The organism is Bacillus massiliigorillae, from assembly GCF_000380245.2.
Lineage (GTDB): Bacteria > Bacillota > Bacilli > Bacillales > DSM-1321 > Bacillus_AD > Bacillus_AD massiliigorillae.
The window spans coordinates 3,490,873-3,535,993 of sequence record NZ_HG428741.1 but is presented as its reverse complement, the minus strand read 5'-3'; the positions used below and the strand labels follow the sequence as shown (position 1 = coordinate 3,535,993).

The window sequence follows — 45,121 nt, the reverse complement described above, 5'->3', positions numbered from 1 at the left end:
GCCGGTGTAGCTCAGTTGGTAGAGCAACTGACTTGTAATCAGTAGGTCGAGGGTTCGACTCCTTTCGCCGGCATATTTTCTTTCTTACATAGTGGAGGGGTAGCGAAGTGGCTAAACGCGGCGGACTGTAAATCCGCTCCTTAGGGTTCGGCAGTTCGAATCTGCCCCCCTCCACCATTTTTAATGTAATAGGGGCATAGTTTAAAGGTAGAACTACGGTCTCCAAAACCGTCAGTGTGGGTTCGATTCCTACTGCCCCTGCCAACTTCATATTTTGGCGATTGTGGCGAAGTGGTTAACGCATCGGATTGTGGTTCCGACACTCGTGGGTTCGATTCCCATCAGTCGCCCCATTTTTCAGTTATAAATAAAAGTTTCACAACATATATTATTTATAGATGGGCTATAGCCAAGCGGTAAGGCAACGGATTTTGATTCCGTCATGCGAAGGTTCGAATCCTTCTAGCCCAGCCACTTATGCGCGGAAGTAGTTCAGTGGTAGAATACAACCTTGCCAAGGTTGGGGTCGCGGGTTCGAATCCCGTCTTCCGCTCCATTTATATATATCGGCGGCATAGCCAAGTGGTAAGGCCAAGGTCTGCAAAACCTTTATCCACCGGTTCGAATCCGGTTGCCGCCTCCAAATTTGCCTGAGTGGTGGAATGGCAGACACGTCGGACTCAAAATCCGATGCCTTCGCGGGCGTGTGGGTTCAAGTCCCACCTCAGGTATCATTTAAAAGACTTTGTATTTCAATAATACAAAGTCTTTTTTTTGCGTAAATAAGATATATGAATATGCCTATATGTTATTGTGATGAATAAAAAGCCATAATCTAAAGTGATGAAATAATCATAAATCATGGCTTTTTTCTTTACATTATAAATTATGCTGGACTATTTTATTATAAATAGTCCTTGCTTCATCTGGTTGATGAGTGCCATGGATAATAGCACGTCCATCTTTAAATAGTACTATGCGATTATTTTCTATAGTACATGAAAGTAGATATGAATTAATAATTACATGAGTTACGATATGCTGTATACGCTCATATGTGTTTTTGAGTGATATGGACCGATTGGTAGATGGTCTAATTTGTACAGCATCTCTTCCACATAAAATATCTGTTTTAGTTTCATGATGAAGGGAGAGAAAAGGATAATTCCTATCCATTCCACAAGTTAAGCAATTGTTGTTTCTTAAGCTACTAATGTTTATCGCGGAACTCTCATCTTTCCAGATGTCGAATGACTTTAAGATAGGTTCAAAATAAGTTCCAGTAAGCAGTTGTAAAGCTTGCGTTACTTGATACGAAGCAACTATTTGAACAGCAGGGCTAATAATACCAACTGTATCACATGTTATGTGCTGATCAGATACATGGTCAATGAGACAATGTAAGCAAGGCGTTACTTCAGGAATAATTGTAAATTGAAGCCCATAGCTACCGACACATGCCCCAAAAACAAATGGTATTTGGAGTTTAACTGCAGCATCATTAACAATTAACCTAGTTTCAAAATTATCTGTTGCATCCACGATGAGTGAAGTATTTGCAATTAATTGTTCGATATTATGAGAATTGACATCCATTATAAGTGCTTCAATCGTAATTTCACTGTTTATTTTTTGTAATCGATTTTTAGCAGCTATCGCTTTTGGGAGTTTCTTTGTAGCATCATCCTCAGTATAAAGTTGTTGACGCTGTAAATTACTCCATTCTACGTAATCTCGATCAACAATTGTAAGTTTTCCAATTCCTGCTCTAGCAAGCATCTCAGCACTCGCTGAACCAAGTGCACCAGCACCGATTATAATGATATGTGCTTGTCGTACGAGCTGCTGTCCTGTTTTACCTACGAATAGTTCCTGTTTTTTGTATCGAGTATTCAAGATGTCACCATTCCAGTTATTGGGCTACTTGCTTCTCCATAATTCTTCTCTGGTATTCTTCCGGCTTCATATCCTAAATGTCCAGCCTCAATCGCGAGCTTCATTGCTAAAGCCATTTTTACAGGATCTTTAGCACCAGCAACAGCTGTGTTAAGTAGGACACCATCCGCTCCTAATTCCATGGCGAATGCAGCATCTTTTGGTGAACCAACTCCAGCATCAACGATGACCGGTACGGAAGATTGTTCAATAATGAATTGTAGATTTAAAGGGTTGATAATACCTTTACCTGATCCAATAGGTGATGCACCAGGCATAATGGCATGTACACCAAGTTGTTCTAGTCGTTTAGCTAATACAACATCATCAGAAGTATAGGGTAAAACAATAAATCCTTCTTCTAGTAGCATTTCAGATGCTTTTAATGTTTCTACTGGATCTGGTAGAAGGGAACGATCGCAGCCAATTACTTCTACTTTAATCATGTCACATAAACCAGAAGCTTTAGCTAATTTAGCAATTCGTACTGCTTCTTCAGCAGTCTTAGCTCCTGCAGTATTGGGTAGTAGCTTATACTTCGTTAAGTCTAATTGCTCTAAAAAATTAGGCTGATTAGCTTCAAAAATATTCATTCGACGTACGGCAAAAGTTAAGATTTCAGAACCTGAAACGGCTACTGCCTCTTTTTGAATTTCGAATGATGGGTATTTGCCAGTACCAAGTAATAATCGTGACTGAAATGAATGATGGGCGATTTGTAACATGATTATCCTCCTCCTACAAAGTGAACTATTTCAACAGTATCTCTTTCATTTAGCATGACAGATTCATACTGTTCTTTATCTACAATTTCTTTATTAAGCTCGACTACAACGATGCGGTTTTCTAATTGATAATGATGTAATAAATGTTGTATCGTGCGTACTTCCTGCGGTAACTCTGCTTTTTTTCCATTTAAGTTAATATACATTTTCAACCCCCTAAACAAGTGAATGCTTTTTTCGATTTATTTTGAAAGCCTCTATCCAATCTTCTGGAACCTTCTGTTGAAGGATGAGATTGCGAATCATTTGTCCAGTTGCTGGTGCTAGGAGAATGCCATTTCTGTAATGACCAGTAGCAAATAATAAATGGGAATCTTCCGGATGTTGGCCGATAAATGGCTTACCATCAAATGTTTGAGGACGAAGCCCAGCCCAAAAAGATTCGATTTTCATATCGCTCACTTCAGGAAGCATAGATTTTGCTTTGGAAATGACAGATTCAATTCCATCAATACTTGGTTGGATGTTCCAATCATCTTTAACCATTGTTGCACCGATGACAAGTTGTCCATTATTTCTAGGAACGATGTAGCTTTGTTTGTGAAAAAGTGTATGTTTTAAAGGAACTGAGTTACTTGAAACAGATAAACATTCTCCTTTAACTGGAATAAGCGTATGATTCAGTCCAAGTTTTTTTAAGAAAGTACTGCTCCAGACACCATTAGCAATGACAACGTATTGAGCTTGGAATTTGCCATTCGTTGTATAAAGGGTATAGCCATTATTTTCTTTTTTAATATCTAGTACTTTCGTATAATCCAAGATCGATGCTCCAAGTACTTGAGCACTTTTAGCAAAGCCTCGGCAGACGGAAGTAGGCAAGACATTTACATCATCTTTAATATAGGCAGCTCCAATAATATTAGGAGAAACAGATGGTATATGATTACTCACATCCTCCGCTCCATACCATTCCACGGTTGGAAGAGAAAGGAGGGAGCTAAGTGTTTCTTTTTCTTGATTGGAATAAACGAGCTGAAATATGCCACCTTGTTTTCGTTCGATATCGATTCCGCTAATATTTTTGATTTCATCCTGTAATGATTGATAGGCAAGTTGACTTTTTAGAGCAAAGGAATAAAAAGTTTGTACTTCATCAAGCTCTGAATGAGCACCAAGCATGCCCGCAGCTGCACTAGTTGTCTTGCTTGCAATCTGTTGTTCTTCAAAAAGTACAACATCCACTTTGGCTTGAGATAAATAATAAGCAATTGAACATCCAATAATTCCTCCACCAATAACGGCTACTTCAATGTTTGTTTTCAATGTAATTCTCCTTACATTTTCTAAAATATTGTTCAGCAGAGGCAAATGGGGAAGTAGCAGAGAAAATACCTGACATAATGGCTATTCCATCTGAATGTAAATGCTGTAATTCATTCACTCGCTCTGGAGTTATCCCACCAATAGCAAAGATAGGAATTGTAAGTTTTGATTTTATGAGACTAATTGTTTCTATGCCATTCGGTGCTTTGTTTTTCTTACTATTGGTTTCATAGCAATGACCATATAATACATAATCAGCACCATCGATTTCTGCTTGTTGAGCTTCTTTGACGGTGTGGACGGATTGACCAATTGTTAATCGTGGAAACATTTCTCTCACTTTTTTCACAGGAAGCCCATGAGAGGGTAAGTGAACATTGGGGATATCCATAAGTAAAGCTACATCTAGTCTGTCATTCATGACTATTTTTTCTTTTGACATACCTTGTTCATGTAGTAGGTTCAGTAGCTCAATCAGCTGCGTAGTTGTTTTAGATTTCTCGCGAATATGGACGAAATCTACTGTGTTTTTGATTTGTAAAATATTTGTTGCTAGCTCTTGGATAGAATGGATATCATCTGTAACTGCAATTAGTTTCATAAAGATTGGCTCCTTAGCATATAAAAAAACCACTTTCCAATAATAGGAAAGTGGTTGTGTGATTTGTCCAAAAATAAGCACAAAAAAACATAGAGCACTTCCCTACGCAGGTACGAACCTGTTCAGGTTTTGAGGGTTTGCAAGTAAACTACTCTATTCTCAGCCCTTATCAAGGGATCCCCTAGTGTTAAATATGTAGTTGATTGAATAATACAAAAATATCACAAAAGAAGAAGATGAGCAAGTGAAGGTTTAGGAGAAATTTGGATTTCGATTTTGAATTAGCTGTATAAAAATAAGTATGTCATGATGTAACTCTTCATCAAAACATACTTACCTTATAGCTTTCTATGTGATTTTTTAACGTATTTATTAATGATTAACATGCCATTTATCCTTTACAAGCTGATAAAGTTCTTTTGTAAAATATGCAAACCAAGCTAACATAAATACGCCAAAGAAGGACCAAATAATAAGCCATTCCATATTGCCTGCTACGTATAAATCATAAATATGGATTGCACTTGTAATCGTTCCTCCTAACCCAAGAACGGCTAAAATAGCGAAGATGATAGAACCCATTAAAGTGTCTGTAGAGTTATGTTTAGTTGAATTATGATTACCAACAGCATTCATTATTCTCACTCCTTTAAATGGTAGTATAGGTATATTATATGTTTACCCACCTGTAATGAGAAAAAAACATTTGAATTTCTTACAAATTAGTTAAAAAGGCACGAAATAGAATTGTTCCTATATAAGACATAATTCAGTCTGAAACATAGTTTAGACTAAAGTTAATAGGATATAGGAAGTTATACTATGATAGGGTAAGGCGGTTTAGCGTATGTTACAACATGAGAAGAATGGTAAATGTTCAGAAGATATATTAGCTAGAATGCCTGGGGGCATTTGTCGCTGTCTTATTCAAGATACTCAATATAAGTTTGAATTTGTAAATAAAGGATTTCTTAATCTTTTAGGATGTTCAAGTGATGAGCTTGAAAGCACATATTATAATGATTTACTTCAAGTTGTTCATGATTATGATCGAAACAATATAGAAAAAGATCTAAATGGATTAAATGAAAAAGAAGACGATAGCGTAGAATTACAATTTCGTCTTGCAAGGCAAGATGATAAGGTAGTTTGGGTACATGCTATTTGTAATAAAACAGTGGATGTTAATGAAGTGGCTTGGTTGAATTGTATCATTACTGATATTACTTCTTTAAAAGTATCAATAGATGAGCTTAAATTGAGAGAAGCGGGTTATTTTAAAATAACTGAACATATGAATGAAATTCTTTTCGAATGGGATTTAATTCAAGATACCCTTCAGTTTTCATCCAATTTTGTAGAGAAATTCGGCTATGAGCCGATTGTTGAGAAGATTAGTTTGTCTGTTCCAACATCTATGCATATTCATCCTGAGGACGTAGTAATCTTCAGTGAAGCTTTTAATTCAATCTATAATGGTGCTCCAGATGTTCAATGTGAATTAAGAATTAAACAGTATCCAGATAAATATATTTGGTGCAAAATTAGAATTACTTCTCAATTTGATGAAAATGGTCATATATTTAAGGCATTCGGTACTATATCTGATATTGATGATCAGAAACAGACCATGCAAAAACTATTATTTAAAGCACAAAGAGATTCATTAACAGGGATTTACAATAAGGCAACTACGCAAAACTTTATTGAAGAGTGCTTAACAGGTGACGATCACCATAAGAATCATGCATTATTCATTATTGATATTGATAATTTTAAGCATGTTAATGATCAGTTAGGTCATTTATTTGGTGATGCTGTTTTAAAGGATACAGCTCATGATATTCAACACCTTTTCCGTGATTCCGATATTGTTGGAAGAATTGGTGGAGATGAATTTATGGTGTTTCTTAAAGATATTCCATCAGAGGATTTAGTTATTGAGAAATCTAAATTATTGATGGATGTTTTTCGACGTTCATTTACAGGACGCAATAAAGATTACAAAATCTCAGGAAGTGTTGGCGTAGCGATTTATCCACGTGATGGTAAAACATTTAATGAGCTTTTTCAAAATGCTGATAATGCATTGTATGCAGCGAAAAAACAAGGAAAAGATTGTTTTTGTATCTTTAGTCAGGAATTGAAAGCAGAGCAATATAAGAGTGTTCTTGATCAAGTTAATGTAGATGATCAATCTCAAATGTCGTTTACGGAAAATCTAAAAGAATATATCTTTAATATTTTATATGAAACGAAAGATATAAATGTTGCTATCCCATTAATATTAGAAATTGTCGGTAAGTATTATGGAGTTAGTAGAGTATATGTTTTTGAAAACTCAGAGGATGATTTTTTTGTCAGTAATACGTTTGAATGGTGCAATGAGGGAGTTAAATCTGGGAAGGATCACCTTCAAAATCTGTCTTATTCTATTTTCTATGATGGAGAACAATCCTATCAATCTCTATTTGATGAAAAGGGTATTTTTTACTGTCAGGATATAAAAACACTTCCAAAGAATATTTCTGAGTTATTTGAATCCCGAAAAATTTGCTCAGTATTACAATGTGCTATGGATAGCGAAGGTGTATTCAAAGGTTTTGTAGGTTTTGATGAATGTAGTGGGTTACGCCTATGGACTTTAGAGGAAATTGATATGTTAACGGTTATTTCACATATACTTGCCACATTTTTATTGAAGAAGCGTTCTGAAAAAGAGCTAGAAGGTGCTTATGAATTTCAAAAGTCTATCCTAGATCACATAAATACAGCGATTTACGCAATTAACCCAGAAACCTTTGAGATTTTCTATTTCAATGATAAGACAAAAGAAATGGTGCCAAATTTGAAATTGAATGATTTATGTTATAAAGTATTTTGGGATAGACAAACACCATGTCTTCAATGTCCAATGTATGAATTGAATACAGAAAAATCTATTTCAACATTAGTGTTAGATTCTGAGAAAGTGGATGTAAGCAGCAATATTACAGCAGCTTATATAAATTGGAAATATGGTAAACAATGTTGTATATTAAGCCGATATGATTTTCAAAAAATTAAAGATAGCAATAAAAATTTATCTTAATAATAGGTAAATAAAAGCTGTTCAGAGTTATTCTGACAGCTTTTGTTTTAAAGTAATTAGATAGTTACAATTACTAAAAATATATAATTTTATAATTCCGACTTGATACATATGAATAATTGGTATATTATATGTTTATCAAATAAAATACTGTAAGGTTATGGAATTTATATAAAAACTATTTTAAGACTTATCATTGATACGAGTTTCAATAAAAGGGGATTATAAAATATGAATGAGAATTTTTCGGTTATACAAGGGGCAGAAGAGTTATACTTTGAAGGAAATGATATTGGAGTTCTTATATCTCATGGGTTCATGGGAACGCCACAAAGCGTGGAATATCTCGGTGATAGACTAGCACAGTTTGGCTATACGGTTATGGCACCGAGGCTAAAGGGTCATGGCACACATCATTTTGATTTAGAAAACTGCAATCATGAAGATTGGTTTGCTTCACTTGAAGAAGGTTATAAAAAACTACAACAAAAATGTTCAACTATTTTTGTTATTGGTCAGTCAATGGGGGGAGCGTTAGCTTTACGACTAGTTAATAAATATCCATCTATTAATGGAGTTATTGTGGTAAACGCTGCGTTATCATTACCAGCTTATGAGGTATTTAAGGGTGTGACCGAACCAAGGTTTATTGATGAAGGTGAACCGGATATTAAAGACCAAACAGTTCATGAAATTACTTATTCAAAAGTGCCATTACATGCAATTCATGAACTTCAAAAAATTATGGAGAATACACCTGCAATCATACCATCCATTCAAACACCAATTCTTGCTATTAAGTCTTTAGAAGACCATGTAGTACCTTCTGAAAACACGGATTATATTTTGAAAACGGTTGGGTCAAAAGTGAAGAAGATGATCACCTTAACTAATTCTTATCATGTGGCATCTATGGATTATGATAAAGAAGAGATTGTTGAGCAAACAAATCGTTTTATTAGTAATCAACTGCTAGTGAATTATTCTAAGCGAAAATATAGTGAATCGAATAATTTAAATACGAAATGTTTTTAAGTGCAATAGATATCGAGATTAGAGGAGCCGATTCATATGTCATAATTTTTGACTATGAACGGCTCTTTTTATTTTAAATAGCGAATAAGTAGAATTCATTAAGTTCTTAAATATCAGTGAAGTTGGTAGATTCTTTTCGTTTTATAATAATAGTAATAGGGAATAAGGAAACACTTATAATTATTTTACTATCGTAGATGGGACGGATTAGGCATGTCACAGCATAATATGAATGATTATCACTCGGAAGAAATACTAGCAATGATGCCAATCGGCATCCATCGTTGTTATATTCATGATTGCCAATATAGATTTGATTTTGTAAATGAAGGTTTTGTGCAATTATTAGGTTGTTCACAAGATGAAATAACTAAAGTATATCAAAATGACTTTTTTAAAGTTATTTATGAGAATGATTGCAAGCGAGTTGAACGAAGTTTAAATGAATTATGTGCTGGTAAAGAAAGCTATAAAGAGGTTGTATATCGCCTGGCAAGACAAGATGGGAAATTAGTATGGGTTAATGCTATTGTTAAAAAGATAATGGGCGTTGATGGTGATATGTGGTTATATAGTATCATCACTGATATAACCAGTTTTAAAGTCGAATTAGAGGAATTGCAAGTAAAGGTAGATGGTTACCGGAAAATTACAGAGCATTTAGATGAAGTCTTTTTTGAATGGGACATAATAGAAGATAATCTTAAGTTTTCACCAAATTTTGTAGAGAAATTTGGTTATGAGCCTATTTTAGAAGAAATTAGCTCTTCTATTCCAACCTCAATGCATGTTCATCCAGAGGATGTATCTATTTTTGTGACGCTATTAAAGACGATTCAAAATGGAGCTCCATATGCTCAAAGTGAATTTAGAATTAAGAAATATCCTGATAAGTATCTTTGGTGTAAAGTGAAAATCTCTTCTCAATCTGATAAGGACGGTAAAGTGTATAAGGCTTTTGGAACAGTATCAGATATTAATGATCAGAAACAAACATTACAAAAGTTGCTTTTTAAAGCACAGAGAGATCCGTTAACGGGCATTTATAATAAGACCACTACACAGAGCTTTATGGAAGAGTGTTTAACAGGTGAGGAATGTCATAAAAATCATGCGCTTTTTATTATTGATATTGATGACTTTAAACGTGTGAATGATCATTTAGGGCATTTATTTGGAGACGCCGTATTGAAAGATACAGCTATAAACATTCAACATCAATTTCGTGATTACGATATTGTGGGACGAATTGGTGGAGATGAATTTGCTGTGCTTCTAAAAAATATACCATCAGAGAAGCTAGTGATTAAAAAGTCAGAGAGTCTGATTGATACTTTTCGTCGTTCATTTACAGGGCATGATAAGAAATATAAAATTTCCGGTAGTATAGGCGTGGCTATCTATCCACGAGATGGTAAAACGTTTAATGAGCTTTTTCAAAATGCTGATAATGCGCTATATGCAGCGAAGAAGCAAGGTAAAGATAGCTATTGTATTTTCAGCAAGGAATTAAAGGCTGAGAAGTATAAAAGTGTTCTCGATCAAGCTAATTTAGAGGAAGTACCGCAGAAATCCTTTACTGATAATTTAATAGAATATATTTTTAAAATATTATATGAGACAAAAGATATGAAAGTAGCAGTTCCGTTAATATCAGAAATTATCGGGAAGTATTATGGTGTTAGCCGAGTTTATGTCTGTGAAAATTCAGAGGATGACCTCTCAGTTAGTAATACGTTTGAATGGTGTAATGAGGGAATAGAATCTGTAATGCATAGTATTCAAAACTTTCCTTATACAATGTTAGTTGGTGAAGAAGTTTCATACAAATCCTTATTTAATGAAAATGGCGTTTTTTATTGTAAAGATATTCATACATTGCCGAAACATTTATTTGAAATATTAGATGCACAAAATATTCGTTCATTAATACAATGTTCTATGGAACTGGACGGGAGATTTAAAGGCTTTATAGGTTTTGATGAATGTAGTGGTCTACGACTATGGACAAAAGAAGAAATTGATATGTTAACGGTTATTTCTCAAATACTCTCCACGTTTCTATTAAAAAAACGTAGCGAGAAAGAACTAGCTGAGATGTATCAGCTTCAAAAATCGATACTAGATCATATTGATGCGGCTATTTATGCTATAAATCCTGATACGTATGAAGTGTTCTACTTTAATGAAAAAACAAAGAGTATAGTACCAATGTTAAAGAAAAATGACTTGTGTTATAAAGTATTTTGGAATGAAAGTAAGCCATGTGAACAATGTCCAATGAAAGGGCTGAACGATAAGAATACAACATCCACATTAGTACGGTACGATGAAAGTATGGATATTTGTACGAATCTGTCTGCGGCATACATTAATTGGTTGTATGGACAGCAAGGTTGTTTATTGACTCGATTTGATATTAATAAATATCACGCTAACAATTTACCATGCCCGTAATAAAATGGATGGTAGTATCAGTACAAACAAAAAAGATGATTCAACAATCATCTTTTTTTGTTTGTACTAATGATAATGCTCTTTATCCTAAAGTAGGTGGAACCGTAGTCTTGGAAAGTGTTGTTTGTTCTTGAACACTTTGTTTTTCAGGGAATAATAAGCTAAAGACAATCCCGAAAAAGGCTGCGATAAAAAAGGTAGTAAAACGGGATGAAACGATGCTGTCAAGAGGCGTGGAAATCCATATGACGGTGCTTAAGAAACCGGTTATGATTGTAGCGATTACGCCAATGCCTGAATATTTCTTCCAAAAAAACGTTAGAATGATAGCTGGAGAAAGTGTACAACCAACTCCTGCCCAGGCCCAGCTAACAACAACGTAGACGAGTGATTTTGATGTTAAGGCAATAAGTAGGCCTAATAAACTAGCAACTATAATAGTAATTCTTGAAATGAGAACAAGTTGTTTTTCTGTTAATTTTTTTTTGGATTGCTATTGAAAATATCTTCACTAACCGAGGAGGTAATAACTAATAGTTGAGAATCTGCTGTTGAAACAATGGCTGCAGCAATACCAGCTAATAGAAGACCAGCAATCCAAGGTGGAAACAAATCAAGCACCATGTACGGAAGTATCATTTCAACATCTGCGAAATTTTGCCCTTGATAGAGTGTGAGCGCTGTTAAACCTATTAGAATAGCACCACCATAGGCTAATATTGTCCAAACAATGGCTACAATACTTGCTGTTTTTACTTCTTTTTCATTTTTTAAAGCCATGAAACGGGCGCTAAGTTGAGGTTGTCCACCGAGAAAGCCAAAGAACCAAGCGAAATTATTGAAGAGCAGTAATCCTAGAGCAACGCCAACCATTCCTCCAGTCCAAGAGTCCATGTGAGGGCCGGCTGATACAAGTGCTTCACTAATAGAAAGGTCTGCTGCATTGATATGAAAAAGAGCAATAAGTGGAAGGACAGTAAGGGTAATTAACATCATGATGCTTTGAACCATGTCTGTCCAAACAACGGCTATAAACCCTCCAAAATAAGAAAGTCCAATAATGATAACAAGACTTAATAGTGCCCCGACTGTTGGATTAATATTAAATACAGCGAATAATGTTTTGCCGGCTCCTGCAATTTGAGCGCCAAAATAAAACATCATAAAACTCACGATTAATATTGTAGACATCCAAAGAATGATTTTAGAATGGGTAGGGAATCTTGTGGCTAAGTAACCTGGTAAGGTTAATACTTGGTGTTTATCTGCTGCATTCATGAATCGTTTTGCTAAGAATAGCCATGCGAAGGCGATTCCAATTGTAATGCCAACGGCTACCCAAATAGCAGATAATCCAGTTGTGAAAACGAAGCCTGTATAACCTAGAAGTAGCCAGGCTGATTCACCGGTAGCTCTTTCAGAGAAAGCTAGTGCCCAACCAGGCAATTGTTTTCCACCTAATAAGAAGCCAGAATGGCTGATTTCGCGGCGACTGAAGAGGTATCCAACTAGTAGCATGAATAAACAATAAAGAATAAATTCAACAATAATAATACTATTCATAGATAAACCCTCTTTCGTTTCATTCTATATTTACTATTTATAAATTAATGGTATGTCCAATTTGATGCTGAATGGCTTTTTGATAAATAGCTTCAGCTGCAATTAAATCAAAGACTGCATGTCCTGTAGATTTAAAGATAATAGGTTTATGATGATTGCTTTCTTTAGAGTAGGAATGGGTTATAACTTTTGAGAAGGGAACGACATTTGCTTTTGAAATCCAACCATTCGAAATGGGGTCAATAATATCACCTGATTCTTCAATGGCGTCTATAGTATCTACGTATAGAATCTCTGCTTCTTGAAGTAAAGTATCTGGAAGCTCTCTCATATGCGGCTGAAAGGAACCGATTGCAATGATTAACTTATTCTCATAGATATTTGGAACATTCGGTAGCACTGGAGTTGTTGAAGCAGTTGCAGTAATGATAATGTCGGACTTTTCAACGACTTGTTGTGAATCTGTCATAGTATGAATCGAGATAGAAGGAGGAAGGTATTTCTTCAATTGATTTATAAATGCTGGTATTTTTTCAGGGGAACGATTGTAAAGGTAAATATTCTGAATCGTCCTTTCTGAGCAACAGCTGATGAGCTGATGAAGCCCTTGTTCTCCTGTTCCGATTAAGCCTAAGGATGTTGCTTGATATGGAGCTAAATGACGAACAGCGATTCCACCAATAGCACCTGTTCGCATACCAGTTAAAAGGGTGCCATCAAGGATTGCTTTCATCTCACCGTTGATTCCATCTGTAATAATAATCATTCCTTGGGTTACTGGTAATGACTGATTATGAGGAAATACGCTGACGATTTTAGTAACGATATGATGATTGTTGGCACTAGGCATCACAAGGAGTGCGTTCTCGTTTAATGAGAGCTGTGATCTCGTTTGTGTAGTAAAACGCCTCTGTTCATAGACAATAAAAGCTTGTTCAATGGCATCATTCATTTCTTTTGGAGTCATAAGTTCTTTGAAGTCTTTACCTGATAAAACTAGCAAAGCAATCCCTCCTCGTATTTTTAAAATTCAAGTTGCATAAAGTAGTTTGATTATATTAAAGAAATTTTGAAGATTAAATATACAATTTGCACAAAGAATCGCTTTAAAACATCAAAAATCTTTGTGCAATATTTAATTCACTATAAAGAAGGGGATAACCAACTGACGTTACAATAACATTGTAAAAATAGCTTTAATGCGAGTAATGCAGCTAGAGATTGATACGCTCATCAGAGTATATTACAGTATCGTTTTAAGTCAGATTTGTGAAGTATTAGAAATTGATTTGGAATCGTATGAGCATTGCGCAATATTAACCTTGCTCTTAAATTGGAGCAGCAATTTAATTAGGGCATTCATGTAAAATAAAAAATAAATATTTATTCGATATGTTGCATAAATATTAATATAATTATATAATTCTATTAAGTCAGAAAATACGGTTAAAAAAAGAGGGGTACTTGAATGAAAAAATTTACAGTAAGTTTGGTATTATTATGTTCATTTCTTATTGTTTTAGCTGGATGTGGTACGAGCGATAAAACAAGCGGGGAAAAAGAAAATAAAGACGGACAAGAAAAGAAGACATTACGTGTAGTTACAAATGCAGATTACTCTCCAATGGAATTTCAAGATAAAGGTGAACTTGTTGGATTTGATATGGAATTAATTACTGCTATGGGTAAAGAAGCAGGTTATGACGTTAAACTTGAGCATGTTGGCTGGGATCCAATATTTGTAGAACTTGATAAAAAACGTGCGCAAGTTGGAGCATCAGCGATAACTATTAATAAGAAGCGTGAGCAATCTTATGATTTTACTGCACCATATTTCTATGCTTCTCAAAAAATATTAGTTCCTCAAGGTAGTTCTATTAAAAGTGCAGCTGATTTAAAAGGGAAAAAAGTAGCCGTACAAATGGGAACAACAGCGAATATTATTATGGATAAACTATATGGTGCTGACAACAAAAATATTAAAAAATTTGAAAACAATATTCTTGCTATTATGGAGCTTACAAAAGGTGGAGCAGATGCAGTTGTCGCTGATAATGCAGTAGTAGAGGAATATGCAAAAAATAATCCAAAACAAAAACTAGTTGTTATTGAGGATAAAGGAGCATTTGATCCAGAGTTTTATGGCTTTATGCTTCAAAAGGGAGATAAACAATTAAAGAAAGACTTAGACAAGGCGCTTAATACACTATTAGATAATGGTGAGTATACAAAGATTTATCAAAAATGGTTAGGTATTGAACCTGATGTAGCATTTTTGAAAGCACAACAAAAAAAATAGAGCAATTAAGAAGAAGCTGAGCCCATAAGATCTTGGGACTCAGCTTTTTTTATTGTATCTAACCTTACACCTGCTATGCTCTGAAATAAGCCAACCTGTTTTGAAAACCAAGTGAGGTTTTTCAAGAACAGCTCGTCTTATTTCTACCGCATAGCTCTTTTTTGATTTGGAGTAAATCAAGGAGCATAAACATCAATCCAAAAAGACCGGTGCCGGTTTTTCTTAACAGATAAGAAAGTATATAAATTTGTGCTGTGTCTAGCTCCAGCGCCCAGCGACTAGTAGATTTCGCCCATCTCCCTACGATAAGTCAACATCGGATCGGCTATCGCCTCTTCGTGTTTCCTTTATCTCAGTCGAAGTGCTCCAATCTATACGTCGCCAAACGGGCGCTTGCGCTTTTCTTATTGACTTATTTTTTCTCAACAAGGAAGTATTTTGATTTTCCACGTTTCTTGTATCCTACAATTTTTATTTGAGTTTCTGATTCTTGAATAATATCCATACCGTTGCAACCATATGTAGGCAAGATGATATTTATGAATAATTCAATAAAATCTTCATATTCTCCCTCATAAACGAGAATTTCAAGAGCTAAATCTTTGTTTGGGTTTACATAATAAACAGTGTAAGTATGCATGAGATTACCTCCTTAAAGTGATCCGTATATAACTATATTATTATAATTATCGACAAGAATCATGTAAGCAAACGAAATCTGTAAAGATTATATTAATTTTATAACAATAAAATAGATTCAAGGTATTTTCGTGATAAGATATGAATGCTCAAAAAATGGAAGATGAAAGGGATGTACTATGAAAAATTATATTGAAATACTCTTAACTTCACTGAAGCTAGGGGTTACGTCATTTGGAGGCCCTACGGCTCATTTAGGATATTTTAATGAGGAGTATGTGAATCGCAAAAAATGGTTGAAATCCGAAGAATATACACAAATCATCGCATTGTGTCAGTTTTTACCTGGTCCCGCAAGTAGTCAGGTTGGTATGGCAATTGGTTTGTTACGTGGTGGATTAATAGGCGGCTTTTTATCTTTTTTAGGATTTACATTGCCTTCCGTTTTAGCACTCGTTATTTTTGCGCAACTGTATAAGCACTACGAATTTGCTGAAATGGGTTGGATTCATGGATTGAAGTTAGTAGCAGTTGCTGTTGTAGCACATGCTGTGTTGGGGATGGCGCAGAAGCTAACGAAAGAACGGTCCCAAATCGTCATAATGGTTATAGCGACAATAATTACATTACTTGTAACTGGACCATTTGTGCAGGTAGGAATAATTATAGTTGCCGGTATAATAGGTGCTTATATTTATCGTGGTGCTAATAGTGAAGTAGAATCTTCTTATACGATTCCAATTAGTAAACGTACAGGATTTATAGCCTTTAGTGTGTTCTTTGTTTTATTAATTGGGTTGCCAATCATGAGTAACCTCTTTAATTTTCATTGGTTAAATGTTTTTGATACATTTTATCGCTCGGGTTCTCTTGTTTTTGGAGGAGGTCATGTTGTTTTACCATTATTGGAGAATGAAGTTGTTACGACAGGTTGGCTTAGTAAGGAAGAATTTCTTGCTGGTTATGGAATGGCGCAAGCGGTACCAGGACCATTATTTACATTTGCTAGTTATATCGGAGCAATGATGAGTGGAATTAGTGGCTCTGTAATAACGACTATAGCTATATTTTTGCCAGCTTTTTTATTAGTTGTAGGATCACTACCATTCTATAATGAAGTACGTAACCGTTCCGTTTTTCAAGGCGCTTTAACGGGTATAGAGGCGGCGGTAGTTGGTATTCTATTAGCTGCGTTATATGACCCGGTTTGGACAAGCGCTGTAAATGAAGGATTTGATTTTGCTCGTGTATTGATTTTATATGTCTGTTTAACGATTTGGAAGTTGCCTCCTTGGATGGTTGTTATTCTTGGTGTTGTTTTAGGAAGTATATAAGTTTCGTCAAAATGTGTCTAAAATGAGTCTTTTATATGAAGAAATTATAAAATTTTTATTAAAATACTCTTGAAAAAGTATGAAATAGCTACTATAATAAGTTTTGTTGATTACAAAGTTCGACAAAATTTAATAGCTTATGCGGGTGTAGTTTAGTGGTAAAACCTCAGCCTTCCAAGCTGATGATGAGAGTTCGATTCTCTTCACCCGCTCCATACATAGATACTAACGCAGTGTTTCGTTACATAAGAGAACGAAGTGTTGCGTTTTTTTATGTCTTTTTTTTTCTTTATCAAATGTGTGTGAAGCATGTGAATTATGGTTATTCTGTTACAAGTGGTAGAATATTTTGAAAACCCAGATTAGAACTCTAATCTGGGTTTGAGCTATCGTTAGCTATAGATTTTGTAACTGGCATCTCCACCACAAATGCTAATAAACATGTTCATTAATGATTGTGTTAATTGTTCAGCCTCTTCACGTGAAAGAGATGGTCGTAAATAGATAAATTGAATAGCATTCTTTGTATTGGGTGTTACCATTGTTCGCTTGGAATCGACGTAAGGGCTACCGAATGGACCAATTTCATCTTTTGTTAGTATCATATTCTTCAAAGAGTTCATTCTTTCATTAATACCTTCATATTCATCATTTTCATTTCCAATCGCTAATGTGATATTACCTTTAACCGCCTCACAATCATAAATACCAATCGGACATTCGTATTGTAATGAAAAGAAATTGTTCAAGTCGGTTGCTGAGTGTATAGAAGGTAAATAATTTTGCTTTTTAATTCGTCTGTATAATGCTTCTGCTGAATGACGATATCGCGCAGCATCGGTGCCAGCCAGCTTAAATGTATCTCGCCATTCCTTCAAACCGGCAAAATCCATTATTTCTTTTTCTTGTGTTTCAAAAAATAAGGATTCTTGGAATAATTGCAGTCTTCCTTTTAACATTTGAGGAGAAGCATCCACAATAATATTGCGATAGGAAATAGCTGCTACTTTAAATCCAGGGATTTTTTCATGTAAAATGGGTTGTATTGAAATATCCAAAAGATCAGCTCCCTAATATTAGTTTAATATTTAACATAACATACAGCAAAGAAAGGAGGCAAAAAGCTTGGACTATTATCAGTTAAAACAAGATATTATCTCGTACAGTAAAGAAATAGGCATCGATAAAATTGGTTTTACTTCAGCTGCTCCTTTCAGGGAATTAAAGGATCGTCTTATTCGTCAACAAGAGTTGAATTATCAATCAGGTTTTGAAGAGCCTGATTTGGATAAGCGCACAAATCCAGCTTTAATTTTTCAAGAGCCGAAATCGATTATCGCTATTGCTTTAGCGTATCCTTCGAAAATGAAGGAACATATTCAAGGGAAAAAGGATGAGCGTCGAGGTATTTTCTGTAGAGCTTCTTGGGGTGTTGATTACCATGTGCTTGTGAAGCAAAAGCTACAGTTACTAGAAACATATATTATGGACCGTCATCCTGAGGCACGAGTAAAATCAATGGTTGATACAGGAGAGCTTGTTGATAGAGCGGTTGCGGAGCGTGCAGGTATTGGCTGGAGTGCGAAAAACTGTGCCATTATTACGCCGGAATTTGGTTCATATGTTTATTTAGGAGAAATGATTACGAATTTACCACTAGAGCCTGACGAACCAATTGAGGATCAGTGTGGAACGTGTACGAAATGCTTAGATATATGTCCGACAGGTGCACTTGTAAATGGTGGTCAAATTGATGCACAAAGATGTATTGCTTTCTTGACGCAAACAAAAGGATATATTCCAGATGAATTTCGAAAGAAAATCGGCAATCGTCTTTATGGATGTGATAGTTGCCAAACTATATGTCCGAAAAATCGTGGCATTGATTTACATTTTCATGAAGATATGGAGCCGGAACCAGACATTGCAAAACCGTTATTAACGCCAATTCTGACTATGAGTAATCGTCAGTTTAAGGAGAAGTTTGGTCATGTGTCAGGTTCATGGCGTGGTAAAAAACCAATTCAACGTAATGCTATTATCGCCCTTGCTCATTTCAAGGAACCCTCTTCTTTGGATGCTTTAATAGATGTGATGAGAAATGATCCAAGAGCAGATATGCGAGGCATGGCTGCATGGGCCGTTGGGAAAATCGGTGGAGAAATAGCAAGAGAAGCATTAATCATGGCTCAATCGAAAGAAAGTGATGAAGCTGCTTTAGGTGAAATAGAGAAAGCTTTAAGCAATAGATAATCATATCTATTGCTTATTTTTTTGAGCATTTCTTCATATATTTTACGGGAGAGGCGGTGGAGAAGTGTGATTAAGGAGCTGGAAAGCTATTTGCAAAATAGATGTTTAGCCTATGTAGATGAATCTACAACACGGGATTGTGAGAAAGTTGTTTTAAAAAAAGCTCTTTTGAAAAAGCGTAATGCAGAAATTAAAAATGTAAAAGCGAAAGGGAAAATTCAATCAAAACAACAAGAAAAAGAAGAGACAATTGTTCATTATAATGTTCATTTTCAGTATTTTATTAAGCAAAAAGACTGCTTTTATATGGAGGAAGAAATCGAGCAGAGAGTGGCTCGATTCAAGGAGGATACATGTATTTCCGATGAAGAAGTAGTAGTGAGTATTCCAAAGCTTGAATTATCATTTATTACGTATGAGGATGATGATACTCGAGCAACCTTTTATTATGATAGGTTGAAAGCTGTTCAATATGCTGATACGTGGTGGAATGGTACTAATCCACAATATCAGCGATTCAACGATGATTGTACAAATTTTATTTCGCAATGTTTAAAAGCGGGTGATGCACCAATGCGTGGGGTTACGAATCGTTCCACGGGATGGTGGTATAGCGGTAAGAATTGGAGTTATAGTTGGACTGTATCTCATGCACTCAATTTATATATGCAGAACTCTTCAAGAGGACTTCGAGCTAAGGAAGTAGATTCTCCTGACCAATTATTGTTAGGGGATGTTATCTGTTATGATTTTGAAGGGGATGGTCGTTATAATCATTTTACGATTGTCACAGCGAAAGATGAGGATGGGATGCCACTAGTGAATGCTCATACAACGGATAGTAGACATCGTTATTGGTCGTATGAAGATTCTACTGCCTATACGCCAGAGATGCAATATAGGTTCTTCACAATCGTGGACGATGAGTAGAAACATGGTATAATCAGTAAAGAGTATTGAAGGAAGATATTAGAGGTGAACATAAGGTGGCAATACATGTAGTACTATTTCAACCAGAAATCCCTGCAAATACAGGAAATATCGCTAGAACGTGCGCTGGAACGGATACCATTCTTCATTTAATTCGTCCTTTAGGTTTTTCAACGGATGATAAAATGTTAAAAAGAGCGGGCTTAGATTACTGGGAGCATGTAAAGATTTTGTATCATGATAGTTTAGATGACTTCTTCACAAGCACACAAGGTGGAGAATACTTCTACATCACGAAATTTGGTAAGAAGCCGTATACGACATTTGACTATAGTAATGTGGAACTGGATTATTATTTTATCTTTGGTCGTGAAACAAAAGGTTTACCAGAAGAAGTGATTCAAAATAATTTAGAGCGTTGTTTACGTATTCCAATGAATGATAATATTCGCTCACTCAATTTATCTAATACAGCAGCGATTTTAATATATGAAGCGTTAAGACAACAAAACTATATTCATTTACATTAAATGAGGACGTCTCAAAAGTAATTTGCAAACTATTTTTGAGACGTCTTTTTATTTATATGTATAAATAAAATGGTCGAGAAAAAAATAGGACTATCTGAAATAAAGGAGAGTCGTGAAATGCAAACGGTTAAAGATGTGATGACTACAGATATTCAGTTTTGTACACCGTTAGATAATGTATATGAAGTTGCTTTAAAAATGAAGGAGCACAATATTGGTGTAGTGCCTATTTGTGAGGATGGTCATATACTTGGCGTAATTACAGATCGTGACATTGCTATTCGTGGCGTGGGAAGTAAGCGACCTGGTTCTACAAAAGTAACAGATATTATGAGTGAAAAGCTAGTAAAGGCATCTATTGATATGAGTGTTGATGAGGTAGCAGAATTAATGGCTGAGGAGCAAATTCGTCGGCTACCTGTGGTGGATGGCACTAAACTAGTAGGAATGATTTCACTTGGTGATTTAGCAGTTCGTGAAATTTTTTCGGATAATGCAGCAAGAGCTTTAAGTGAAATTTCGGAGTGTCATGGAGAATTGCATCATTGAAAAAGAAAAACTGTCACCTGTCTTTTAGGATGATGTTTACACTTTAAAAAAGGACAAGCTTCAGATGAAGGTTGTCCTTTTTTATTATTTGGATTTATGTGGCTTATCATTATATCCTGCAGTGAAAATCGCAGAAAGAAAGGCAACACTTACTAACAGAATTAGAACAGTACCCATAATAATAACCTCCTTATCGATTACCATATTATCCAATTATTGCATAAATCTATTATACTGAAAAATTCATGGGGATTAAAGGGAATGTATGGCTTTTTTTGGAACGAATACTTTTATGAAGTTTGTTCGGGCGTGTACTCTTTTATCATCATTATGGGTTTCTGTGCATAGAGTATAAGTATCATTCCTGAAATAAACAGGGGGAGGTACCTTATGGACATTTTAAGAAAGATTGGAAGATATAGAGAAGAGGAACAGAAGTTGAAGTGGGAAGGAACCTTCGCAGACTATTTAGCGCTTGTGAAAGAGCGTCCATGGATTGCGCAATCCGCCCATTCTCGTGTGTACAACATGATTAAAGATGCTGGTATTGAAGAGGTTAATGGCAAACGAAATTATAGTTTCTTTAGTAGTCAAATGTTTGGTCTAGAAGATTCTTTAGAAAGATTGGTAGAGGAGTATTTTCATCCTGCTGCTAGACGGTTAGATGTTCGTAAACGGATACTTTTGTTAATGGGACCAGTTAGTGGTGGTAAGTCAACACTTGTTAGTATTCTAAAACGAGGATTAGAACAATATTCACATCAAGATCACGGTGCGATTTATGCCATTAAATCATGCCCTATGCATGAAGATCCTCTTCATCTTATCCCACATCATTTACGAGATGACTTCTTCGAGGAGTATGGTATTCGCATTGAGGGAAATTTATCACCACTAAATGTAATGAAACTTGAACAAGAATATGGTGGTCGCATTGAGGACGTAATGATTGAACGCATTTTCTTATCAGAAGACAAACGCGTTGGTATAGGAACATTCAGTCCATCAGATCCTAAGTCACAAGATATTGCTGATTTAACAGGTAGTATTGATTTTTCTACGATTGCAGAATATGGTTCAGAATCGGACCCACGTGCCTACCGATTTGATGGAGAGTTAAATAAAGCGAATCGCGGGATTATGGAATTTCAAGAGATGCTGAAATGTGATGAGAAGTTCTTGTGGCATTTACTTTCCCTTACACAAGAAGGAAATTTCAAAGCAGGAAGATTTGCTTTAATTTCAGCTGATGAGCTGATAATTGCACATACGAATGAAACAGAATATCGTTCATTTATTTCGAATAAGAAAAATGAAGCACTACATTCTCGTATTATCGTAATGCCAGTTCCTTATAATTTACAAGTAAGTAAAGAAGAAAAAATTTATGAAAAAATGATTGGTGAAAGTGATGTGCGAGATGTGCATATTGCACCACATACATTGCGAGTAGCGGCGATGTTTAGTATTTTGACACGCTTGAAAGAGCCGAAGAAAGGCGACATTGATTTAGTGAAGAAGATGCGCCTATACGATGGAGAAAATGTTGAAGGCTATAACACGGCAGATGTGGATGAACTGAAGAAGGAATATCAAGATGAAGGCATGTCAGGTATTGATCCTCGTTATGTTATTAATCGGATCTCCTCTACGATTATTCGTAAAGAAGAAGCATCGATTAATGCACTCGATGTATTACGTAGCTTGAAAGAAGGTCTTGATCAACATCCATCTATTACAACAGAATTACGTGATAAATACTTAAATTACATTTCAGCAGCTCGGAAAGAGTTCGATAGTATTGCGAAGAAGGAAGTACAAAAAGCCTTTGTTTACTCATATGAAGAGTCTGCGAAAACATTAATGGATAATTATTTAGATAATGTGGAAGCTTATTGTAATAAATCCAAATTACGCGATCCATTAACAGGAGAAGAGATTACACCAGATGAGAAGCTAATGAGATCAATTGAAGAGCAAATCGGTATTTCTGAAAATGCGAAAAAAGCATTCCGAGAAGAAATATTAATTCGTATTTCAGCATTTGCTCGTAAAGGGAAGCGTTTCGATTACAATTCACATGATCGTCTTCGAGAAGCTATTCAAAAGAAACTATTTGCTGATTTGAAAGATGTCGTAAAAATTACAACATCTGTGAAAACACCAAATGAAGAGCAGTTGAAGAAGGTAAATGAAGTAGTGGCTCGATTAGTCAATGAGCATGGCTATAACACAACATCAGCTAATGAATTACTACGTTACGTAGGAAGCTTATTAAATCGTTAAATAACCTCTTAGAAAAAAACAAATAAGGAATAAGTTTACAATTTTCTTGCGGTGGGTAAAAAATGTAAACTGTTGTAAGGAGTGATTGATGATGGATAGAAAGAGAATGGTTCACAAAGATTATGTGCCAGAAAACAGTTCCATGGCGAAGAATTTAGAGGAAGTCAAAGCACTTGGGCAGCAAATGGAGCATATGAATACAAATCAAGAGTTGCAAAGGAAAGGTTTAGAACCAGATCCAATGCAATAAAGTGAAAGTTTGCTCGGTGGGGGATTTATCTCTTACCGAGCATTATCGTCTAGCTACATCGGCCAGCCCTCGAGGTCATAAGCTATCTCTCTTCGGGAAATGAAAACCATATTTCCTACTGAGAGCTATCTTATGCTTGCCTTAGGCTAAACAGGCTGATTCCTCATTTCTATGTTGAACCAATCGAGTTCTGTACGGAGTTCAATTTCTGCTCATATAGAAGTAAGGGAGTAAGCAGTTTTCAATGAACCTAAGTTATACATTTTTTCTAAAGCACCCGGACTTGGGTGTTTTTTCTTACTAATATTGAAGGTAATATTTCATGATTTGCATAAGAGTCATGAAGACTAGCAAGATTATATTCAGCTAATAGTATGTTGTAAAGGGGAAATGAATATGAGCTATCTAGGTATTCAAACTTTACCTGCTGTGTTTGTAGATAATCGAACTGGTGCAACGATTACAGATCTTACTTTCTATTACAATGGTTTAGTAATTGAAGAACCGAGGCTGAAACGCATTAGACCTGGCGAAAGGAAGATTGTGTCGATTTATTCGAGGAATATTGAAGGCGAAAAAACATTATATATGAAGCATAAAAAACGGAATAATGAAGAACAGTCGTATGAAATTTTCAATAAATTAACAGAGCGGTTTTGGGGAAATATATTAATAGAGATTCTTTCAATTCATAGTGATGGAACGTTAAATATTAGAGTGAATACAGACTTTGATTATGGAGTTTAAAACTTTTTGCTAGGCGAATAACTAATTATTAAAATAGTTTGCAAGTTGTATGAAATAATAGCATAGGATAATGTAAGTCGATTAATCGGACTTACATTATTTTTTTATATGTAATTGTCGTTCATGATTCTAGAAATACTGTTTAACAACAAATTTTTATATATAGGAGGGGAAGAACAATGTCGTCTGAAGGTAATCATCAGTCTGTTATTTCTAAGGAAGATTGGTCCCTCCATCGCAAAGGTTTTGATGATCAACAACGCCATCAAGAGAAAGTGCAAGAAGCCATCAAGAATAATTTACCCGATTTAATTTCAGAAGAAAGTATTATTATGTCAAATGGAACAGATGTAATTAAGATCCCAATCCGATCACTTGATGAATTTAAAATTCGTTATAACTATGACAAAAACAAACATGTAGGGCAAGGTGATGGTGATAGTCAAGTTGGTGATGTTGTAGCACGAGATAATTCAGGTGCGCAAAAAGCACCTGGGAAAGGACAGGGAGCAGGCGATCAAGCGGGTGAAGATTACTACGAAGCAGAGGTTTCACTATTAGAAGTAGAGGAAGCTCTATTTAGTCAACTAGAATTACCTAATTTGCAACGAAAAGAACAAGCAGACAACACCGTAGAAGATATCGAATTTAATGACATACGAAAAACAGGCTTAATGGGCAATATCGATAAAAAGAAAACAATGATTTCAGCTTTTAAACGAAACGCTCTTACAGGAAAACCAGGTTTTCATCCTATTTACCAAGAGGACTTAAAGTTCAAAACATGGAATGAAATTGTTAAGCCCGATTCAAGAGCAGTAGTTCTTGCTATGATGGATACATCAGGATCAATGGGTATATGGGAAAAGTATATGGCTCGAAGCTTTTTCTTCTGGATGACACGCTTCTTACGCACAAAATATGAAACAGTTGAAATTGAATTCATTGCTCATCATACAGAAGCAAAAGTAGTAAGTGAAGAAGATTTCTTCACCAAAGGTGAAAGTGGAGGAACAATTTGTTCATCTGTATACCGTAAGGCACTAGAAATCATCGAGGCAAAATATCAACCAGAGAAATTCAATATTTATCCTTTCCATTTCTCAGATGGAGATAATTTAACATCCGATAACGCTCGCTGCGTGAAGCTTGTGGAAGAAATTATGAAGGTTAGTAATATGTTTGGCTATGGTGAGGTTAATCAATACAACCGACATTCTACATTAATGAGCGCCTACAAAAACATTAAAGATGAGAAATTCTACTATTATATCTTAAAGCAAAAAATTGATGTTTTTCATGCGATGAAGAGCTTCTTTAAGAAAGAAGAGAATAGTAATACGATGTATGCTTGAAAGGGAGTTATTTAGTTGAATTTAGAAGATTTGTTAGAACTGACTTTTTGAGTCAGTTCTTTTCTTTTTTTATTCTATATTTCTTCAAAAATGACGAAGTAAGACTATAAGGACTGTATGTTATACTTTCAAGTAGAATATAAAATTTTTTGTCTATTTTGGCAGATAGAGAGCTTTAAATATTTACAATTGGATTCAAAAAAGAAAGCGCTTATATTGCTTATAAATGTGAGGAAAATCACATTTATATATAACTTAGAATCATTTTGCTAGAAATGATTTTGAAATCTTTTTACCAAAATATTTAAATCATAAAGGAGTTTGCTTCTATGCACATGAAAGTTGAACAGCCAAAGAAACATCATCGTTTTGCAAATTTTGAAAATGGTCCACGCTTAATTTTTTGGGAGTTAACGGAAGGGTGTAATTTGAAATGTATACATTGTCGTGCAACAGCACAACCTGAACGTTCTCCAGATGAAATGTCAACAGAAAAAGCTTTTCAGGTTATTGATGAAATAGCTGATTTTGCTAACCCATTATTAATCCTAACTGGTGGAGAACCATTGTATCGACCTGATTTTTTTGAAATTGCAGAATATGCTACTCAAAAAGGATTGTCGGTTGCGATGGCATCTAATGGGACACTGATTACAGAGGATATAGCAAAGAAAATAAAAGAAGCTGGAATAAAACGTGTTGCTATTAGTTTCGATGGACCTTCTTCAAATATTCATGATCAATTTAGAGGCTTAGACGGTTCTTTTGAAAAAGCATTACAAGGTGCTAGAAATGTAAAAAATCAAGGTGTTCAACTTCAATTCAATACGACAATTACTTCTCATAATGTTGATTATTTAGAAGATATGATTGATTTGAGTAAACAATATGGTGTAGATGCACTTCACTTATTCATGCTTGTACCAGTCGGATGTGGTGTGCAAATTGTTGAGAGTAATATGTTAAGTTCTACTAAATATGAGGAAGTATTAGAATGGTTTTACGAAAGATCTCGTGAAGTAGATTTTGAAATTCGTGCTACTTGTGCTCCTCATTACTATCGAATTATGAGACAAAAAGCAAAAGAAAAAGGAGAAAGAATAACGGTTCAATCACATGGAATGGCGGCTGTGACAAAAGGATGTTTAGCAGGTACTAGTGTATGTTTTATCTCACATAAAGGAGATGTTCGTCCTTGTGGGTATTTACCTCTTAAGGCAGGGTCTGTAATAGAGCAAGAATTTAGTGATATTTGGAAAGATTCTACCCTTTTTCAGCAATTACGCAATCCCGAGTTAATTGAAGGGAAATGTGGACAATGCGAATATATACAAGTTTGTTCAGGATGTCGTGCTCGTGCTTTTTATGAAACGGGTAACTTCCTTTCTGAAGAACCTTATTGTAACTATATCCCTAATCAAGTATAAGATCATTTTGGAATTTACAACATCTTAGAAAAAGAAGGCGATAAAATGGTTGAGGGAAACAGGAAGAAAGTTGTCATTATTGGTGGTGGCATTACTGGGTTAACAACAGCTTATTATTTACTCAAAGAAAAGAAGAGTAAATCTTTACCTATAGATATTATATTAATTGAAGAGAGTTCAAGATTAGGTGGGAAAATCAAAACAACTGTAAGAGATGGCTTTGTTATTGAAGGAGGACCAGATTGCTTTCTTGAACGGAAAACAAGTGCATCCAGATTGGCGAAAGAAGTTGGAATGGACCATGAATTAGTCAATAATACAGCGGGTAAATCCTATGTGTTAGCGAGAGAAAAATTACATCCAATGCCTGGTGGAGCAATCATGGGAATTCCAACAGAAATAGCACCTTTTATTACAACAGGATTGTTTTCACCAATTGGGAAACTTAGAGCAGCTGCTGATTTTGTATTACCAAGGTCAAAAGCAAAACAAGACCAACCTTTAGGTTCCTTCTTTAGAAGGCGATTAGGAGATGAAGTAGTAGAAAACTTAATTGAGCCATTATTATCGGGAATCTATGCTGGCGATATTGATCAAATGAGCTTGATGTCTACATTTCCTCAGTTTTATCAAGTTGAACAGAAGCATGGAAGTCTCGTACTTGGTATGAAGAAAACTAAACCATCTAAGCCTAAAACAAAAGCGACTTCTAAACCGAGTAAAGGGATGTTTTTAACGTTTAAATCGGGATTACAATCATTCGTGGATCGAATCGAATTAGCTTTAGATGAAGTAACAATCTTAAAGAATACGAAGGTAGAATCACTTCAAAAAGAAGATAATCAATATAAATTGAAGCTGAATAATCACATGTATATAGAGGCTGATGCAGTCGTTGTATCAGTACCTCATCAAGTAGCAGCTTCTATTTTAGCGGATTATCCTTTTATGGCACCTTTTAAAGAGGTCCCTTCTACTAGTGTAGCAACAGTTGCGATGGCATTTAATCAAAGTGCTATTAAAGAAGATATTAATGGTACGGGATTTGTTGTATCGAGAAAATGTGATTATACGATTACTGCTTGCACATGGACTCATAAAAAATGGCCTCATTCCAGCCCTGAAGGAAAAGCTTTACTTCGATGTTATGTAGGAAGACCCACTGATAGTACTGTTGTAGATTTATCGGATAAGGAAATTGAACAAATTGTTTTAAAAGATTTAAATAAAACGATGAATATTACAGAGCAACCGAAATTTACGATTATATCAAGATGGAAAAAAGCTATGCCTCAGTATACAGTAGGTCATAAAGAAAGAATTGACCAACTAAAAAAAGATTTGCATGAATCTTTATCTGGTGTAATCTTTTCTGGTAGTTCTTATGAAGGATTAGGAGTACCTGATTGTATAGATCAAGGGGAACGGGCAGTGGAAAATATTATTTCCTTTTTAAATAAGTAGAATGTGATAACAAACAACGTTGGTCTTTAGTGGTTATTTAAAAGAGAGGAATACAAACTAGAAAGGTTTGTATTCCTCTTTAATATTAGGTTCGATATAAAGGCTTATATCGGTGTAATAAGATTGAATTTTTAGTATAATTAAAGTTGTTATAAATGTAAAAATAAGTAAGATTTCTGATGATTTAAAACTAATACAAGGTTCAATATTATTATGGATGAAAGAACAGAGTGATATTTTGAGCTTCTTTGTACTGTTTGGAAAGGAGAGGGAATGAAGAAGTTCAGTAGTATAGGATATATACTGGGGATTTTATTAGGGATCTTTTTATTAACGGTATTTACAAATCTTACGTATTTTGTTGAGAATATGCGAAAAGAGGTTTTATTATATTCTTTCGTTCAATCATCAAATTTGGAACTCATAGTTTGGAGCTTATTCTTCATTGGTATTCTATTTACAGTAAGTTTTTTTCAATCAAATTTGTATATTAAAAGACCAGACGATAAAGTTCCATTGTACTTTAGTTTTTACATTTGGACGATCATTATTTCAATGGTTTTAATGATTATACCTTATGGAGACTGGTTTCTTTTACTGAAGCTTATTTATATATGTAATTATATGAGTTTATATTTTTTCCATATTTACATAAGTGCTTTTTTACATAAGCAAGCTCATCGCTTACTTACTATGTTTATAATCATTTGTGTTAGCGTTCTTACCGTTTTGACTATGTTCAATAATTTCGACTTTATAGTCAAACTTTTTCAACTTAATTCTATGCTTTATTTTTGTTATTTTATTTATCTATTATATGTAACTTGGCGAAAATTTCGTGAAAAGCAGAAGCAAATAATCTGGGTTTTCATTAGTGTGATAATAATTGTACTGACTGGTTTTCAACATCAATTAGTCATTTATCATGTAATAGAAGAAGTGAGTCAAAATGGGCTCGGAATATTTCTATTTTTACTAATTCATAGTGTTCTTAACATGGAAAGGTTCCTGAATTCTTATTCTGAAACGGTCGAAATGAAGCAATTATTACAGGAAAAAGTGAAAGAACGAACGGTTGAATTAGAAAGAGCTAATGTTGAGATGAGAAGCCTTCAAAATGAAAAAAGTCAGATTATCTCAGACATATGTCATGATCTATCTAATCCGATTACATCTATTGGTATGATTTCCAAAGGAATGCTCGAAGAAGTGATTCCAGTCACGAATAAACAATATTTAGTTGAAATTTTAAATAAAAGTAGTTTAATGGAGAAACTATTAGGGGATTTAAGGCAACTGAATATGCTTGAAAATAATCAAATTCATTTTCATTTAGAAAAAGTAGATTGGTATGATTATATGAAAAGAATCTTTACTGATTATGATGCTAATTTGCAAAGTGAAGATATTAAATATAAACTTCATATGGATAAGGTTCCAAAACAAAATGCTGAAGTTTTAATTGATCCATTACGTATGGAGCAAGTTTATTTCAACATCATAAGTAATAGTATTAAATATACGCCAGTTGGGGGCTCAGTTGAAGTAAGTGTTGGACTTGATTATGCAACTCAGCAAGCGTTTTTGAAGGTTTCAGATAGTGGTATTGGAATTGATTCTAGTCAATTACATCTCATTTATGACCGTTTTTATCGTACGGAACCTATTAAGGCTGATAAAGAAAGTACAGGTCTCGGATTGAATATTGTCAAAAGTATAATTTCGAGACATGAAGGAAGCATTAATGTTGAGAGTGAAAAAGGGAAGGGGACTACTTTTATAATTAGGATTCCTCTAGCAGTTTAATGGAAAACAGTATTTTGAGTTAAACGTCCACTTAAAGAAGTTGGACGTTTTTTTGTTTAGGGATAATTAGGTAATAATATCATTTTTATGAAGTTACATCCATATAAGTAATATTATATATTGATATAATTGTTATATGTTGTAATTCTTGGTTTTATTTATTATATAAGGTTTTCGAATGAAAAATGTAAGCGTTTTTATTTTATCTGAATAGAAATAATATTTTGCATTATCAGAAAATTGGTGTTATTATAACTTAAGTAATCAAACGAGAGGGGAAATTAGGATGGGGAAGTTTACGCATAACAACATTCATAACATATTGCTCATATTATGCTGATCGGACTGAAACATCCATTTCTCAAGGGATTGTTTGAGTCCAACTTGTAGTTTTTATTTTACAAGGCGCTCAAGCGTAAATGAGGAAGCGCCCTTCCAATGCAGGATGGGTTTTTTATTTGAACTTATATGTTTAAATTTTCTGATTATTATACGAACTAGGGGGAAACACAACATGAGCAGAAAAGAACATTTCATGGAGCAACTTTATAAAGCTTCTACCGGAATCGCAAATGCGGTATTAGTTACATTAGGAATTGGGATGCTGTTTGAATCGATTGGGGGATATCTTGGCTGGGAAGCATTGATTCTAATCGGTGGGGCAACGAAAGTATTATTAGCGCCAGCACTTGGTGCAGGGATTGCTTATCAACTTGGTGGTAACTCATTAGTAATCTTTAGCGCAATGTCCAGTGCTGTTGTTGGTGGAGCAGCTATTCATAAGACCGCCGAAGGAGCATTTACAATTATTACAGGTCAACCAATTAGTGCGGTAATAGCAGCGGTTGTAGCAACTTATGTAGGTATTAAGCTTACTGGTAAAACAAAACTTGATATTATGGCTATTCCGTTAGCGGCAGTATTCATCGGTGGTGTTGCTGGTGTAGGTGTAGCAGCTGTAACAACACCTTTCTTAACTTGGGTAAGTGGACAAATTACGGAAGCTGTTTCTGGTTATCCTTTACTTGGTAGTATGGTAATTGCACTTGTTTGGAGTATTTTATTAATGACACCGGCGTCTTCTGCAGCACTTGCAGTAGCTTTACAGCTAGACCCTGTTTCTAGTGCAGCAGCATTAATTGGCTGTACAGTACAATTCGTTGGATTCACAGTAATGTCTAGAAAAGATAATGATATGGGTGGTATTCTTGCACAAGCAATTGTTACACCAAAAGTTCAATTCCCGAACTTAATTCGAAAACCTTATTATGTCATTCCAACATTTGTGGCTGCTATTATTTGCGCACCGATTGCGACAATGCTATTTAATTTCCAAGTTCCTTTTGAACTAGGAGGAATGGGACTAAGCTCATTAATTGCTCCAATTAGTGTTTGGACAACACAAGGCTTAAACGTATTATTAATTTACGTTGGTGTAGGTATGGTTTTACCAGCTATTATTACGTTAGTTTTACATCGCGTATTAAAAATGATGGGTAAAACAAAAGCTGGAGATCTTCACTTAGAAGTTTCTTAATAATCGTATTCAAACCGATAATTCTTATAAAGGGTTGTCGGTTTTTTTATGTCTTCCCTTCTAAATTAAGATTATCTTAAGATTTATTTTCGTTTCTCTTAAGAATGAATTTGTATGCTTAGTGTATACAAACTAGGGGAAGGATTGAGCGAAATGAAAGGTAAACGATTAATAATTCTTCTTGTTTTAGTAATTATTGTGTTTATGATACCTGATGTTCAAACAATATTTTATTCGAAATGGAAAACAATATCATATGAGGCTAAAATCGAGGATGAGCGTTCAATTCCAAGGGTGGATGCAACTAGTAATCAACGAATTGTAGGTAAAGCAGGGATAGTGTTAAATAGTGAAACAGGAGAAACTCTATTTGCGAAAAATGAACAAGAAAGAGTGTATCCAGCCAGTACAACTAAGATTTTGACAGCTCTTATTGCAATTGAAAGAGGTAACTTAGAGGATGTTGTTACTGTTGGAAAAGAAATAAATATGAAGCAAAAAGGTGAAAGTACGGCTTTTTTGTATCAAGGACAAGAAGTGACTCTCCGTCAATTGTTAGCAGGTTTAATGCTACCGTCTGGCAATGATGCAGCAAGAACAATAGCTATTTATATTGCCAACAAAGAACAAAAGGGCTTAACGGAGAGTGAAGCCATTGCATATTTTGCAAACTTAATGAATAAGAAAGCCGAAAAGGTAGGAGCTAAACATTCTCATTTCGTAAATCCTCATGGCTTGCATGACAAAAATCATTATACAACAGCTTATGATATGGCGATGATTGCTCAAGCTGCTATGGAAAATAAAGAGTTTCGTAATATTGTCGGTCAAGAAAAATATTCTGATCAAAGCGTTACTTATAAAAATAGAAATAAGCTCTTGGATCATGAAAGCGGTTTTTATTATGAAGGTGCGAATGGAATTAAAACAGGATTTACAGACGAAGCTGGTTATTGTTTAGTTTCATCAGCTACAAGTAACGATATGTCTTTAATAGCAGTTGTTATGAATTCGACAGAAAACGATGTCTGGACTGACTCTACTGCATTACTTAATGGCGAGATAAATAACTGATTGTCTAAAAATGTCATATTTGGTATATTTGTTATATATGTGGGTTTTAAAACATAATATTCAATTTATGATAATGGAGACTATTCATGAGCAGAGTGAAGAAGCGTAAATTAAAACAGAGAAAAAGGGTATTATTTATTTTTACAGTACTAGTTTTATTGATAGTTTTACCGTCTTCTTATTTTGCATGGGAGTATTATAGTGGATATAAGGTTGGAGAAAAGGTCTCTGAGTTGAATAAGAAAGAAATTAAGTTTAAGGGTGCCCCTTTTCAAGGCACTATGAATGTTTTATTAATTGGTGGAGATTCTCGTGGTGCAGAAAGTGGTAATTCTGATACAATTATGATTGCCCAATATGATACGAAATCAAAGCAAGCAAAGCTTGTTTCTTTGATGAGAGATATTTATATTGCAATACCAGGTCATGAACAGAAACAAAAAATAAATGCTGCTTATTCTATAGGTGGTCCTGACTTACTTCGTGAAACAATCAAAGAGAATTTTGATATCGATATTAATTATTATGCCATTATTGATTTTCGGGGTTTCATGGAGGGAATAGATGCTGCTTTTCCAGATGGTGTCGAAATTAATGTGGAAAAGAGAATGTCTAAGAATATATATGTCACATTAGAACCAGGTTTACAGAAATTAAATGGTAAAGAGCTGTTAGGCTATGCGAGATTTCGCGGTGACGCTCAAAGTGATTTTGGACGAGTTGTGCGACAACAAAAAGTTCTACAGACCATTACAAATGAAATGATTAGCATTCAAGGGGTAGCAAAGTTACCAAAAATGCTAGGTACAGTACGACCATTTATTGATACAAATATTGAAAATACAAGAATGTTGAAGGTATTGACATCTTTCTTAACTAGTGGAAATTCCAATATTGAAAAATTGCGTATACCACTTGTTGACTCTTTTGAAGATGCAACGTTAGATGATCAATATCGGACACAGGTGTTAGATATTGATTTTGACAAAAATAAAGAAGCATTAAAAAAGTTTCTGCAGACTTAAAATGTATATAATTTTGTGCGGTGTCTAACCTTACACCTGCCATGCTCGGTCATAAGCCGTTCTGCTTTGAAAATCAAAAGCGGGTTTTCAAGAACAGCTCGTCATATGCCTGCCGCATGGCTCCTTTTTGATTGGAAGCTAAAAAGAGAAGCAAAATCTAAATCAAAAAGGACCGGTGCCGATTTTCTAATTGTCTAGCTCCAGCGCCCAGCGACTAGTAGATTTCGCTAAACGGGCGCTTGCGCTTTTCTTAGTGTCTAACCTTACACCTGCTATGCTCTGAAATAAGCCAATCTGTTTTGAAAACCAAGGGAGGGTTTTCAAGAACAGTTCTTCTTATTTCAGAGCATAGCTCTTTTTTGATTGGGAGTAGTACAAGAAATATAACTTTAATCAAAAAAGACCGGTGCCGGTTTTTCTTAATTATTTTTGTTTTTTCAAAAAAATCTTCTTGTTTAAGGTAGTTTGTTATAATATGGGGTATAAAAACATTATCTAATGTTTGAAATTGGTTATCATAGAAGTAACAGATATAAGAATAGAGTAGGTGACATCATGATCTTAGAATGTATTGTACAAAATGAAAAAGATGCTATCATTGCCGAGCAGATTGGTGTTAATCGTTTGGAGCTTGTTTCGGCTATTTCGGAGGGTGGGTTAACTCCTAGTTATGGTACAACCAAACGTATTATTGAAAGTGTATCCATTCCTGTACAAGTAATGCTTAGACCGCATAGTTTCTCTTTCGAGTATGATGAAAGTGATTGGAATAGCATGCGTGAAGACATATTAGCTTTTGAGGATATAGGTGTTACAGGTATTGTCTTTGGAGCTTTAAAAAATGGTGAAATTGACCAAGCTTTACTTGAAAAAGTAATCAATGTAGTGCCAAATTTCGATATTACGTTCCATCGTGCGTTTGATGAACTTCATCAACAAGCAGACGGTTTAGAAGTGCTATGTCAATATGCAAATCATGTTAGACGAATATTGACTTCAGGCGGTGCTAAATCAGCGGAAGCGGGGAAAGAAAAGCTACAGCAGCTTATGACATTAACTGATGTATGGCACGGTCCGCGCATCTTAGTTGGAGCAGGGTTGCAAAGAGATAATATTGCAGATATTCACTCGTTCTTAAAAGCAGAAGAATATCACTTTGGTACTGGTGTAAGAGAAGGAAATACACTGGCAAACGGTTTTGATGAGCACAAAGTGGCAGATATATTATCTGTATTAAATGCATGATTAAAAAGGTGTCTCAAAAGTGATGGTAAATCACTTTTGGACGCTTTTTTTTTACTTTTTATTGTAGGCTGCGAACAAGTAATTATCAGTATTGGTTTTGTTTCTCATTTACAGCATCGATAATTGCTTCTGCTTTAAGAAATTCTAATCGTAGACTTTCTTTTATATCTTCTATAACATGACGTTCATTTGGATTAACTTCACTTTTTACTTTTATTTTTTCATATGTCATCTGGGCAGAGATATATTGGTCATATTCAGTAGGTGTTAAAATGTCTTTTGTTGAGGGCTGATTATTTAACCGATCAAAGAAAGGTTGTAAAATCATCAAAGTTTGTTTTAGTTCTTTAGCTTTTTTCGCTGGAATTTGATCATAATCAATATTGCCGTATTTGTCTCCATATTCTAATTTTGAACTTGTGAAAACTTTTAAATGATTAGTAAATTCTTTATATTCTTCATCTCCTAATTCTCCTTTAGCATTCGCAAGTTTTCCGTTAAGTTTTAGGAAGCTTTCCATTGTAAAACTAGCTACATGTTTTTTTATATTTTCAAAAGAACCATATAATTCGTCAGCAAGTGAACTCTGATACGCAAGTGCTCCACCAGTAGGAATGAGTAACATAGTTACAAATGCTCCAGTTAATAACCGTTTTTTTCTTTTGGCTCGTATTCTAGCCTTTGGATTTAATACTTGCATCTTTAACTGAAGTGGAGGTCTTAACTCGTGTGCTTTCTCTTGAAGAGCTTGTTTTAGTTTGTTTTCTAAACTCATATAATTTCACCGCTTTCTTTCAAAAGATGTTTTACTTTTTCCTTTTGCCGTAAGTTTTTGAGTGCAGCATTAATTCTAGATTTCACTGTGCCGATTGGAATATTTAAAATATTAGCTACATCTTCTTGTGACTGGTCATTTAAATAATGAAGAATCACAACTTGCTTAAGCTTAAAGGGCAATTGATTTACTAGAGTAAGTAATTGCTCGTTTGAAATTTTATTTATAAGGTCATCTGAGAAGTCGAAAAAGGTATTTGGTTTATATGTTTCTGCCTTATGGGCTATCCGAAGTCGCATCCATCGTTTGCGGCGATAAGCAGAGATATGTTTCATGGCTATTCCCATTAACCAAGGCTTAAATGGCTTGTCGTCGTTATATTTTTTAAGCGATTTATAGAGTTGTAGGTAAATATCTTGAATTACATCGTCTGCATCTGTCTTATCTTCAATGAGGAAATAGACGGTTTTATATACATCGTGAATGGTCGCTTCATACAGTTCTTCGTAGGATCGATTACAATCAGAATGTGAATGTTTTACAATTTTTGTTTTATTACTTTGTTCTCCCACTTGTGCAATCTCCTCCTTGTTCTCACTATATATTGGAAAGATATAACTTTTTCGTTCGATTTATTTTTCATGTAACCAAAATTTTATCTAATATGATAATACTATCATTCAGAAAATGGAGAGTGTTTGTACTGTTTTATATAATAAAAAACCCCCAGTTAAGAAGTTACTGAGGGTTTTCTAGCGTTAAACTATCTACACATAGTGATGGCCCAAAAAAAGAAATGACCGCTCATAAATTCAGATGACGGTCCAAAAAAAAGAAACGACTGCTCATAAAATCCGATGACGGCCCAAAAAAAGAAACGACCACTCATAAATTCAGATGACGGTTCAAATAAAGAGAAAGCAACTGTTTTTTTACCTTGAAACAAATGCATTTCCGGTTACCCAAAAACGATATGGATAATCGACTGCTTCGCCAGAATTTTGAATGCCAATTCGTTTCCCTACAGAAATTTCTGTGGGGTTAAAGCCTTCCGCTATATATAATGAAGAAGAATAATATGTTTTTCCGTAATCTTCCATGGTAATGTTCATTGCTTTTGTTAGTTTTCCTGGGCCGTTAGTTGTTTTCTTGATATCTTGAAGCCCTCTACGTTGTTTCATTAGTTCTTTACCTGTGAATGGTTCAATGGCACGAATTAAGATAGCGTTTGGTGTATCAATAGGAGCGCATACGACATTGACTAAGCAATGTGTATGCATGAGATATGTATAGATATGGCCTGGACTAGCATACATAATTTCAGTTCGTTTTGTTCGGCGGTTATTAAAGCTATGTGCCGCTCGATCTTTTGGACCTAAATAGGCTTCTGTTTCAACGATGAAACCTGAAGTGATTCCATCGTCACTTTCTTTAACAAGCAAGCATCCTAGTAGATTTTGAGCTAATTGTAAGGTCGACTGTTCATAGAAGCTTTTTGGTAATGCGCTAAGTGAGAGCGTATGAAGTTTATTTTGCATAGTTAACACCTCCTACTTCAGCATAAATAAAACACTAAATTTTATTATCGAAACACTAACAATATTATAACAAAACACTACAACAAAAAAATTGGGAGCGCTTTATTAATGTTCCTTATAGTTTGTGTTAAAAGTGCGTTTTTTACCAATGTATTTATATGATGGCATGGTAATTGCATATTAATTATGTGTAAAAACATATCAGCAAAAGTCAGCTAGATTAACGAGGAACAAGTGCTGAAAATGAATATTAAAAAGGAGGAAATATATATGAACATTCTATTAGTTTGTTCAGCTGGCATGTCAACAAGTATGCTGGTGACGAAAATGGAAAAAGCAGCAGCTGATAAAGGAATTACGGCAAAGATTTGGGCGGTATCTGGAGATGCGGCGAGAGATCATATTCATACAGCAGATGTTTTATTGCTTGGACCTCAAGTCCGATTTCTATTAAATCAAATGAAAGCCCTTGCAGAACCAGTGGGAGTAAAGGTGGAAGTGATAAACCCGATGGATTACGGCATGATGGATGGTGAGAAAGTATTAAATCAAGCTCTTAGCTTAGCAGGAAGTAAAGCGTAAAAGTTAAAGAAGGTGATGAAGAAAGGGGATGACTGACCATGATGAAGTTTTTGGAAAAGTATGTTTTGCCTGGTGCGACTAAGTTAGGAAACCAACGGCATTTGTTAGCGGTTAGAGATACACTTATCGGGATGTTGGCAATCACGATGGTTGGTGCATTTGCAGTTCTTATCAATAATTTAGGGCAAGCGATTAAACCATATGATCGTATGATGCTATCGTTGTTTGGAGAAAATTATCGTCAGCTTGGTGGAGACATTTGGTTCGGAACATTAGGTTTTATGACGATTTTTACCGTTGTTGGCATAGCATATAAGCTTGCTAGATCGTATGGTGATGATGGGTTTGAAGCAATGCTTGTTTCATTATCATGTTTCTTCGTTATATCTCCTAGTGTAGCGACTATTACATTAAAAATCGCTAGTAAAGATGTAACCGGTACGTCAGGAGATTTTGTTGGTTTATCCTATTTTAACTCTACGGCCTTATTCACTGGTATTATAATTTCGTTACTTGCGACGGAGGTTTTTGTAAGATTAGCCAAAGTGAAGTATTTAGTTGTGAAGCTTCCTGAAGGTGTGCCACCTGCTGTATCGAGATCATTTGCAAGATTGTTTCCTGGAATGATTACTATCTTTTTATTCGCGCTTGCGAGCTTATTATTCCGTATGGTATCGGATGGACAATATTTCCACGATTGGATAAACAAAGTGCTCATATCTCCACTCACAAATTCTGCAGACTCACTACCTTTTGCTTTAGTTCTAGCACTTCTTATTCATCTTTTCTGGGCTTTAGGATTGCATGGGCCAAATATTCTTGGTGGGATTACGACACCATTATTTACGAAGTTAGGTAATGATAACATTGATTTATATGCAAAAGGGGTAACGGATTTAAAGCAGTATGCTGTTATGGCTGGACAATTCTTCGACGCTTTTGTTTTCTTAGGTGGTTCTGGAGCAACTATTGGTTTACTGATTGCTTTATGGATTGCCTCGAAGAAGCGAAAACAAATGGTTGCGCTCGGGATGCCACCAGGTATATTCCAAATTAATGAACCTGTTTTATTTGGGATGCCAATCGTACTAAATCCAATATGGCTATTTCCGTTTATTGCAACACCAATTATATTAACTGTTATTTCTTATTTGGCTATAGATTGGGGCTTTGTTTATCCAGTAGTAACAACCATTCCGTGGGTTACGCCACCAGTCTTTGGGGGATATTTAGCAACAGGAGCTCATGTATCAGGTGCAGTTCTTGCTGCTATTAATCTCGTAATATCTGTTGTTATTTATTTACCTTTCGTGTTAATCCAAGAGCGTATGGATCAAAAGCGATTGAATGAAGTAAAAGATGACGCAAATGTTACACATTCTATGTAGCAATTTCTAGTGAAAAAAGGAGGAAACATCATGACAGCATCTTTATCAATCGACCAGATTGCTTTTCAGCTTATTCTTCATAGTGGCAATGCTCGAAGTGATATCATGGAAGCTATGTTTTTAGCACGACAAGGCAAGTTTGAAGAAGCAAAGCAAAAGGTTGAAGCTGCAAAACAAGAATTAAATGAAGCCCATCGTACTCAGACTACACTTATTCAAGCGGAAGCAAAAGGAATTAAAAATGAAGTTTCTATTCTAATGGTGCATGCACAAGATCATTTAATGACATCTATTACTGTGAAGGAACTAGCAGAAGAAATTATTTTTTTACATGAGAAGATGGCTGAAGATAAATAGAGTTAGATCTCAGGTGAAGAGGAGAATCTCAACTAGATTCTCTTCTTTCCTATTGAATTATAATGCGAAAGGATAGGTGGAATGATGGTTAAGGTTGTGACTATTGGTGGAGGTTCAAGTTATACACCGGAGTTAGTAGAAGGATTTATTAAGCGATATCATGAATTTCCTATTAGCGAACTATGGCTTGTTGACATTGAAGAAGGAAAAGAAAAGCTAGAAGTCGTAGGGAATCTCGCCAAGCGAATGATTGAAAAAGCTGACATGCCAATTACAGTTCATCTATCATTAAACCGCCGTGAAGCATTAGTTGATGCTGACTTTGTGACAACTCAAATGCGAATCGGACAGATAGAAGCGCGAATATTGGATGAGAAAATTCCTTTGAAATATGAGGTTATTGGTCAAGAAACGAACGGCCCAGGTGGCTTATTTAAAGCATTACGAACCATTCCGGTGATTTTAGATATTGTGAAAGATATTGAAGAATTATGCCCTAATGCATGGCTTGTTAATTTTACTAATCCAGCGGGGATGGTGACGGAAGCGGTTTTACGTTATTCGAATTTTAAGAAAGTAGTAGGTTTGTGTAATGTTCCGATACATATTCGTATGCAAATTGCGGAAATGTTAGATGTAGAAGCGGACCGTGTTCACATTGATTTTGCGGGATTGAATCATATGGTATTCGGCTTACACGTCTTTGTTGATGGTGAAGAGGTGACGGAGAAAGTTATTAATCGCGTAACGAGTAAAGATAACAAAATGTCAATGCAAAATATTGCTGCATTAGATTGGGAACCTGAATTTATTCAAGCCCTTCAGGCAATTCCTTGTCCATATCATCGCTATTATTATAAAACAAGAGAAATGTTAGAGCAGGAAAAACGAGAAGCATTAGAAAATGGCTGTCGTGGAGAAGTGGTTAAGAAATTAGAAGCGGAGCTGTTTGAATTATATAAAGATCCTACTTTAGACATCAAACCTCCTCAATTAGAAAAAAGAGGTGGAGCTTATTATAGTGACGCGGCTTGTAGTCTAATAGCATCTATTTACAATAATAAAGGCGATATCCAACCTGTTAACACTCGAAATAATGGAGCGATTGCGAGTTTACCAGATGATTCAGCGGTTGAAATCAATTGCGTTATTACAAAAGATGGTCCCAAGCCTATTGCGATAGGAGATTTACCAGTAGCAGTAAGAGGTCTTGTACAACAAATCAAATCCTTCGAACGAGTAACTTGTGATGCGGCAGTAACAGGTAATTATCGTACGGCGCTTCTTGCTATGACGATTAATCCACTCGTACCTTCCGATGTAGTAGCGAAGCAAATACTGGATGAAATGTTAGAAGCGCACAAAGCTTATTTACCACAGTTTAATTAAGGGTGGGAGATGCTAGAATGATTCGTGTAATTGTAAATGCTGATGACTTTGGTTATTCACGAGGGTTGAATTACGGTATTATTGACGCTCATCAGTATGGTCTTGTTAATTCTACAACGATGATGATGAATATGAACGCAGTAGAGCATGCCTTTCGACTAGCAAATCCTTATCGGAATTTAGCCATCGGTATTCATTTAGTGTTAACTACGGGTGCTCCTCTCTGGAAAGAAGGAGTAGAATCACTTATTCAAAGTAACGGGAACTTTAAAACTTTATCGATGTTAATGGACAATTTTGATCTTAAATTAGAGGAAGTAGAAAAAGAGTGGGAAGCGCAAATTCAACGTTTCCTTTCATTTGGAAGAAAACCTAATCATTTCGATAGCCACCATCACGTTCATATGCATCCAAAACTACAAGAAGTTACTCGTAAGCTTGCTCAAAAATACAATGTTCCTGTTAGAAGAAATGGGAAAGATGCGATAGAAGGCATCAAAATGTATAGTGATGTGGCATTATTCGATTTTTATAATGAAGGAGTAAGTGAAGATTACTTTTTGAACTTGCCTTCAAAAGTAGAGGAGGGGCATACGGTAGAAGTGATGTGTCACCCTGCTTATTTAGATGTTGATTTACAAAAGGGTACATCGTACTTTTTTCCACGCTTGAAGGAACTTGAGATATTAATGAAAGCAAAGTTACCTCTTGGTTGTGAACTTGTTGGTTGAACACCCCTCCTTAATTACTAAAATTTTATTTGTAAAAAACAAAAAAGGCGTGCAAAAAGTATGGTTCATTTACTTTTTGCAACGCCTTTTTAATCATGTAATAAATTAGGTACTACCTCTTCGTTTTTTAAGAAGATGTCCATAATATAACAGATTTCATCATCTGGTATGGAAATTTCATAAGTTGTTTCAAGAATTCGTAAGCATTCTTTAGTCTTAATATATAGTCGATAGTGGTTATGAATATGTTCCTCTTTATTGTGAAAGCTGGTAAGCGGTTGATTCTTTCTTAAACGGTCAACCATGCAGCTAATATGAAGTACGATACCAGTCATGCTTTCATAGTTTACAACTTTATTCGTTTTGTTTTGCAAATCTAATAATGCCTTGCGAATGCTGTTCACTAAATGGTTACCATCTGTAATTTGTAGAGTTTCATCAAGGATGTGAGACATCTTGGTGTACACTTCTTCATTTGTAATGAGCTCTTGTATGGATTTGGTTGCTTTCATAGATAATATATCTTTCAAGTGAAAGGTTACAAACGGTACATCAAGATCAAAATTACATACGATACAGAGAATATTGCGTTCTTTAGTGATTTTTGAAATCATGTTGTACATTTCTTTTTTATCGTAAATACTTATTGGAATAATATCGAGCATGTCTTTATTGTAATGTAAATAATTTTCTAGCATTCTTTTGATTGCTACGGCACTACCTTCTCCTGTTAAACAGGCTGTTAAAATGACGCTCTTTAGCATATGGATTTCTGCTGCTGATTCTTTCTTTGTTTGTACATAAAAGGGTGTTAAATTTTTGACGTCTTGATATAACTCCTCTAATGAATAACCAATTTGTGCTTTACGCGAGGCTTCAATCACATGAGGTGTGCTTACCATTGAAATGATTCGTACAGGAATGTTAAATTCTTTCTCAATCATTTCTCCAATGAAGGTAAGTGAACCCATATCAATTAATAACAAAATGCCAGAAGGTGTATGAATCGATCGAATGAAATTTTTTACTCGATCGAGAAAATCTTTTGGTGATTCATGTAAAGGCATATCGATACCTGTTACAGAGTCATTATTCAGTAAATGATTTGTAACGAGAGCCATTTCTTTTGCGATGCCATTTCCGTGAGCTAGTACAATAATTGTTGGTTGAGGAGTAGCATTTTCTTCGCTGTCGGTTACGAAAAACATGGTGATAAAGGCGACCTCATCGAACGGTATGTTAACTTTAAATGTATCTTCAATTAGTTTGATACATTCTACTGCTAGATTAAATGGCTGCTTATAGGTTTGACGAATGCTGTTAATATTTGGATGAAAGATTGGTTTATTTGCTTGTATTCTTTGGAGGAGTGTCTGGATGTGTAAGCAAAGACCTGTCGTGATTTTCTCATCAAAGTTTCGTTGTAGGGTCGTTTCAGCAAGAGAAATGATTTTCTCGCTTACATTAATAACTTCTTTTGATACGATTTTAAGTAGATTATCCTTAGAAACTTTTTTGTTCATTTTGTTCAAGTAGTGTGTGAAATAGTTATGAATATCATTTTCCATTAAAACAGCTAGTTCTGCATGTTCTATTCCACGTTGTTTTAATTCTTCATACTTGTAGTCGATTTGGTCATAGATTGTAGTGGACGTTGATGTTTCATTAGTGACTAAACCTTCACTAACGTTAAACACATATTCATGATTATGGAAGGTAAGAGAGTGCTTTGTTTTCTTCTCTATAAACAAGCCTTCTTTAATATACCATTGTAAATCTGTACTATATATTTTAATATTGTTTCTTTTTCCAGTAATGTACTCGGCGTAAGCTTTTGCACAAGCAAGTTGAATATCTGTTTTCAGTTGTCCGATATTATTAGGGCATTGATAGAATAAAAACGAACGAATTGAATTGGTGCTTACTGTAATATCGATACCGATTCGTTTACTTTCTTCGAAGAAGAAGCGCTTAATAAGAGAAAAACGTTCTTCGTAGGTGCGGTTACGTAAAGCTGGTAGTTGAATAATCATAGGTATTCGACGGTTAAATGTATTTAGGAGTGAAGATTCGGGATTTTCAGTTGTTGCACAAATGATGAGAACGTTTGAAGTCTTCTCATTTTCGGTTTCACCTAATCTTCGAAAATAGCCGTAATCAATAAAGGTGAATAGCATTTCTTGTCCTTCAGGTGTTAAACGATGGATTTCATCAAGAAATAATATACCTTCGTTTGCTTTTTCAATTAAGCCTTTTTGTTCTATTGCTCCTGTGTAAGCACCTTTTTTTACGCCAAAGAGTTGTCCAAGTAATAACTGTGGATTGTTGGCATAGTCAGCACAGTTAAACACGATAAAAGGAGCATCTTTTTGTAATCTTCCAGATTCTATTGCGAAGGTATGCATGATAGAAGCAAATAATGATTTACCGACGCCGGTTTCACCCAGTATTAAGGTATGCATTCCATTAGGGGGATATAGAACAGCGGATTTTGCTTGATCAATTGCTGGTCGTAGGCTGATATTTTCTTTATAGTAAGAGTCTAAGTAATGTAATTGTTTAAGACTTGGTTCTGCAGGTACAGAGAGTTTTGAATAGGATTGATTCAGAATGAATTGCACTGGACGTGTCGATGTTTTAGTTAGTTTATTTTCTTTAACTAATGCGTTTAAATCGTTGCTGACATTCGCTCTGCTAATCTGAAGTTTATCTGCGAGTTCTATGGTTGTAAAAGATGTGCTATATCCAAAATGCTCATGAATGGCTTGAAAAATCATATCCTTTCGTTTCATCGTATTATCCCCTTTGTTATTGATTCCTGTTTGTAAGAAAAATTATTATAATATTGAATTAATTATACAATATATAAATAGAAAAA

At 35.0% G+C, this 45,121-nt stretch carries 38 protein-coding genes, 9 tRNA genes, 1 pseudogene and 1 riboswitch; of the genes and pseudogenes, 34 read left to right on the top strand and 14 right to left on the bottom strand.

All coding sequences use genetic code 11. The features are described from left to right. The 8 genes from TX86_RS16365 (at position 1) to TX86_RS16330 (ending at position 731) form a co-directional block, all read left to right on the top strand. Positions 1 to 73: transfer RNA gene (locus TX86_RS16365), tRNA-Thr, on the top strand. A 20-nt stretch (positions 74 to 93) separates the two neighbouring features. Further along, positions 94 to 177: transfer RNA gene (locus tag TX86_RS16360), tRNA-Tyr, on the top strand. A 13-nt stretch (positions 178 to 190) separates the two neighbouring features. Continuing rightward, positions 191 to 264 (top strand) — tRNA-Trp (locus tag TX86_RS16355). A gap of 13 nt (positions 265 to 277) precedes the next feature. After that, positions 278 to 353 (top strand) — tRNA-His (locus TX86_RS16350). A gap of 46 nt (positions 354 to 399) precedes the next feature. Then, positions 400 to 474, top strand: a tRNA-Gln gene (locus TX86_RS16345). 7 nt (positions 475 to 481) lie between these two features. Further along, a tRNA-Gly gene (locus tag TX86_RS16340) sits at positions 482 to 556 on the top strand. A gap of 12 nt (positions 557 to 568) precedes the next feature. Continuing rightward, positions 569 to 643 (top strand) — tRNA-Cys (locus tag TX86_RS16335). Positions 644 to 648: 5 nt separating this feature from the next. After that, positions 649 to 731, top strand: a tRNA-Leu gene (locus TX86_RS16330). A 148-nt stretch (positions 732 to 879) separates the two neighbouring features. On the opposite strand, the gene TX86_RS16325 is transcribed toward TX86_RS16330, so the two are convergent. The 6 genes from TX86_RS16325 to TX86_RS16300 all read right to left on the bottom strand — a co-directional run bounded on the left by TX86_RS16325 (position 880) and on the right by TX86_RS16300 (position 5,223). Further along, positions 880 to 1,896 (bottom strand): ThiF family adenylyltransferase, encoded by a 1,017-nt coding sequence (locus tag TX86_RS16325; RefSeq protein ID WP_042349977.1) that lies wholly within the window; start codon positions 1,894 to 1,896, stop codon positions 880 to 882. After that, complete coding sequence (locus TX86_RS16320; protein ID WP_439096854.1) at positions 1,893 to 2,666, bottom strand: thiazole synthase; 774 nt, start codon at positions 2,664 to 2,666, stop codon at positions 1,893 to 1,895. The genes TX86_RS16325 and TX86_RS16320 overlap by 4 nt, the downstream gene beginning before the upstream one ends. Next, a complete protein-coding gene (gene thiS / locus TX86_RS16315) occupies positions 2,663 to 2,866 on the bottom strand; it encodes a sulfur carrier protein ThiS (RefSeq protein WP_042349974.1) in 204 nt (67 codons plus the stop codon). The genes TX86_RS16320 and thiS overlap by 4 nt, the downstream gene beginning before the upstream one ends. A 10-nt stretch (positions 2,867 to 2,876) precedes the next feature. Further along, positions 2,877 to 3,986 carry a glycine oxidase ThiO gene (gene thiO / locus TX86_RS16310; protein WP_042349973.1) on the bottom strand — a complete coding sequence of 370 codons (1,110 nt, stop codon included), beginning with the start codon at positions 3,984 to 3,986 and terminating at the stop codon, positions 2,877 to 2,879. Next, positions 3,970 to 4,587 (bottom strand): thiamine phosphate synthase, encoded by a 618-nt coding sequence (locus tag TX86_RS16305; RefSeq protein WP_042349971.1) that lies wholly within the window; start codon positions 4,585 to 4,587, stop codon positions 3,970 to 3,972. The genes thiO and TX86_RS16305 overlap by 17 nt, the downstream gene beginning before the upstream one ends. 82 nt (positions 4,588 to 4,669) lie before the next feature. Next, positions 4,670 to 4,780, bottom strand: a riboswitch (TPP riboswitch). A 179-nt stretch (positions 4,781 to 4,959) separates the two neighbouring features. After that, on the bottom strand, positions 4,960 to 5,223 hold the full coding sequence (locus TX86_RS16300; protein ID WP_042349970.1) for a hypothetical protein: 264 nt from the start codon (positions 5,221 to 5,223) through the stop codon (positions 4,960 to 4,962). 211 nt (positions 5,224 to 5,434) lie between these two features. On the opposite strand from TX86_RS16300, the gene TX86_RS16295 reads away from it, so the two are divergent. The 3 genes from TX86_RS16295 (at position 5,435) to TX86_RS16285 (ending at position 11,170) form a co-directional block, all read left to right on the top strand. Further along, positions 5,435 to 7,678: a sensor domain-containing diguanylate cyclase gene (locus TX86_RS16295; protein WP_042349969.1), complete on the top strand. Its 2,244-nt coding sequence runs from the start codon at positions 5,435 to 5,437 to the stop codon at positions 7,676 to 7,678. A gap of 231 nt (positions 7,679 to 7,909) precedes the next feature. After that, positions 7,910 to 8,713 carry an alpha/beta hydrolase gene (locus TX86_RS16290; protein WP_042349968.1) on the top strand — a complete coding sequence of 268 codons (804 nt, stop codon included), beginning with the start codon at positions 7,910 to 7,912 and terminating at the stop codon, positions 8,711 to 8,713. A 213-nt stretch (positions 8,714 to 8,926) separates the two neighbouring features. Beyond that, positions 8,927 to 11,170, top strand: a complete 2,244-nt coding sequence (locus tag TX86_RS16285) for a sensor domain-containing diguanylate cyclase (protein WP_052343699.1) — start codon at positions 8,927 to 8,929, stop codon at positions 11,168 to 11,170. An 82-nt stretch (positions 11,171 to 11,252) separates the two neighbouring features. Here TX86_RS16285 and TX86_RS16280 read toward each other — a convergent pair. Together TX86_RS16280 and TX86_RS16275 are read right to left on the bottom strand one after the other, a co-directional pair. After that, a pseudogene (locus TX86_RS16280) lies at positions 11,253 to 12,733 on the bottom strand (sodium/proline symporter). Between the two features lie 37 nt (positions 12,734 to 12,770). Next, positions 12,771 to 13,736: an ornithine cyclodeaminase family protein gene (locus tag TX86_RS16275; RefSeq protein WP_042349966.1), complete on the bottom strand. Its 966-nt coding sequence runs from the start codon at positions 13,734 to 13,736 to the stop codon at positions 12,771 to 12,773. 465 nt (positions 13,737 to 14,201) lie between these two features. Between TX86_RS16275 and TX86_RS16270 the strand changes: the two genes are divergently transcribed. Beyond that, positions 14,202 to 15,032, top strand: coding sequence for a basic amino acid ABC transporter substrate-binding protein (locus TX86_RS16270; RefSeq protein ID WP_042349964.1), 831 nt, complete (start codon positions 14,202 to 14,204; stop codon positions 15,030 to 15,032). A 412-nt stretch (positions 15,033 to 15,444) separates the two neighbouring features. Here the strand turns inward: TX86_RS16270 and TX86_RS16265 are convergent, their stop codons facing one another. After that, positions 15,445 to 15,672, bottom strand: coding sequence for a hypothetical protein (locus TX86_RS16265; RefSeq protein WP_042349962.1), 228 nt, complete (start codon positions 15,670 to 15,672; stop codon positions 15,445 to 15,447). Between the two features lie 178 nt (positions 15,673 to 15,850). Here TX86_RS16265 and chrA point away from each other — a divergent pair, with 178 nt between their 5' ends. Both chrA and TX86_RS16255 read left to right on the top strand, forming a co-directional pair. Next, entirely contained in the window at positions 15,851 to 17,005 is a 1,155-nt protein-coding gene (gene chrA, locus TX86_RS16260) for a chromate efflux transporter (RefSeq protein ID WP_042349961.1), read from the top strand. Between the two features lie 141 nt (positions 17,006 to 17,146). Further along, positions 17,147 to 17,220, top strand: a tRNA-Gly gene (locus TX86_RS16255). Positions 17,221 to 17,397: 177 nt separating this feature from the next. Here the strand turns inward: TX86_RS16255 and TX86_RS16250 are convergent. Beyond that, complete coding sequence (locus TX86_RS16250) at positions 17,398 to 18,063, bottom strand: B3/B4 domain-containing protein (RefSeq protein ID WP_042349960.1); 666 nt, start codon at positions 18,061 to 18,063, stop codon at positions 17,398 to 17,400. A 67-nt stretch (positions 18,064 to 18,130) separates the two neighbouring features. On the opposite strand from TX86_RS16250, the gene queG reads away from it, so the two are divergent. The 15 genes from queG to TX86_RS16180 all read left to right on the top strand — a co-directional run bounded on the left by queG (position 18,131) and on the right by TX86_RS16180 (position 35,483). Then, the gene (gene queG / locus TX86_RS16245; RefSeq protein WP_042349958.1) at positions 18,131 to 19,258 is read left to right on the top strand and encodes a tRNA epoxyqueuosine(34) reductase QueG; all 1,128 of its coding nucleotides are present in this window, start codon (positions 18,131 to 18,133) and stop codon (positions 19,256 to 19,258) included. A gap of 66 nt (positions 19,259 to 19,324) precedes the next feature. Next, positions 19,325 to 20,188: an amidase domain-containing protein gene (locus TX86_RS16240; RefSeq protein ID WP_042349957.1), complete on the top strand. Its 864-nt coding sequence runs from the start codon at positions 19,325 to 19,327 to the stop codon at positions 20,186 to 20,188. A gap of 56 nt (positions 20,189 to 20,244) precedes the next feature. After that, entirely contained in the window at positions 20,245 to 20,718 is a 474-nt protein-coding gene (gene trmL / locus TX86_RS16235; RefSeq protein WP_042349956.1) for a tRNA (uridine(34)/cytosine(34)/5-carboxymethylaminomethyluridine(34)-2'-O)-methyltransferase TrmL, read from the top strand. A 117-nt stretch (positions 20,719 to 20,835) separates the two neighbouring features. Beyond that, positions 20,836 to 21,267, top strand: coding sequence for a CBS domain-containing protein (locus TX86_RS16230; RefSeq protein ID WP_042349954.1), 432 nt, complete (start codon positions 20,836 to 20,838; stop codon positions 21,265 to 21,267). A gap of 390 nt (positions 21,268 to 21,657) precedes the next feature. Further along, entirely contained in the window at positions 21,658 to 23,553 is a 1,896-nt protein-coding gene (locus TX86_RS16225) for a PrkA family serine protein kinase (protein WP_042349953.1), read from the top strand. Positions 23,554 to 23,641: 88 nt separating this feature from the next. Continuing rightward, positions 23,642 to 23,803, top strand: coding sequence for a hypothetical protein (locus TX86_RS27055; RefSeq protein WP_195892918.1), 162 nt, complete (start codon positions 23,642 to 23,644; stop codon positions 23,801 to 23,803). A gap of 396 nt (positions 23,804 to 24,199) precedes the next feature. Next, positions 24,200 to 24,550 (top strand): hypothetical protein, encoded by a 351-nt coding sequence (locus tag TX86_RS16220; RefSeq protein WP_042349951.1) that lies wholly within the window; start codon positions 24,200 to 24,202, stop codon positions 24,548 to 24,550. Between the two features lie 179 nt (positions 24,551 to 24,729). Beyond that, a complete protein-coding gene (gene yhbH, locus TX86_RS16215; RefSeq protein ID WP_042349949.1) occupies positions 24,730 to 25,905 on the top strand; it encodes a sporulation protein YhbH in 1,176 nt (391 codons plus the stop codon). Positions 25,906 to 26,234: 329 nt separating this feature from the next. Further along, positions 26,235 to 27,332, top strand: coding sequence for a radical SAM/SPASM domain-containing protein (locus tag TX86_RS16210; protein WP_154663122.1), 1,098 nt, complete (start codon positions 26,235 to 26,237; stop codon positions 27,330 to 27,332). Positions 27,333 to 27,377: 45 nt separating this feature from the next. Further along, positions 27,378 to 28,796, top strand: a complete 1,419-nt coding sequence (gene hemY / locus TX86_RS16205) for a protoporphyrinogen oxidase (protein ID WP_042349947.1) — start codon at positions 27,378 to 27,380, stop codon at positions 28,794 to 28,796. A gap of 273 nt (positions 28,797 to 29,069) precedes the next feature. Continuing rightward, positions 29,070 to 30,602 (top strand): ATP-binding protein, encoded by a 1,533-nt coding sequence (locus tag TX86_RS16200; RefSeq protein WP_042349946.1) that lies wholly within the window; start codon positions 29,070 to 29,072, stop codon positions 30,600 to 30,602. A 514-nt stretch (positions 30,603 to 31,116) separates the two neighbouring features. Further along, entirely contained in the window at positions 31,117 to 32,139 is a 1,023-nt protein-coding gene (locus TX86_RS16195; protein ID WP_042349945.1) for a PTS sugar transporter subunit IIC, read from the top strand. A 153-nt stretch (positions 32,140 to 32,292) separates the two neighbouring features. Continuing rightward, positions 32,293 to 33,213 (top strand): D-alanyl-D-alanine carboxypeptidase family protein, encoded by a 921-nt coding sequence (locus TX86_RS16190; RefSeq protein WP_052343698.1) that lies wholly within the window; start codon positions 32,293 to 32,295, stop codon positions 33,211 to 33,213. 86 nt (positions 33,214 to 33,299) lie between these two features. After that, entirely contained in the window at positions 33,300 to 34,238 is a 939-nt protein-coding gene (locus TX86_RS16185; protein ID WP_042349943.1) for an LCP family protein, read from the top strand. Positions 34,239 to 34,793: 555 nt separating this feature from the next. Further along, on the top strand, positions 34,794 to 35,483 hold the full coding sequence (locus TX86_RS16180; RefSeq protein ID WP_052343697.1) for a copper homeostasis protein CutC: 690 nt from the start codon (positions 34,794 to 34,796) through the stop codon (positions 35,481 to 35,483). An 85-nt stretch (positions 35,484 to 35,568) separates the two neighbouring features. Here TX86_RS16180 and TX86_RS16175 read toward each other — a convergent pair whose 3' ends face one another. The 3 genes from TX86_RS16175 to TX86_RS16165 form a co-directional block, all read right to left on the bottom strand. After that, positions 35,569 to 36,258, bottom strand: a complete 690-nt coding sequence (locus tag TX86_RS16175; protein WP_042349942.1) for a DUF3600 domain-containing protein — start codon at positions 36,256 to 36,258, stop codon at positions 35,569 to 35,571. Then, positions 36,255 to 36,830: a sigma-70 family RNA polymerase sigma factor gene (locus TX86_RS16170; RefSeq protein WP_042349941.1), complete on the bottom strand. Its 576-nt coding sequence runs from the start codon at positions 36,828 to 36,830 to the stop codon at positions 36,255 to 36,257. Before TX86_RS16170 ends, TX86_RS16175 begins: the two co-directional genes overlap by 4 nt. Before the next feature lie 360 nt (positions 36,831 to 37,190). Further along, positions 37,191 to 37,796, bottom strand: a complete 606-nt coding sequence (locus TX86_RS16165; protein WP_042349939.1) for a DNA-3-methyladenine glycosylase — start codon at positions 37,794 to 37,796, stop codon at positions 37,191 to 37,193. Between the two features lie 270 nt (positions 37,797 to 38,066). Here TX86_RS16165 and TX86_RS16160 point away from each other — a divergent pair, with 270 nt between their 5' ends. The 5 genes from TX86_RS16160 to chbG all read left to right on the top strand — a co-directional run bounded on the left by TX86_RS16160 (position 38,067) and on the right by chbG (position 42,243). After that, the gene (locus TX86_RS16160) at positions 38,067 to 38,378 is read left to right on the top strand and encodes a PTS sugar transporter subunit IIB (protein WP_042349937.1); all 312 of its coding nucleotides are present in this window, start codon (positions 38,067 to 38,069) and stop codon (positions 38,376 to 38,378) included. A 38-nt stretch (positions 38,379 to 38,416) separates the two neighbouring features. Beyond that, positions 38,417 to 39,766: a PTS sugar transporter subunit IIC gene (locus TX86_RS16155; protein ID WP_042349936.1), complete on the top strand. Its 1,350-nt coding sequence runs from the start codon at positions 38,417 to 38,419 to the stop codon at positions 39,764 to 39,766. 30 nt (positions 39,767 to 39,796) lie between these two features. Further along, positions 39,797 to 40,123, top strand: a complete 327-nt coding sequence (locus TX86_RS16150) for a PTS lactose/cellobiose transporter subunit IIA (RefSeq protein ID WP_042349934.1) — start codon at positions 39,797 to 39,799, stop codon at positions 40,121 to 40,123. A gap of 81 nt (positions 40,124 to 40,204) precedes the next feature. Continuing rightward, a complete protein-coding gene (locus TX86_RS16145) occupies positions 40,205 to 41,512 on the top strand; it encodes a 6-phospho-beta-glucosidase (protein ID WP_042349933.1) in 1,308 nt (435 codons plus the stop codon). A 17-nt stretch (positions 41,513 to 41,529) separates the two neighbouring features. After that, positions 41,530 to 42,243, top strand: a complete 714-nt coding sequence (gene chbG / locus TX86_RS16140; protein WP_042349932.1) for a chitin disaccharide deacetylase — start codon at positions 41,530 to 41,532, stop codon at positions 42,241 to 42,243. An 89-nt stretch (positions 42,244 to 42,332) separates the two neighbouring features. Here chbG and TX86_RS16135 read toward each other — a convergent pair whose 3' ends face one another. Continuing rightward, positions 42,333 to 45,035: a sigma-54-dependent transcriptional regulator gene (locus TX86_RS16135; protein WP_042349930.1), complete on the bottom strand. Its 2,703-nt coding sequence runs from the start codon at positions 45,033 to 45,035 to the stop codon at positions 42,333 to 42,335. Positions 45,036 to 45,121: the final 86 nt, after the last annotated feature.

Bases quoted from the DNA above. Each gene is read 5' to 3' on its own strand.
- TX86_RS16220 (WP_042349951.1), top strand. From the start codon at position 24,200: ATGAGCTATCTAGGTATTCAAACTTTACCTGCTGTGTTTGTAGATAAT.
- TX86_RS16300 (WP_042349970.1), bottom strand. From the start codon at position 5,223: ATGAATGCTGTTGGTAATCATAATTCAACTAAACATAACTCTACAGAC.
- TX86_RS16160 (WP_042349937.1), top strand. From the start codon at position 38,067: ATGAACATTCTATTAGTTTGTTCAGCTGGCATGTCAACAAGTATGCTG.
- TX86_RS16285 (WP_052343699.1), top strand. From the start codon at position 8,927: ATGTCACAGCATAATATGAATGATTATCACTCGGAAGAAATACTAGCA.
- TX86_RS16185 (WP_042349943.1), top strand. From the start codon at position 33,300: ATGAGCAGAGTGAAGAAGCGTAAATTAAAACAGAGAAAAAGGGTATTA.
- TX86_RS16150 (WP_042349934.1), top strand. From the start codon at position 39,797: ATGACAGCATCTTTATCAATCGACCAGATTGCTTTTCAGCTTATTCTT.
- TX86_RS16195 (WP_042349945.1), top strand. From the start codon at position 31,117: ATGAGCAGAAAAGAACATTTCATGGAGCAACTTTATAAAGCTTCTACC.
- TX86_RS27055 (WP_195892918.1), top strand. From the start codon at position 23,642: ATGATGGATAGAAAGAGAATGGTTCACAAAGATTATGTGCCAGAAAAC.
- yhbH (WP_042349949.1), top strand. From the start codon at position 24,730: ATGTCGTCTGAAGGTAATCATCAGTCTGTTATTTCTAAGGAAGATTGG.
- TX86_RS16155 (WP_042349936.1), top strand. From the start codon at position 38,417: ATGATGAAGTTTTTGGAAAAGTATGTTTTGCCTGGTGCGACTAAGTTA.
- TX86_RS16190 (WP_052343698.1), top strand. From the start codon at position 32,293: ATGAAAGGTAAACGATTAATAATTCTTCTTGTTTTAGTAATTATTGTG.
- TX86_RS16230 (WP_042349954.1), top strand. From the start codon at position 20,836: ATGCAAACGGTTAAAGATGTGATGACTACAGATATTCAGTTTTGTACA.
- TX86_RS16135 (WP_042349930.1), bottom strand. From the start codon at position 45,035: ATGAAACGAAAGGATATGATTTTTCAAGCCATTCATGAGCATTTTGGA.
- TX86_RS16305 (WP_042349971.1), bottom strand. From the start codon at position 4,587: ATGAAACTAATTGCAGTTACAGATGATATCCATTCTATCCAAGAGCTA.
- TX86_RS16265 (WP_042349962.1), bottom strand. From the start codon at position 15,672: ATGCATACTTACACTGTTTATTATGTAAACCCAAACAAAGATTTAGCT.
- hemY (WP_042349947.1), top strand. From the start codon at position 27,378: ATGGTTGAGGGAAACAGGAAGAAAGTTGTCATTATTGGTGGTGGCATT.
- TX86_RS16145 (WP_042349933.1), top strand. From the start codon at position 40,205: ATGATGGTTAAGGTTGTGACTATTGGTGGAGGTTCAAGTTATACACCG.
- TX86_RS16200 (WP_042349946.1), top strand. From the start codon at position 29,070: ATGAAGAAGTTCAGTAGTATAGGATATATACTGGGGATTTTATTAGGG.
- TX86_RS16290 (WP_042349968.1), top strand. From the start codon at position 7,910: ATGAATGAGAATTTTTCGGTTATACAAGGGGCAGAAGAGTTATACTTT.
- chbG (WP_042349932.1), top strand. From the start codon at position 41,530: ATGATTCGTGTAATTGTAAATGCTGATGACTTTGGTTATTCACGAGGG.
- TX86_RS16270 (WP_042349964.1), top strand. From the start codon at position 14,202: ATGAAAAAATTTACAGTAAGTTTGGTATTATTATGTTCATTTCTTATT.
- TX86_RS16210 (WP_154663122.1), top strand. From the start codon at position 26,235: ATGCACATGAAAGTTGAACAGCCAAAGAAACATCATCGTTTTGCAAAT.
- TX86_RS16175 (WP_042349942.1), bottom strand. From the start codon at position 36,258: ATGAGTTTAGAAAACAAACTAAAACAAGCTCTTCAAGAGAAAGCACAC.
- TX86_RS16165 (WP_042349939.1), bottom strand. From the start codon at position 37,796: ATGCAAAATAAACTTCATACGCTCTCACTTAGCGCATTACCAAAAAGC.
- TX86_RS16225 (WP_042349953.1), top strand. From the start codon at position 21,658: ATGGACATTTTAAGAAAGATTGGAAGATATAGAGAAGAGGAACAGAAG.
- thiS (WP_042349974.1), bottom strand. From the start codon at position 2,866: ATGTATATTAACTTAAATGGAAAAAAAGCAGAGTTACCGCAGGAAGTA.
- TX86_RS16180 (WP_052343697.1), top strand. From the start codon at position 34,794: ATGATCTTAGAATGTATTGTACAAAATGAAAAAGATGCTATCATTGCC.
- TX86_RS16295 (WP_042349969.1), top strand. From the start codon at position 5,435: ATGTTACAACATGAGAAGAATGGTAAATGTTCAGAAGATATATTAGCT.
- chrA (WP_042349961.1), top strand. From the start codon at position 15,851: ATGAAAAATTATATTGAAATACTCTTAACTTCACTGAAGCTAGGGGTT.